55 protein-coding genes (1 of these 55 running past the window's edge) are annotated in these 57255 nt (G+C 66.1%); 31 read left to right on the top strand and 24 right to left on the bottom strand.

Annotated elements, in window-relative coordinates:
- From AB0L58_RS04120 to AB0L58_RS04110, 3 genes are all read left to right on the top strand, one after another.
- Positions 1–4763, top strand: the final stretch of a protein-coding gene (locus AB0L58_RS04120) for an amino acid adenylation domain-containing protein (protein ID WP_364380731.1). The gene continues 8890 nt to the left of window position 1, outside the view; the window shows 4763 of its 13653 coding nt (coding positions 8891–13653); its start codon lies beyond the left edge, outside the window; the stop codon is at positions 4761–4763.
- Between the two features lie 234 nt (positions 4764–4997).
- Positions 4998–5984 carry an ATP-binding cassette domain-containing protein gene (locus tag AB0L58_RS04115; RefSeq protein WP_364380728.1) on the top strand — a complete coding sequence of 329 codons (987 nt, stop codon included), beginning with the start codon at positions 4998–5000 and terminating at the stop codon, positions 5982–5984.
- 83 nt (positions 5985–6067) lie between these two features.
- Complete coding sequence (locus AB0L58_RS04110; RefSeq protein WP_364381752.1) at positions 6068–6850, top strand: ABC transporter permease; 783 nt, start codon at positions 6068–6070, stop codon at positions 6848–6850.
- A gap of 288 nt (positions 6851–7138) precedes the next feature.
- Here the strand turns inward: AB0L58_RS04110 and AB0L58_RS04105 are convergent, their stop codons facing one another.
- Positions 7139–7474, bottom strand: coding sequence for an RNA polymerase-binding protein RbpA (locus tag AB0L58_RS04105; protein WP_040691372.1), 336 nt, complete (start codon positions 7472–7474; stop codon positions 7139–7141).
- 257 nt (positions 7475–7731) lie between these two features.
- On the opposite strand from AB0L58_RS04105, the gene AB0L58_RS04100 reads away from it, so the two are divergent.
- The gene (locus tag AB0L58_RS04100; protein WP_364380725.1) at positions 7732–8058 is read left to right on the top strand and encodes a hypothetical protein; all 327 of its coding nucleotides are present in this window, start codon (positions 7732–7734) and stop codon (positions 8056–8058) included.
- A gap of 30 nt (positions 8059–8088) precedes the next feature.
- Here AB0L58_RS04100 and AB0L58_RS04095 read toward each other — a convergent pair whose 3' ends face one another.
- The 3 genes from AB0L58_RS04095 to AB0L58_RS04085 all read right to left on the bottom strand — a co-directional run bounded on the left by AB0L58_RS04095 (position 8089) and on the right by AB0L58_RS04085 (position 10655).
- Positions 8089–8688: a YaeQ family protein gene (locus AB0L58_RS04095; RefSeq protein ID WP_364380722.1), complete on the bottom strand. Its 600-nt coding sequence runs from the start codon at positions 8686–8688 to the stop codon at positions 8089–8091.
- Positions 8689–8716: 28 nt separating this feature from the next.
- On the bottom strand, positions 8717–9802 hold the full coding sequence (locus tag AB0L58_RS04090; protein ID WP_364380719.1) for a hypothetical protein: 1086 nt from the start codon (positions 9800–9802) through the stop codon (positions 8717–8719).
- Positions 9803–9968: 166 nt separating this feature from the next.
- Positions 9969–10655, bottom strand: coding sequence for a M23 family metallopeptidase (locus tag AB0L58_RS04085; RefSeq protein ID WP_364380716.1), 687 nt, complete (start codon positions 10653–10655; stop codon positions 9969–9971).
- Positions 10656–10838: 183 nt separating this feature from the next.
- Between AB0L58_RS04085 and AB0L58_RS04080 the strand changes: the two genes are divergently transcribed.
- Positions 10839–11162 carry a metalloregulator ArsR/SmtB family transcription factor gene (locus AB0L58_RS04080; RefSeq protein WP_364380713.1) on the top strand — a complete coding sequence of 108 codons (324 nt, stop codon included), beginning with the start codon at positions 10839–10841 and terminating at the stop codon, positions 11160–11162.
- Positions 11163–11253: 91 nt separating this feature from the next.
- On the opposite strand, the gene AB0L58_RS04075 is transcribed toward AB0L58_RS04080, so the two are convergent.
- Positions 11254–12240: a glycosyltransferase family 9 protein gene (locus AB0L58_RS04075; RefSeq protein ID WP_364380710.1), complete on the bottom strand. Its 987-nt coding sequence runs from the start codon at positions 12238–12240 to the stop codon at positions 11254–11256.
- A gap of 201 nt (positions 12241–12441) precedes the next feature.
- Here AB0L58_RS04075 and AB0L58_RS04070 point away from each other — a divergent pair, with 201 nt between their 5' ends.
- The 4 genes from AB0L58_RS04070 (at position 12442) to AB0L58_RS04055 (ending at position 14958) form a co-directional block, all read left to right on the top strand.
- Positions 12442–12861 carry a VOC family protein gene (locus AB0L58_RS04070; RefSeq protein WP_364380707.1) on the top strand — a complete coding sequence of 140 codons (420 nt, stop codon included), beginning with the start codon at positions 12442–12444 and terminating at the stop codon, positions 12859–12861.
- A 65-nt stretch (positions 12862–12926) separates the two neighbouring features.
- Positions 12927–13505, top strand: coding sequence for an HdeD family acid-resistance protein (locus AB0L58_RS04065; protein ID WP_364380704.1), 579 nt, complete (start codon positions 12927–12929; stop codon positions 13503–13505).
- A 123-nt stretch (positions 13506–13628) separates the two neighbouring features.
- Positions 13629–13988 carry an Rv2640c family ArsR-like transcriptional regulator gene (locus AB0L58_RS04060; protein WP_364380701.1) on the top strand — a complete coding sequence of 120 codons (360 nt, stop codon included), beginning with the start codon at positions 13629–13631 and terminating at the stop codon, positions 13986–13988.
- A gap of 226 nt (positions 13989–14214) precedes the next feature.
- Positions 14215–14958 (top strand): IclR family transcriptional regulator, encoded by a 744-nt coding sequence (locus AB0L58_RS04055; protein ID WP_364380698.1) that lies wholly within the window; start codon positions 14215–14217, stop codon positions 14956–14958.
- Here the strand turns inward: AB0L58_RS04055 and AB0L58_RS04050 are convergent.
- Both AB0L58_RS04050 and AB0L58_RS04045 read right to left on the bottom strand, forming a co-directional pair.
- Positions 14921–16189, bottom strand: coding sequence for a multidrug effflux MFS transporter (locus tag AB0L58_RS04050; RefSeq protein ID WP_364380695.1), 1269 nt, complete (start codon positions 16187–16189; stop codon positions 14921–14923). The genes AB0L58_RS04055 and AB0L58_RS04050 overlap by 38 nt on opposite strands.
- Positions 16170–17021, bottom strand: a complete 852-nt coding sequence (locus AB0L58_RS04045) for an alpha/beta hydrolase (protein WP_364381749.1) — start codon at positions 17019–17021, stop codon at positions 16170–16172. Before AB0L58_RS04045 ends, AB0L58_RS04050 begins: the two co-directional genes overlap by 20 nt.
- Before the next feature lie 102 nt (positions 17022–17123).
- Here AB0L58_RS04045 and AB0L58_RS04040 point away from each other — a divergent pair, with 102 nt between their 5' ends.
- The 15 genes from AB0L58_RS04040 (at position 17124) to AB0L58_RS03970 (ending at position 30729) form a co-directional block, all read left to right on the top strand.
- The gene (locus AB0L58_RS04040; RefSeq protein WP_364380692.1) at positions 17124–17609 is read left to right on the top strand and encodes a MaoC family dehydratase N-terminal domain-containing protein; all 486 of its coding nucleotides are present in this window, start codon (positions 17124–17126) and stop codon (positions 17607–17609) included.
- Complete coding sequence (locus tag AB0L58_RS04035; protein ID WP_364380689.1) at positions 17606–18028, top strand: acyl dehydratase; 423 nt, start codon at positions 17606–17608, stop codon at positions 18026–18028. The genes AB0L58_RS04040 and AB0L58_RS04035 overlap by 4 nt, the downstream gene beginning before the upstream one ends.
- Before the next feature lie 79 nt (positions 18029–18107).
- Positions 18108–19397: a Rieske 2Fe-2S domain-containing protein gene (locus tag AB0L58_RS04030; RefSeq protein WP_364380686.1), complete on the top strand. Its 1290-nt coding sequence runs from the start codon at positions 18108–18110 to the stop codon at positions 19395–19397.
- A gap of 122 nt (positions 19398–19519) precedes the next feature.
- Entirely contained in the window at positions 19520–20866 is a 1347-nt protein-coding gene (locus tag AB0L58_RS04025) for a deacylase (protein WP_364380683.1), read from the top strand.
- Positions 20866–21834 carry a catechol 1,2-dioxygenase gene (locus AB0L58_RS04020; RefSeq protein WP_364380680.1) on the top strand — a complete coding sequence of 323 codons (969 nt, stop codon included), beginning with the start codon at positions 20866–20868 and terminating at the stop codon, positions 21832–21834. Before AB0L58_RS04025 ends, AB0L58_RS04020 begins: the two co-directional genes overlap by 1 nt.
- A complete protein-coding gene (locus AB0L58_RS04015; RefSeq protein WP_364380677.1) occupies positions 21831–22703 on the top strand; it encodes an alpha/beta hydrolase in 873 nt (290 codons plus the stop codon). Before AB0L58_RS04020 ends, AB0L58_RS04015 begins: the two co-directional genes overlap by 4 nt.
- A gap of 91 nt (positions 22704–22794) precedes the next feature.
- Positions 22795–23748 carry an NAD(P)-dependent oxidoreductase gene (locus tag AB0L58_RS04010; RefSeq protein ID WP_364380674.1) on the top strand — a complete coding sequence of 318 codons (954 nt, stop codon included), beginning with the start codon at positions 22795–22797 and terminating at the stop codon, positions 23746–23748.
- A 200-nt stretch (positions 23749–23948) separates the two neighbouring features.
- Positions 23949–24932 carry an ABC transporter substrate-binding protein gene (locus AB0L58_RS04005; RefSeq protein WP_364380671.1) on the top strand — a complete coding sequence of 328 codons (984 nt, stop codon included), beginning with the start codon at positions 23949–23951 and terminating at the stop codon, positions 24930–24932.
- A complete protein-coding gene (locus tag AB0L58_RS04000) occupies positions 24929–25735 on the top strand; it encodes an ABC transporter ATP-binding protein (RefSeq protein WP_364380668.1) in 807 nt (268 codons plus the stop codon). Before AB0L58_RS04005 ends, AB0L58_RS04000 begins: the two co-directional genes overlap by 4 nt.
- Positions 25732–26568, top strand: a complete 837-nt coding sequence (locus AB0L58_RS03995) for an ABC transporter permease (RefSeq protein ID WP_364380665.1) — start codon at positions 25732–25734, stop codon at positions 26566–26568. Before AB0L58_RS04000 ends, AB0L58_RS03995 begins: the two co-directional genes overlap by 4 nt.
- 11 nt (positions 26569–26579) lie before the next feature.
- Positions 26580–27365 (top strand): class II aldolase/adducin family protein, encoded by a 786-nt coding sequence (locus AB0L58_RS03990; protein ID WP_364380662.1) that lies wholly within the window; start codon positions 26580–26582, stop codon positions 27363–27365.
- 161 nt (positions 27366–27526) lie between these two features.
- Entirely contained in the window at positions 27527–28537 is a 1011-nt protein-coding gene (locus tag AB0L58_RS03985) for an NAD(P)/FAD-dependent oxidoreductase (protein ID WP_364380659.1), read from the top strand.
- A gap of 3 nt (positions 28538–28540) precedes the next feature.
- The gene (gene fdxA / locus AB0L58_RS03980; RefSeq protein WP_364380656.1) at positions 28541–28861 is read left to right on the top strand and encodes a ferredoxin; all 321 of its coding nucleotides are present in this window, start codon (positions 28541–28543) and stop codon (positions 28859–28861) included.
- Positions 28861–29709, top strand: coding sequence for an alpha/beta hydrolase (locus AB0L58_RS03975; RefSeq protein ID WP_364380653.1), 849 nt, complete (start codon positions 28861–28863; stop codon positions 29707–29709). The genes fdxA and AB0L58_RS03975 overlap by 1 nt, the downstream gene beginning before the upstream one ends.
- Positions 29710–29913: 204 nt before the next feature.
- Positions 29914–30729, top strand: a complete 816-nt coding sequence (locus tag AB0L58_RS03970) for an IclR family transcriptional regulator (RefSeq protein ID WP_364380650.1) — start codon at positions 29914–29916, stop codon at positions 30727–30729.
- A 15-nt stretch (positions 30730–30744) separates the two neighbouring features.
- Here AB0L58_RS03970 and AB0L58_RS03965 read toward each other — a convergent pair whose 3' ends face one another.
- From AB0L58_RS03965 to AB0L58_RS03945, 5 genes are all read right to left on the bottom strand, one after another.
- Positions 30745–32301, bottom strand: coding sequence for an AMP-binding protein (locus AB0L58_RS03965; RefSeq protein ID WP_364380647.1), 1557 nt, complete (start codon positions 32299–32301; stop codon positions 30745–30747).
- Between the two features lie 3 nt (positions 32302–32304).
- A complete protein-coding gene (locus tag AB0L58_RS03960; protein ID WP_364380644.1) occupies positions 32305–33252 on the bottom strand; it encodes a zinc-binding dehydrogenase in 948 nt (315 codons plus the stop codon).
- Between the two features lie 31 nt (positions 33253–33283).
- On the bottom strand, positions 33284–35629 hold the full coding sequence (locus AB0L58_RS03955) for a CoA transferase (protein WP_364380641.1): 2346 nt from the start codon (positions 35627–35629) through the stop codon (positions 33284–33286).
- Between the two features lie 78 nt (positions 35630–35707).
- Complete coding sequence (locus AB0L58_RS03950; RefSeq protein ID WP_364380638.1) at positions 35708–36679, bottom strand: ABC transporter substrate-binding protein; 972 nt, start codon at positions 36677–36679, stop codon at positions 35708–35710.
- 23 nt (positions 36680–36702) lie between these two features.
- Positions 36703–37494, bottom strand: coding sequence for an enoyl-CoA hydratase-related protein (locus tag AB0L58_RS03945; protein ID WP_364380635.1), 792 nt, complete (start codon positions 37492–37494; stop codon positions 36703–36705).
- 336 nt (positions 37495–37830) lie between these two features.
- Here AB0L58_RS03945 and AB0L58_RS03940 point away from each other — a divergent pair, with 336 nt between their 5' ends.
- The 7 genes from AB0L58_RS03940 to AB0L58_RS03910 all read left to right on the top strand — a co-directional run bounded on the left by AB0L58_RS03940 (position 37831) and on the right by AB0L58_RS03910 (position 45022).
- Positions 37831–38538 (top strand): hypothetical protein, encoded by a 708-nt coding sequence (locus AB0L58_RS03940; RefSeq protein WP_364380632.1) that lies wholly within the window; start codon positions 37831–37833, stop codon positions 38536–38538.
- Between the two features lie 244 nt (positions 38539–38782).
- Positions 38783–39607 (top strand): fumarylacetoacetate hydrolase family protein, encoded by an 825-nt coding sequence (locus AB0L58_RS03935; RefSeq protein WP_364380629.1) that lies wholly within the window; start codon positions 38783–38785, stop codon positions 39605–39607.
- Positions 39608–39612: 5 nt separating this feature from the next.
- Positions 39613–40596, top strand: a complete 984-nt coding sequence (locus AB0L58_RS03930) for an acetaldehyde dehydrogenase (acetylating) (protein WP_364380626.1) — start codon at positions 39613–39615, stop codon at positions 40594–40596.
- Positions 40593–41612, top strand: coding sequence for a 4-hydroxy-2-oxovalerate aldolase (gene dmpG, locus AB0L58_RS03925; RefSeq protein ID WP_364380623.1), 1020 nt, complete (start codon positions 40593–40595; stop codon positions 41610–41612). Before AB0L58_RS03930 ends, dmpG begins: the two co-directional genes overlap by 4 nt.
- A 130-nt stretch (positions 41613–41742) precedes the next feature.
- Entirely contained in the window at positions 41743–42660 is a 918-nt protein-coding gene (locus tag AB0L58_RS03920; protein ID WP_364380620.1) for an NAD(P)H-binding protein, read from the top strand.
- 242 nt (positions 42661–42902) lie between these two features.
- On the top strand, positions 42903–44537 hold the full coding sequence (locus tag AB0L58_RS03915; RefSeq protein WP_364380617.1) for an MDR family MFS transporter: 1635 nt from the start codon (positions 42903–42905) through the stop codon (positions 44535–44537).
- A gap of 53 nt (positions 44538–44590) precedes the next feature.
- Positions 44591–45022: a MarR family transcriptional regulator gene (locus AB0L58_RS03910; protein ID WP_364380614.1), complete on the top strand. Its 432-nt coding sequence runs from the start codon at positions 44591–44593 to the stop codon at positions 45020–45022.
- Between the two features lie 42 nt (positions 45023–45064).
- Here AB0L58_RS03910 and AB0L58_RS03905 read toward each other — a convergent pair whose 3' ends face one another.
- The 12 genes from AB0L58_RS03905 to AB0L58_RS03850 all read right to left on the bottom strand — a co-directional run bounded on the left by AB0L58_RS03905 (position 45065) and on the right by AB0L58_RS03850 (position 57180).
- A complete protein-coding gene (locus AB0L58_RS03905; RefSeq protein ID WP_364380611.1) occupies positions 45065–46300 on the bottom strand; it encodes a CoA transferase in 1236 nt (411 codons plus the stop codon).
- 21 nt (positions 46301–46321) lie between these two features.
- A complete protein-coding gene (locus tag AB0L58_RS03900) occupies positions 46322–46837 on the bottom strand; it encodes a hypothetical protein (protein ID WP_364380609.1) in 516 nt (171 codons plus the stop codon).
- Positions 46834–47589, bottom strand: a complete 756-nt coding sequence (locus AB0L58_RS03895) for a hypothetical protein (RefSeq protein ID WP_364380606.1) — start codon at positions 47587–47589, stop codon at positions 46834–46836. Before AB0L58_RS03895 ends, AB0L58_RS03900 begins: the two co-directional genes overlap by 4 nt.
- Entirely contained in the window at positions 47556–48944 is a 1389-nt protein-coding gene (locus tag AB0L58_RS03890) for an MlaD family protein (protein WP_364380603.1), read from the bottom strand. The genes AB0L58_RS03895 and AB0L58_RS03890 overlap by 34 nt, the downstream gene beginning before the upstream one ends.
- Entirely contained in the window at positions 48941–49990 is a 1050-nt protein-coding gene (locus AB0L58_RS03885) for an MCE family protein (protein ID WP_364380600.1), read from the bottom strand. The genes AB0L58_RS03890 and AB0L58_RS03885 overlap by 4 nt, the downstream gene beginning before the upstream one ends.
- Entirely contained in the window at positions 49987–51222 is a 1236-nt protein-coding gene (locus tag AB0L58_RS03880; RefSeq protein WP_364380597.1) for an MCE family protein, read from the bottom strand. The genes AB0L58_RS03885 and AB0L58_RS03880 overlap by 4 nt, the downstream gene beginning before the upstream one ends.
- Positions 51219–52244 (bottom strand): MCE family protein, encoded by a 1026-nt coding sequence (locus AB0L58_RS03875; RefSeq protein WP_364380594.1) that lies wholly within the window; start codon positions 52242–52244, stop codon positions 51219–51221. The genes AB0L58_RS03880 and AB0L58_RS03875 overlap by 4 nt, the downstream gene beginning before the upstream one ends.
- Positions 52241–53257 (bottom strand): MCE family protein, encoded by a 1017-nt coding sequence (locus AB0L58_RS03870; protein WP_364380591.1) that lies wholly within the window; start codon positions 53255–53257, stop codon positions 52241–52243. Before AB0L58_RS03870 ends, AB0L58_RS03875 begins: the two co-directional genes overlap by 4 nt.
- The gene (locus AB0L58_RS03865; protein ID WP_364380588.1) at positions 53254–54423 is read right to left on the bottom strand and encodes an MCE family protein; all 1170 of its coding nucleotides are present in this window, start codon (positions 54421–54423) and stop codon (positions 53254–53256) included. The genes AB0L58_RS03870 and AB0L58_RS03865 overlap by 4 nt, the downstream gene beginning before the upstream one ends.
- A 3-nt stretch (positions 54424–54426) precedes the next feature.
- Entirely contained in the window at positions 54427–55278 is an 852-nt protein-coding gene (locus tag AB0L58_RS03860) for an ABC transporter permease (RefSeq protein WP_364380585.1), read from the bottom strand.
- 5 nt (positions 55279–55283) lie between these two features.
- Positions 55284–56051, bottom strand: a complete 768-nt coding sequence (locus AB0L58_RS03855) for an ABC transporter permease (RefSeq protein ID WP_364380582.1) — start codon at positions 56049–56051, stop codon at positions 55284–55286.
- 301 nt (positions 56052–56352) lie between these two features.
- A complete protein-coding gene (locus tag AB0L58_RS03850; protein ID WP_364381746.1) occupies positions 56353–57180 on the bottom strand; it encodes a TetR/AcrR family transcriptional regulator C-terminal domain-containing protein in 828 nt (275 codons plus the stop codon).
- Positions 57181–57255 lie beyond the last annotated feature (75 nt).

Below are 57255 nucleotides of genomic sequence, written 5' to 3'. Positions count from 1 at the left end.
GGTTCGAACTCACCGCGTCGCGCTTCGTGGCCGACCCCTTCGGACCGCCAGGGGCGCGGATGTACCGCAGTGGTGACGTGGTGCGCTGGCACGCCACGGGCGAGATCGTGTATCTCGGGCGCAGCGACCATCAGGTCAAGGTGCGCGGCTTCCGCATCGAACTCGGCGAGATCACCAATGCGCTCGTCGCGCATGAGCAGGTACGGTACGCACACACCGAGGTGCGCCATATCGCGGGCGCGGATCGGATCGTCTCGTTCATCCTGCCCGCCGACGAGACCACACCGGATATCGACGCGGTGCGTGCCCATGTCGCCGAACGGCTTCCCGCACATATGGTTCCGGTGAGTATCTCGGTGCTGGACCGGATTCCGCTGACCCCGACCGGCAAGTTGGACATCGCCGCACTGCCGGAACCGCAGCTGACCGTGCGTACGGCACAGCGCGCACCCGCGACCGACTCCGAGCGGCTGGTCGCCGAGGTGATGGGCGATTTGGTTGGTGTCGAGGCCGTGAGCGCCGATGACAGCTTCTTCGATATCGGCGGAAATTCGCTGCTGGCAACCCAACTCGTGGCCCGACTGGCCGCGGCGGCCAATACCCGGCTGGAGGTGCGCACCATCTTCACCACGCCGACGGTCGCCGAACTCGCGGCGCTGCTGGATTCCGGATCCGCTGCCGACGCTCGTACAGGTCTGGTGCGCCGCGAGCGGCCGGAGCGGATTCCGTTGTCGGCGGCCCAGTATCGACTGTGGTTCCTGAATCGGTTCCACCAGATCGGTGACAGCGCGGGTGATGCCGATGGGGCCTACAACATCCCGGTGGTGCTGCGGTTGCGCGGCGAACTGGATGTCGATGCGCTGGTGCATGCCTTGCATGTCGTGCAGCAGCGGCACGAGACGCTGCGGACGGTGTTCCCGGAGGTCGATGGGATACCCACGCAGCGGATTCTGGACCCGGCCGATGCCGCCGTCGGGCTGTTCAGCGCGACGCTGCCTCGGTCCGAAATCCCCGGCGCGGTACAGAGTTTCGCGGCACCGGGATTCGATCTCGCAGCTGCCGTGCCGATGCGCGCCGCGCTCTTCGCCGTCGACGCGGACGGATCCACCGACCCGGAAACAGGGGAGTCGACGGAGAACGTACTGGTGCTCGTCGTCCACCACATCGCGATGGACGGCTGGTCGCTGGCACCCCTGGCCACCGATGTGGCCGCTGCCTATGCGGCCGCGTGCGACGGGACGCCGCCGGACTGGCCGGAATCGGAGATCCAGTACGCGGATTACACACTCTGGCAACAGGACACGCTCGGCGCCGAGGATGATCCCGATTCGGTGGTGCACCGCCAGCTCGACTACTGGCGCAGCACCCTGGACGGGATTCCGGAGCTGCTGAACCTGCCCGCGGACCGGCCGCGCCCGCCCGCACCGACCTATCGCGGCGGCAATGTCGAGTGCGTGATCGACGCATTGACCCATCGGGAACTGCGCACGATCGCCACCGGCAATCACGTCAGCATGTTCATGTTGCTGCACGCCGCGCTCGCGGTACTGCTGCACCGGATGACCGCGACCGACGACATCACCGTCGGCACGCCGATCGCCGGTCGCGGCGGCCACCCCGAGCTCGATCGGATGGTCGGCATGTTCGTCAACACGTTGGTGCTGCGCACCCGGATCGATCCGGACGCCAGGTTCACCGACCTGCTGCACGCCGTGCGCGATATCGATCTGGACGCGTTCGCACATGCGGACCTGCCGTTCGAGCGGCTGGTCGAGGTGCTGAACCCGGCCCGTTCGCAGGCCCACCACCCGATGTTCCAGGTGATGCTCTCGGTGCAGAACCACCCGGTGCGGGTGCTGGAGCTGCCAGGGCTGCGGATCGAGGCGGAGGATATCGACACCGGTATCGCGAAGTTCGATCTGCAGTTCACGCTGACCGAATCCCACACCGAGACAAGGGAACCCGGCGGCATCACCCTGTCGGTCAATTACGCCAGCGATCTGTTCGACGAGGAGACCGCGCAGCGGCTCGGCAAGCGGTTGGTCCGGCTGCTCGCCGGTGTAGCCGCGAATCCGACCACCGCCGTGGGGGATCTGGAGTTGCTCGATCCCGCCGAATGGTCCGGGCTGGCCCCGGTGCGCGGCGCCGAGGCGGATCGGCCGGTTACCTTCCCAGAGGTGTTCGAGACCGCGGTGAATGTCGACCGTACGGCCATCGCGCTGCGTTCGGGCGATACCCAGGTGACCTACGACGCTCTCGACCGGTGGACCAACCGGCTGGCACGGGTGCTCATCGAACGCGGGGTCGGCCCGGAAACACTGGTGGCACTGGGGATTCCGCGTTCGGTCGAATCGGTGGCCACCATGCTCGCGGTGGCCAAGGCGGGTGCGGCATTCGTGCCGGTCGATCCGCTGTATCCGGCGCAGCGGATCTCCCATATGCTCACCGATTCCGGTGCGGCACTGGGCATCACGCTGACCGCGCATCGCGATCAGCTCGGGCCGCTTTTCAGGCGCGGCGATGCGGAATGGATCGTGCTCGACGATGCCGACTTCCGCGGGCGCGTGCTGGATACGTCCGATGCGCCGATCAGGACGGGTGAGCGGACCAGTGTGCTGCGGGTCGACAATCCGGCCTACGTCATCTACACCTCCGGCTCGACCGGCACACCCAAGGGCGTCGTGGTCACTCACGGTGGCCTGTCGAACTTCGCCGCGGAGACCGCCCAGCGCTTCGAGGTGCATCCGGGTAGCCGGGTCCTGCATTTCGCGACGCCGAGCTTCGACGCCGCCATGCTCGACCTGCTGCTCGCCCTGGGGGGTGCGGCGACGCTGGTGATCACGCCACCGGGTGTGGTCGGTGGGGCCGAACTGGGCCGGGTGTTCATCGACGAGGGGATTACCCACGCGTTCATCACCACCTCGGCACTGGGCACGGTCGATCCGACCGGCGTCACCGAATTCGCGCATGTACTGGTGGGCGGCGAGGCGCTGCCAGCAGAGCTGGTTGCGCGCTGGGCGCCGGGACGCAATCTGCACAACGCGTACGGGCCGACCGAGACCACCATCGTCACCGTGATCTCCCAGCCCATGACGCCGGACGGGCCGATCACGATCGGCGAGCCGATCCGCGGCGTCAACGCGACCATCCTCGATGGACGGCTGCATCCCGCGCCGGTCGGGGTCACCGGTGAACTGCATCTGGCGGGTAGTGCGGTGGCACGGGGCTATCTGAACCGTCCGGGGCTGACCGCGCAGCGGTTCATCGCGAATCCCTACGGCAAGCCGGGTGAAAGGATGTATCGCACCGGCGATCTCGCGCGCTGGTTCGGACACAGCTGCGATTCGGCCCGCGAAATCGAATACCTCGGCCGCACCGACCATCAGGTGAAGATCCGCGGCTTCCGCATCGAACTGGGCGAGATCGACGCCGCGCTCGCGCGGCACGAGGCGGTCGAGTTCTCGACGACCATCGGTTATCGGACCCCCGCCGGTGCGACCGCGTTGGTGTCGTATGTGAAGCCGTGCAGTGGAATGGCACCGAGTGCGGCCGAGCTCACCGGACATCTCGCCGAACGGGTGCCGAACTATATGGTGCCGCAATCGATCATGCTGATCGACGAGGTTCCGCTCAGCCCGGTCGGCAAGCTCGACCGAAGCGCGCTGCCGGAACCGGTTTTCAGCGCGAGCGAGGGCTATCGGGCGCCGACCACTCCGATCGAGGAGCAGCTGTGCGCCGCCTTCGCGACGGTGCTCGGTGTCGAAACGGTGGGTGTCGACGACGGATTCTTCGAACTCGGCGGCAACTCACTGCTGGCCACCAAGGTCGTAGCTCAGCTGCGTGCCAACGGGATCGATCTCCCGGTGCAGCTGATGTTCGGCGACTCCACCCCGGCCGCCATCGCGGCCCGGCTGGACGGAACCGGTAACACCGGCGCGGCCATCGCCGCGACGCTGGAGCCGATACTGCCGATCCGCACCCGCACCGCCGCGAGCCGGGCCCCGTTGTTCTGCATACATCCCGCGATCGGACTGTCCTGGTGCTACTCGGGCCTGCTCGCGCATCTGCCCGCGGACCAGCCGGTGTACGGATTGCAGGCACCGCATGTTGCGGGCGGGGACGGGTTCGATTCGATCGGCGAGGCCGCGGAAAACTATGTGGCGCATATCAAGTCGATCCAGCCCGAAGGGCCCTACCACCTGCTCGGCTGGTCGTTGGGCGGCCTGATCGCGCACGAGGTGGCGGTCCAACTGCAGGAGGCTGGTGCGCAGGTCGAGCTGCTGTCGATGATGGACAGCTACCAGCTCACCGACCAATGGCTCGAGCATGCGATCCCCACGGTGGCCGAGATCATCGGTGAATTCGGCAGTGCCGCCGATGCCGCCGAACTCGACCCGCGCATGAGCCTGCGCGACGCCGCCGAACTGCTGCGCTCGCGTCCCGGACCGTTCGCCGCCCTGACCGTCGAACACCTGGAGCGCCTCTACGCGGGCTACACCAATGGCACCGTCCTGGCCCACGGCTTCCGCCCCCGGACCTTCGACGGTGACCTGCTCTTCTTCACCGCGGCCGATGACGAGATCAACCACACCGACCCGACCCGGTGCGCCGCGGCGTGGGCACCGTTCGTCACCGGCACCATTCACAATCACGACCTGCCCTGCAAACACTCGGCCATGACGACACCGGAATCACTCACCGTCATCGGTCCGGTGCTCAACGAGCACCTGGAGGGCGCAGCTGGGCCGGCGGCACGGTCGTGAGCAAGCGTTTCGAACAATCCGTAACCACAGCACCCCTATGCATCGACGAAACCTGGTGTCACCGAGGCCGTTTCGCGCGAGATATCGCCGACGACCGCGCGGGCCGGGACGCCGGTGCCGAGAGCCGGAGGAGCGAGTCTTGAACGAAAGTGGTGAATTGACAGGCCGTGCGCAATCGGCGGCAGGCCGGGCGGGAGTGCGGGCACCGGGGGCGACGGTTCGGCAGGTCGCGTCGTGAGTCTCGCGGTAGAAGTGCGTGGCCTGGTCAAGACATACGGCCGGGTGCGAGTGCTGGACGAGATCGACCTACAGATTCCGGCGGGCACGGTGATGGCGCTGCTCGGGCCGAACGGCGCGGGTAAGACGACGACGGTGCGCATCGTGACCACACTGCTGCGGCCGTGCGCCGGATCGGTGCGAGTCGCGGGCATCGACGTCTTGCGTGATCCGGCGGCGGCGCGGCGGCGCATCGGACTGTCCGGTCAGTACGCGGCGGTCGATGCCAACCTGACCGGATACGAGAATCTGCGCATGGTGGCGCGGCTGTACGGAATGTCGCAGCGGCAGGCCACATCTCGCGCCGCGGAGTTGCTCAGCTCCTTCGGCCTCGACCATGCCGCGCACCGTCGCGCTGGCACCTATTCCGGCGGTATGGCGCGGCGTCTCGACCTGGCCGGGGCATTGGTGGCGCGGCCCGCGGTGGTGGTGCTCGATGAACCGACCACGGGTCTGGATCCGCGTGGCCGTCTCGATATGTGGCGCGTCATCGGCGATCTCGTCGACGACGGCACCACGGTGCTGCTCACCACCCAATATCTGGAAGAAGCCGACCAACTCGCCGACCGCATCACCGTCATAGATCGCGGGCGGGTCATTGCCAAGGGGTCGGCCGATGAGCTGAAGACCTCCATCGGTGGCGACCGGCTCACCGTCACGCTGGCAGCGGGCCAAGACGTGCTGCCCGCGCTGACGATCCTCGCGCAGGTCGGTATCGGTGAGCCGACCCACGATCGAGGCGCGGACGAGGTCGCCATCGTGGTCGCCGACGGCTCCCGCACCATGGTCGAAGCGCTGCGCAGGCTCGACGATGCCGGGGTGTGTGTGGTCGACGCCGACGTGCACCGGCCCACTCTCGACGACGTATTCCTGTCCCTCACCGGCAGTTCCGCGCACGAACTCGAGCCGGAAATCGACGATGTACAAGAGGAGATCTTGTCTTGATGAGCACCGCAGTCGCGAGCGCCGAAGCGGAACCGGCCGCGAATGCCGAATCACCGCAGGAGATTCGGCAGCCACACCTCCGGATCATCCGGGACAGCGGCATCGTCGCCTACCGGAATCTGCTGACCATCCTGCGGGTCCCGACCCTGTTGGTGACCGCGACGATCCAGCCGCTGATGTTCGTATTCCTGTTCGCCTACATCTTCGGTGCCTCACTCGGCGGCGGCCAATATCGCGAATTCCTGCTCGCCGGAATCTTCACCCAGACCGTCGCTTTCAACGCCGCGTTCACCACCGTGGGTCTGGCGGGTGATCTGGAGAAGGGCATCATCGACCGCATGCGCACCCTGCCGATGTCGCGGCTGGCGGTGCTGATGGGCCGCACCCTGTCGGATCTGGCGGTGAATATCCTGAGCCTGGCCGTCATGGTCGGCTGCGGCTATATCGTCGGCTGGCGCATCAACGGCGGGATCGCCGATGCCGTACTGGCTTTCGCGATCATCCTGCTGTTCGCATTCGCCATGTCCTGGGTCGGGGCGATTACCGGTCTACTCTCACCCACCGTCGAAGTCGCGCAAAGCGCGGGCCTGATCTGGCTGTTCCCGCTGACGTTCATCTCTTCGGCCTTCATCTCCGCGGAATCGCTGCCCGGCCCGCTGCGCACCGTCGCCGAATGGAACCCCATCACCGCCGTTTCCGCCGCCGGTCGCAAGCTTTTCGACAACGGCGCACCTCCCGCGTTCGGCAGCCCAACTGGTTGGCCCGCCGATCACTGCATCGAATACGCGGTGGCGTGTTCGCTCGCCATCCTGGTGGTGGTCGTACCGTTGGCTCTGCTGCGCTACCGCAAGGTCGCCAGCAAATAGTGCTCGGCCGGTAAGTGCTGTTCGAGTGGCGGGGCGCCGTGAGCGACTCAGTGTACCGATAGCTCGCCGACTACCCGCAGCCGCATTCGGCCTCGGGCGGATCCGCCCGAGGCTGTGTCCTCAGCGCGCCTTGTGGTAGCCGTACGTCCGTTGCACCAGGTGGCAGCTGTACGAACTCGGGTACGAGAAAGGCCGCTTGCACCGCATAGTGCAAGCGGCCTTCTCTCGTCTTCGAAGGTGTTTCTCCCGGGGTTCTGCCCTGAACCTCCGCCCCGGAGACCTCGGAACCTAGACCCGACGCCGGGTCTTCAGCAGATCGAGCCGCTCTTTCAGCAGCTCCTCGAGCTCTTCCTTGCTGCGACGCTCCAACAGCATGTCCCAGTGCGTGCGCGGGGGCTTGACCTTCTTGGTCTCCTGAGTGGTGCCCTCCATGAGGGTGCCTTCCTGGCCGTTGCGGCAGAGCCAGGTCGGCGGGATCTCGGCGTCGTCGGCGAAGGGGACATCGAACTCTTCGCCGTTATCGGTCCGGTACCGAGCAATCCGTCGCGGGGCCAGGTCGTGGTCGCGATCGGTTTCGTAGCTCACCGCTCCGAGCCGACTGCCCCGGAGTACGCGATCTGCCATGGTGTGCCTCTCCCTGTGTGCTCGAGTCTTGTTGCGTTGCGGCCGCGTCCTTCATCGGTCACTGCCGGATGAACGCGTGACGCTCGCTGGACCTTAGATGTAACGATCGTGCCTGCGCCAATAGTTCCCCATCGGCGTACTGGCGAACCGTTCCATTGTAGTGGGTGGCTCGGCCGGACTCCGCCACGCCCGCGCCGCGCCGATAAACCAGGGTCGGGCGCCCCATTCGGTCGGCACAACCATTAGGGTTCTGCGTCATGTCGCGCCGCGTGCTGTCCTGCTGCCTGTGGTGTGGGCGGGAGATCGTCGAATCGGAGGCCGGACGTCGTCGCCGGTACTGCCGTCAGTCCTGTCGCCAACGCGCCTACGAACACCGCAACAGCTTGAAGGGAACCGGAATTCCGGAGGATTCGGTGGTACTGAGCGCCCAGGAGGCCGCCGATCTGGCCGACCGCTGGTTCGCCGCCCGCTGCGCCGCCGAGGACGTCGCCACCGCTATCGGTGAGGGCGCCGACACCGAAGAGCTGAAGGCGTTGAGCGCCACGCTGTTGACCCTCACCCGCGAGGCAGAACGGCTGCGGTGAGCATCGACCGCTAGTGTGCTGATTCGCTGTTCAGCGCCGTAAGTTTGTGGCAGTAGTGGGCGAGACTGTCGAGGATCTGGTCGGCGGTTGGTCCAGCCTGCGCTCTTCGACCGGTGTGCTCAGGTTCGTACCGTTGAGATCCAGGTACAGCAGTCGCTCGGTGATCGACACCGTGACCGTGTTGCGGCGTTCGATCGCGGCTACCGCCGAATCGATGAAGTCGCGATCGAAGCTGTACAGCGGAATCGCATCGGCGCGGTGGATCCGCTTACCGGTGAGCTGTGCGAGCACCTTGGCCGGGTCGCGATGGGTGTAGATGGCAACGCGCTCAGCCGATTTGCTGCCGCGGTGCACGCGATCGGCATCGGGCGCGCCGACCTCGATCCAGGCGGTGAGCCGTCCGGTGAGATCGCGTACCAGCACGGCGGGCTCATCCGTGGACGATACGCCGCCGTCGCTGAAGGCAATGCCCTCCTCGTACTCGAGGCAGTAGGCGAGCAGTCGCGTCAGCATGAATTCGGCGGTTTCGGATGGGTGGCGCGCGACCCGCAGCTCCAAATCCTGGTAGACGGCACGGTCGACGTCGGCGAGTTGGACGGTGAAGTTGTGCAGTGTCGCGCTGATGGCCATAGGAGCAGGAGCTTAGTGAACGCCGCTACTACCCACGCGTGTGCGTGCCCGCGGCGAACAGTCGCGCCGCGCTCGGGGCGTTGCGGCTGTGGTTCACCGCGGCCCGCGCCCGCCAGTAGACGGCGAGGGTCAGCAGAGTGCACACCCAGATCAATGCTCCGGCGGCGAACAGTGTCCGACCGTCCGGATGCACGATTGACTGGGCCCGCATCGCCTGCCAGAACACGATCGCCAGCAGTCCGGCATAGCCCGATGCGAACACCCCGATCAACGCGGCGCGCGTGCGTTCGGCCCGCAGCCACGGGTAGCGCGGCGCCAACCAGGCCAATGCGACAGCCGCGAGCAGCAATACCTGAATGGCGTGCAACCCGAGGAAGTGCGGGATCCGCAGATCGCCGCCGATGGTGCTCCAGTGGGTGATCGGCATACCGCCGACACCGTCACGCGCGTCCAGCGGCGGGTCGGCCAACACGGTATGCCCAGCCACCAATTCGACCACATTGCCGTCGGCGTCGCGTACCAACTGTTTCCCGGTGAACCCCATCAGATATCCGAGTGCCATTCCGACGACGGCGAGACCGAGTCCGGCGTGAATGGCCCGGGCGGTCGGCCGGTCCACCAGCCGCTGCCACGAAAGGATCAGCACGATAACGAGATTCGCGAAGAACAAGCCCGGCACGCCGGAGGCGAACACCAGCTGACCGATCGAATTGACCGCATCGGTCTGGTTGTTGAAATGGCTGTAGGTGCCGCGCGCGGCCTGCACCACGATGAATCCGACGTCCACGAATCCGGTGACCGCGAACACCGTCCCCATCCACCAGGTGACCCGACTTCCCTTGTGCGGCAGCGACAGCAGCCACGCCAGCGTGATTCCGTAGAGCACGAATGCGAGTCCGAACTTGAACGGCTTGAGCCACACGGATTCGTCGAGCAGCATCCGATCGTCGAATACCATGCCGCCGGCCGAGAACAGGACCAGCGCGGCCATGGTGGCCACCATCCACAGCAGCGGGCGATGTAGGCGACCGCCGCGCGGCAGGTCGGGTGCGACGGCGAGGCGGCGGTGGCGCGCGGAATCGCCTGGGGCGGAAAGGGTATCGATCGTCGGCATGATCCGACGGTAGAAAACGACGACACCCGGCCACGTCCCGCTGCAGCGCCATTCGCGGATGATACCGAGGTACTACATCTCGATTACCGGATGCATTCGCAATCCCTCATCGAATCACGAATGCGCCGGTGGCCGAGTTGGTTACGCCAGCGGCGGGTGAGCCCGGCTACTCCGCGGCGATACCGACGGCGATACCGCGCGCGCCCAGCCAGGGCATCGGATCGATCGGCGCGCCGTCGCCCGCGTGGATCTCGTAGTGCAGGTGCGGGCCGGTGGAGAAGCCACGGTTGCCGACGGTGGCGATGACATCGCCCGCGCGCACCGGCTGACCGACGCTGGTGAGAATGTCGTTCACGTGGCCGTAGATGCCGATGGTGCCGTCATCCTGCAGCACCCGAACCCACAGACCGAAGCCGGAGGCCGGACCCGCGTCGATGACGGTACCGTCGGTGACCGCGGCGATCGGGGTCCCGATGGGGTCGGCGAAATCGAGGCCCGCGTGCAGCGCGCCCCAGCGCATGCCGAAGTTGGATGTCAGTACGCCTTCGATGGGACGAACGGTGCGCGGCCGGGCCGCCTCGGCAGCCAGACGGCTCTGCTCCCAGACCACCGCCTCGGGAACGGTCTGCGGCATCTGGGCCTCGCGCGGGGTGGATGCGGTGAAGGCGACGGCGCCAGTGGTCCGGTCGGCCGACTGGTCGTTCTTCCCGGCCAGCGCATCGGGCTCCACGGCGGTCATTACGCCGAGCGAGGCGCTGAGAACCGCGGCCGCGGCAACCGCCCGGGTTGCGGTGCGGTTGCGGCGTGAACGGGTCGAGCCGAGACGATAAGATAACGGTACGGTCACGGGCATTGCTAGAACGTACGGGACCGCTCTCCGTGTTCCGCAATCCTGTGGCAACGGTCACTGGTCGACAAAAGCCCAGTTGGTTGGTTACAGACAGGTAACGGCATGAGCTGGAAATGTTGCAGACCTGGCGATATGCCGTATCGCGAAGTATTGACCCGCAAGATGCCGGCTGATCAAACTATTTCAGTGGCGACTAATGGAGTTCGCGCCATCGAGGCGCTCGCCGATCCGACCCGTCGAGCCATTTTCGAGGCGTTGCCGACCGCTCCGCTATCCGTCGGTGATCTCGCGAAGCTCGTCGGCGTGACCAGCTCGGCAGCCTCGCAGCATCTGCGCGTGCTGCGCGGGGCTCGGCTGGTGATGATGCGTCCGGACGGCAATCGACGGTTGTACTTCCTGGATCCCCGTGGACTCGGCGATGCGCGCGACTATCTCGAGCAGTTCTGGCCCAGTGCGCTGGCAGCCTATGCCGCCGCCTTGAGTGATGCCCGCGCCGAGGGCGGCACCTGACCGCCGCGACTGGCGAACTATTGGAGTAGACGACCCTGTCGCGGCATCGGCATCGGCATCTGTGCCGTGCCCGCCGCGCGGCACGTGTTGGTCAACCCACGCGGCGATACGCCGTTCGCCCGCGATTGTTGCCACCAGCTGGCCATGCGCGCTTGGCGAGCTGCTTGTCGACCGCGCCGATCACCTCGGTAACGCCGATACGCAGCAATCCGGGGTCGGGCACATCGGCCATGGGATCGCCGAGCTGACCGGCCCACAGCACCGCATGCCTGCCGAGGAGATGGGGTGGCGGCCCACCCCAGCGCGGCGGTGTCGGACCGAACAGCAATACGGTGCGGGTTCCGAACGCGGTGGCCAGATGCGCGACGCCGGTATCGCCACAGATGACGAGGGCGGCCTCGGCGACCGTAGCCGCGAGTTCGATGAGATTCTGCTCGCCGGCCAGCACCCGGCTCACGGGTAGTCCCGCGCGGGCGGCGATATTCAGCGCGTTGTCGCGCTCGGACTCGTCACCGGTGAGCACCACTTCGCGATCGAGCACCAGCAGATGCCGCACCACCGCGGCAAACCGGTCCGGCGGCCAGCGGCGGGCCGGTGCGCCCGCACCGACGTGCACCACGATGCAGTCGCGGCGACTGGTCGTCGCGACCGGCGGGACCAGTCCGAGATTGCGGCGATCGGCGACGATGCCGTCGGACTCGAGCAGATGGCACCAGCGCTCGACGTGATGCATATCCGACTGCCATTCCGGGCCGTCCAGCTCCGGAAAGGCCGGATTGCGGTAGGACAGGATGCGCCCGGGATCGGTCTTGGTGAGCGCGACGATGCTCTCGGCGCTCGGTCCGTGCAGATTCACCGCGAGCGCCGGTTCGGGAGCGTCCCAGCGTAGGTCGCCGAGGTCGGCGGTCGGAATCATCGAGTCGACAGAGGCGATGAGATCGACGATCGGCTTCAAGCGATGCGGAGCGGCCAGGACGATCTGATCATGCGGTTTCGCCCGTCGCAGCGCGCGCAACGCGGGAACCGCGGTGAGTAGATCACCGAGGCCACGTGCCTGCAGCACGAGAACAACCGCCACCCTCTTCTCCTAGCCACCCGAGACTCGCGAACCCGACCCACCCGCTTCACCCCATGGGTGCACACGACGAGAGCCACTGACGGATGACTACCCGAGCCCCTTCGGCGGTAAACGTGAGCGAGTAGCTCGTTATCGAGCCCACTGTCCGAGTCGGCGGACTAACCTCGGCGGTGGCGGCCACTACCACCAAGGAGCGTTCCCATGACCTCCCGACTCAACCCGTACATCGGTTTTTCGGACTCGGCGCGGACCGCGTTGGAGTTCTATCGAGATGTGTTCGACGGCACGCTGACCATGCACACCTTCGGGGATATGGGGGATAAGGACGCGCCCGGCGCGGCACTGATCATGCACGGCACGCTGGAGACACCGAGCGGATTTACGCTGATGGCTTCGGATACCCCGCCAGGTATGGAATACAAACCAGGAAGCAGCATTTCGATCAGTCTCAGCGGTGACGACGTGGACGAACTGCGCGGCTACTGGGACAAGCTGTGCGCCGGTGGCACCGTCACGGTGCCGTTGGAGAAGCAGCTGTGGGGCGACGAATTCGGCATGTGCCTGGACCGCTTCGGCATCGCGTGGATGGTCAACATCTCGGCACCCGCCCAGGCCGGGTAGCCCGCTCAGCGCGGTTGTCCGGCAAATTTCCAGAAAACCGCTGTTACAAGGCATAACATCACGTCATGACGACAAACAGCGTGCTAGAGGGTCCTCTGCAGTCGCTTGCGCGCAGTGCGTGGCAATCGGTTCTGGTCACCGGCATCCTGTCGGTGGTCCTCGGTGTGATGATCCTGGTCTGGCCCAATGTGACACTGGTGGCCGCCGGGATCATCTTCGGTATCTATCTGGTGGTTAGTGGCTTCTTGCAGTTGCTGGCCGCATTCGGCACGCATACCAGCACCGGAATCCGGGTGCTGGCGTTCATCAGCGGTGTGTTGTCGATCATTATCGGCATCTTCTGCTTCCGCGACGAGTTGGCCTCGATTCTGTTGCTCGGCCTGTGGATCGGTATCGGCTGGCTGTTCCGCGGTGTCGCGCTGCTGATGGCGGCGATCTCGGAACCCAAGCTGCCGGGTCGAGGCTGGGAGGCTTTCTTCGGGATCATCACGGCGATCGGTGGTGTTGTGCTGATTGTCTGGCCGGTCGCATCAGTGGCGACGCTGGCCTTGGTGGCCGGATGGTGGCTGATAATCCTGGGCATCATGGAGATCGTCACCGCGTTCGGTGTCCGCAGGGATGCGAAGAAGCTCGCCGCGGCGTGAGATCTTCGATGCGCCGCGGCCGTCGCTCGCCGCGGCGGCCGCTGGGGTATTTCCGGTGGGGGACTGAGCTTTTCGCCGCGGTGGCGTCGTTCGCGGCTTTCGATATATGCCACGATATAGGGTATGCCGAAGACGCTGCCCGCGATCGATGTGTCCGCGCCGATCTGTTGCGCGCCGGTGGCGGCGGCTCCGGTCGACGAGCGGGTCGCGCTGGAAGTGGCATTGCGGTTGAAGGCGCTGGCGGATCCGGTGCGGGTCACGTTGATGTCGCTCTTGCTGGCCGAGCGGGACGGCACGGTCAATACGCGTGAGCTGGCTGCCGCGGTGGCGCTGGCGGAGTCGACGGTGAGCCATCATCTGGGGCAGTTGCGCGCGGCCGGGTTGGTGGCATCGGTGCGTCAGGGAATGACCGTGCAGCATGCGGCATGCCGGGATGCGTTGTCCGCCTTGTGTTTCGTACTCGACCCCGAGTGCTGCCGCTAGCCGGAATCGGCCGTGGTGGCCGGCCTGCCGCGGTGCACGGCGCACACGCTGGATATCGACGTTCGGTGCTCTGATCGAATGTCGGGCTACGGACCGGATGCCAATGGCGCGCGACGCCCGCCGACGCGGCGCCGTCCGTGCCGACTCCGGGACGGAAGCGTGAAGGTATGGTGGGCAGACCTGGTCCGGTGAGTGGACCGCCTGGGTCTGTTGGAGGCGCTCGACAATGCAATCGGTACTGGGCAAAACACGATTGCTGCTCGAGGCGTTCGACGCGGATTCGGGGGCGCTGTCGCTCACCGAGTTGTCTCGGCGCAGCGGAGTGGCCAAGGCTACGACGTATCGGCTGGCGAACGGGCTGGTCGAGTGGGGTGTCCTAGAGCGCGTCGGGACGAAGTACCGCCTCGGGCTGCGTCTGTTCGAGCTGGGGCAGTTGGTGCCGGCGCAACGAGTACTCCGGGACGCCGCACTGCCGTATCTGCAGGAACTCCACGCGGTGACGACCGCGACGGTTCATTTCGCGATCCGGGACGGTTTCGACGTGCTCTACGTCGACAAGATCTCCGGGCACGGTGCGGTCGAGATACCGTCACGCGTCGCGGGACGGCTGCCGCTGTACGCCACGGCTACGGGCAAGGCGATTCTCGCGTTCTCCGCTCCGGATGTTGTCGAGCGGGTGGTCGATAACGGGCTGCCCTCGATCACTCGACGAACGGTCGTGTCGGCGGCGCACCTGTACCGCCAACTCGACGCCGTCCGGCAGAACCTGCTGGCGGTGGAGGCCGAGGAACTGCTGCTCGGCGTGGTCAGCGCGGCGGTACCGGTGTTCGGCCACCACTCGGTACTGGTGGGGGCAGTCGGATTGTCCACATCGACCGCCCGGATGAACCTCGACAGGGTGTCCGGCCCGCTGAAGTCCGCGGGTCTGGGGATCAACCGGACACTGAGTTCTCTCGCGCGCTCGGCGTAACCCGCGCTGCCGAGCAACGCTGCCTGCCTGCCATCGCCAGCGCGAAGAACCCGAGCGCCGCTGACGCCGTCATCGCCACTGCCACCGCGAGGCTGGTGTTGCCGAGTGCGCCGACTGCCGGTGCGACAACGGCTGCCGCCGCGAACTGCGCGAAGCCGACCATCGCGGCGGCCGTCCCGGCCGCCTCACCGTGGCGGGACAGGGCCAGCGCCGGCGCGTTCGGCATCACGAACCCGGTCGCGCAGAGCAAGGTGAGCACCGGTAGGGCGAAGCCGAGGAAGCCCCCGGTTCCGGTGGCCGCCAGGGCGATGAAGCCCACACCCACGATGGTGCTCGCCAGGAGCGAGCCAACGCTGATGCGAAGTGGAGACCATCGATCGAGCAGGACCACGTTCAGTTGTGACGCACCGATCAACACCACAGCGCCGGTCGCGAAGGCGAAGCCGTACAACTCGGGGTCGAGCCCGAACTGGTCCTGCATCACGAACGACGAACCGGCGATATATGCCCACAGGACAGCCCGCCCCAGGCCGCACACCAGCACCAGAACGACGAAATGGCGATCACGGGTCAGCGTGCGGTACCTGCTCACCACTTGGGAAATCGCTCGGCCGGTGCGGGTGGCGGGCGGCAGGGTCTCCGGCATCGCATATCCGCCCAGCAGCATCATCGCCGTACCGAGCCCGGCCAGAACAAGGAACACGCCCTGCCACGAGACCGCGGTCAGGAGCAGTCCCCCGATCGACGGGGCAAGAATCGGCGCCACCCCCATCACGAGCATCAAGCGCGACAGGACGACGGCCGCGGCGCGACCGACGAACAGGTCGCGGACGACCGCCATGGCAATCACCCCGGTCGCGGCGGCGCCGAATCCCTGCAGGGTTCGCAAGGCGCCGAGCACCGCGATGGTCGGAGCGAAGAAGCAGGACACCGAAGCCAGCATGTGGACAACGGTGCCGACGACGAGTGGTCGACGTCGACCGTAGATGTCCGACAACGGTCCGACGACGAGTTGGCCGATCGCGAGTCCGGCCAGCGTGCCCGTCAGAGTGAGTTGCACCGCGGTATCGGTCGTCTGGAAGTGGGCTGTGATTGTCGGCAGCGCTGGAAGATACATGTCGACCGTGAACGGCCCGAGCGCGGTGAGCACTCCGAGGATCAGTACCAATCGGAGTCGGCTTCGACCCTCAGGCGGGGCGAGGACCTCGGCGTCACTGATGTTGCTGGTCAAGGAAGCCGGTCACCACGGAGTAGTAGTCGTAGGGCCGTTCCTCTTGGAGGTGATGTGATGCCTTGTCCATCACGTATAGGTGGCCGTGCGTGATCATCCTGGCCAGCATCAGGGGATAGTCCGGGGTGAGGAAGGCGTCGTACATTCCCCAGGCGAACAACACGGGCGCGGTGATCATCCCGAGTTCGGCGGTGAGGTCCTGCCACTCACCTCGCGGGTTGTCCGATGCCGCCGCGAGAGCCATCTCTTCAGGGTCGAGGCTCTGTTCGTAACGCATGTCGAGGGTCTGTTCCGGGAGCTTGTCTCCGTCGAACCACTCGAGGCGAGTGATCAGCTGGCGCATCTTCTCCCGAGTCGGACCCTCCCCGCCGTAGTAGACGTCTCGGGCCGTGCGCCCGCGGTGACCGTTTTCCGGCAGCGGAGCGAGGGGACCGTAGAACACGGGCATGCTGCCGGTGACCACCAAGGTGCGAACGCGGTCGGGGTACTTGGCCGCCAGATTGAGGGCGATCGTCCCGCCCCATGAGTTGCAGACGAAGTCGGCGCGGGGGATCCCCAGCTCGTCGAGGAGGGCGACGATCTTGGCGGCGTGGAAGTCCCACATCGGTCCGGTGATGGTGCACTTGTCCGACCGGCCGTACTGGAGGATGTCGACGAGTATCGCCCGGCGATCGCGCGCGAACAACGGTGCCACCGGGCCGAAGTCCGACCAGGCGGTGCAGCCGGGTCCGCCGCCGTGCAGGAAGATCGTCGGACTTCCCGCGCCGAGATCGTGGTAGTGGAACTTCACGCCAGCTGCGCTGGCGTACAAGCTGTTCGGTGGTTGGGCCATGGGCCTACCTGACTTCATCCAGGAGACGGTGTGAAGGATTGTGGTCCGCTGGGCGGTCCCGGTCTGTGGTTCGGCGCTGTGGCGCGGGGCTAGCTTCAGCGGATGAGATCAGACTTGAGGGCTGCCGAAGAGCAGGCCAGAGCTCTCGTCGGCACAGTCGAGCACCGGGATCTCGGCCCATTGCGGGCGCCGGAGGCGGTCGCGTTCGCGCGCGCATGCGGTGAGACCGACCCGCGGCTAATCGATCCCGATTCCGTGGGCTTCGAAGTGCATCCCCTGTACCTGCCCAGCTTGCTCCGGGGTCCCGATGGCGGCGTCGAGGCCGACTATCGAGCCGATGGCATGTTCCGGGACGAGGTTCCCGGCACCGACGGATTGGACGTGCGTCTGATGGCGGGCGGGCAGAACATCACCTTCCACCACCCGGTTCCACTCGGAGATCCGATCGCGGTCCGCCGCATCCTCGACACCGTCGAGCGCAAGGGCCGGCCGGGCTCGGAGTTCCTTCTGCTCACGGTGTCGAAGGTCTATCGCACCCTCGGTGCAGGAGACCTCGCCACCGTCACCGAGAGGTTCATCGTCCGATGACGACAGCGCCCAGCCATCACGCCGAAGTCGGCCAGCGGATCGAACCTGTTGTCCTGCAGACGGATCCGGTGCGCCTGCTCCGGTTCGGCGCCGCCACGCACAATGCTCACCGCATCCACTACGACCCCGAATACGCCAGGATCGAGGGCCTCGACGCACCGGTGGTCATGGCCCAGTTGCACGGGGCACTGTTCTACCGCGCGGTGGCGATATTCGCCGGCGGACCGCGCGGTGTGGTCTCCGTCGGCTGGCGCAACCGCGGGCCCGCCTACGTGGGCTGCGAACTCGTCGTGACCGGTGTCGTTCGTGAGATCGCCGACGGGCTCGTCACCCTCGATCTCGAGGAGCGCTGCGGCGACGGCCCACCGTGTGCGGTAGGCGAGGCCGTGGTGGTCGGCAACGCGAACCCGGTCTGCTGAGCAAACCGAATCCGTTGGCGCTCGGTCGTCGTTCGCTCAGGATCGCTGTATCAAACATCTCGTGTCGAGAGGACTTCACATGACTGGTGCCGAGGCGCCGGAAGCCACCCAGGCTGTCCCGGAGCGGCCGCGTGCGGCCGGTCGGCAGGACTGGACGGCATGGCCCAAATACAACGCGGCCGGCAGTGGGTACCGAGGGTATTGGTACCCCGTCACCTGGTCCAGTCACATCACCAAGGACCCGAAGAGCTACACGATCTGCGGTGAAAGACTCGCCATCATTCGGGACGCCGGCAAGGTCTACGCGCTGCACGACCGCTGCCCACACCGCGGGGTGCCGCTGTCGGAAGGTGACCAGCAGTTCCCGGGCACGGTGAGTTGCCCATACCACGGTTGGACATATCGATTGACGGACGGCAAGCTCGTCGCGGTCATCACCGACGGGCCGGACTCGAAGATCTGCGGCAAGCTCTCGGTACAGACGTATGCGGCGCAGGAGCGGCTCGGACTCGTCTGGGTGTACATCCCGATCGCGCGCGAGTCCGCGCCGCCACTCGATGAGCAGTTGCCGCGTGAGCTGGTCGAGAATGCCGGAATTGTCGGTGGACGCATCCAGCCACGCGCGGGCAACTGGCGTTTTGCCTGCGAGAACGGCTTCGACGAGGGACACGCGAAGTACTTGCATCGCACCGCGCTGTGGCGGCTGTTCAAGCCGATGCCGACGTGGAACATCACCCGCATCGTGCGCGAAGGCCGTTGGATCTACCGCGTGCAGGACGAGGTGTACTGGGAGGCCGATTTCCCCGGTGTGGGTACCTGGACCAACAAACGGTGGTGGAAGAAGAAGCCGAACGAGGGCACGGTGTCGCAGATCGGCAACGTCGGTGCCGGACTCCCGGTGAATCCTGTCATCGAGGCACAGCAGTTCCCCGGGTTCGCTTCCCTGTCCATGCCCGGCGTGCTGCGCATCGCATATCCCAACTTCATCCACTACGAGTTCTACGTACCGGTCGACGACGAGCGTCACCTGTATGTCGGGTTGATGGTGAACTTCGTGTCGGGAATCAAGAGGCTCGGTTTCTATGCGAAGTACCTCGGTGCGATCCGCTGGCTGTTCCACGGTCAGTTCTCCGGACAGGACGCGTGGATGGTCGAGGTCACCGACGCGCCGCCGGAGAAGCTGTACCGGCCCGACGTCTCGCTCACCATGTGGCGCAATCTCGCCGAGGAAGAGTATGCCGAGAAACTTACCGCGGCAGTCGAATTCGCAAGCGAACCGGTGACCAGGGCGCGCGAGCGCCGGGCGCCCGCATCCCGTCGTCGCACGGGCGCAGTCGAGTCCGCAGAACCCGTCGAGTCCAGCGAATAGAGGAATCTCATGCTGAAGACCCTGATCGCACTAGTCGCCGGTGGGGCGGTCGTCGCGGGCGCACCCATCGCCTGGCGGTTCGTCGCGCAACGTAGCAACACGCAGGTACATCAGGTCGATCGATGATGGTCGGAGCGGCGGATGCGCTGGCCGGCCTGGATGCACAGCGAAGCCGGTGGGCGGAAGCGGCCTGCGCGCTGGTGAGCCGCGACCGGCTCCGCGACGTGCTGACCGGGCTTGTCGACATTCCCAGCCCCACGGGCGACGAGGCCCCGCTCGCCCGGCACATCACCGCGACGCTGGAGTCGGCGGGGATCGAGTCGCGCACCATGTATCTCGATGACCGGCAGGCGAATTCGTGGGGTCGAGTGCGCGGCGACGGAAGCGGGCCGGACCTGCTGCTGTACGCCCCGATCGACACGGTGACCAGTGGGAACGCCGAGGAGGATCTGCCATGGGCGGGCGGATCGCTACGCACCGATATGCTCCCGCGCGCCACGACCGTCGACGACTACGTCCTCGGACTCGGTGCCTCCAATCCCAAGGGGCACGCCGCGTGCGTCATGGTCGCGGGAGAGGCGATCCGCGCCGCCGGAATCCCGCTCACCGGAGACCTCCTGCTGGGATTCGGTGCGGGTGGGATGCCGACCAATGCACGGCCCGGCGTGGGCAATCCGCGACGCAACACCGGCCAAGGGGTCGGCTGCTCCTTCCTGCTCGAACAGGGGGTGTGGGCCGACTTCGCGCTCATCGCGAAACCGGGGTGGACCGTGTCCTGGGAAGAGGTCGGCCTCGCCTGGTTCGAGATCACGGTGCACGGTAGCCACACCTACGTGGGTTCGCGCCATCGACTGCCGTATCAGAACCCGGTGGCTCTGGCCGGGGCGGTCGCGGCGCGACTCGAGGAGTGGTTCCCGGTGTACTCGCGGGCACACGGAGACGGCCTCGTCCTGCCGCAGGGCATGGTCGCGAACATCCGAGGCGGATGGGAGCGCACGGCATCGTTCACTCCGGAGAACGTCCGCATGATGATCGATCTTCGGCTCAGCCCGCGCACCACTCCGATCGCGGCCAAACGCGAACTCGTCGAGGCGATGCGGCAGATCGCCGCCGACCTCGGTGGCATCCGAATCGACGTGGAACAGGTCCTGGCGATTCCGGGTGCGGGCTCTGATCCGCAGATGTGGCTGTGCCGCAAGGCGATCGAGGCGTGGGAGGCGGTCGAACGCGCTCCGCATCAGGAGTTCCACGACGCGAGCGGCGCCACCGACGCGAACATTCTCCGCGGGCGGGGGATCCCCACGGTGCGGGTGGGCATGCCGAAGGTCGTGGACGCGCCTTTCGAGGTGGACTTCGCGATGGGCATGAACACGGTGGACCTCCGGGAAGCGGAGAAGCTCACCAGGTATCTCATCCGTGTCGCCCTCGACACGGTCACACGCACACTCGAGGAAGTAGGGAGCTACTGATGGCGACAATCGTGCTAGGTGTCGGCGCCTCGCACAGCACCCTGATGAATACCCACTGGGAGGAGACGACGCACAAGGCGGAGGCCGGTCGCTTCCGTGACGCGCTGTACGCCACGCGGGACCGGATCGCGGCCGTGGCGCCGGACGTCGTGTTGATCATCGGATCCAACCACTTTCGTGGGTTCTGGCTGGATCTCATTCCCGCCTTCACTTTGGGTGTGGGCGAATGTATTTCGAGTGGCGAATCCGGAACTCCGAAGGGCCCGCAGCAGGTCGATGTCGATTTCGCCCGGCACCTGGCGAACGAGGTGATCGAGAGCGGGCGTTTCGACCTGGCGTACTCGGCGCGGCTGCAGATCGATCACGGGCAATCGCACGCGATCCAGTATCTGCTCGAAGGCCTCGACGTGCCGATCGTCCCCCTTGTGGTCAACGTATTCGCGCCACCGTTGCCGACTTTCCAGCGGTGCGCGGAGCTTGCCACCGCACTACGTGCGGCGATCGCCGGCTACCCCAAGGACAAGCGGGTCGTCGTCATCGCTTCCGGCGGCCTCTCGCATCAACTGCCGTGGCCGGACTGGCGCGATCCGCACGGCGAGGACGAGGACTTCATGGTCCAGGCATGGCTGGACGGCCGGGAGAACTGGTCCGATTACGACGTTCGTCGCCGACAGATCATTCGGGCCGCGGAGGCCGCCATCACCCCCGAGTTCGACGATCGCGTCCTCGACCTGTTCGTCGGCGGGAAGGCGTCGGAACTGGCCGAGTACTCCACGAGCTACGTCGACGAGGCGGCCGGCAACGGCGCACAGGAGCTGCGCACCTGGTTGATGATGGCCGCGATCATGCACTACATCCCCGCAGAACGCCTTGCCTACGAGGCTGTTCCGGAGTGGCTCACCGGAATGGGTGTTGCGGTTCTGGACCCCTCCAACCCCTACTCACCGTCACAAGGAACGCAATCATGACAATCTGGAACGAACTGGCCGGACTGGACTTCACACTGAAGACGGTGGACGCGAACGGCGTTCCCACCCGCGCACTGCAGGCCGGTTCCGGGGACGAGGCGGTGGTGTTCCTGCACGGCACCAGCGGCCATCTCGAAGCGTTCGCTCGGAACATCGCCGCGCACGCGCCGTACTACGAATGCCACGCCATCGACATGCTCGGGCATGGCTACACGGGCAAGCCGGACTATCGCTATGAGATCCCCCGCTACGTCGCGCATCTGGTGGACTATCTCGATGCGGTAGGGCTCGAGCGCGCGCATCTGGTGGGCGAGTCGCTCGGTGGCTGGGTCGCGGCCCACCTCGCGAGCGAACTGCCCGACCGCGTGCTATCGCTCCAACTGCTCGCCGCGGGTGGCACGGTCGCGAACCCCACCATCATGGAGCGGATCAAGACGTCTACCACCAAGGCGGTGCAGAACGACGACATCGAACTCACCCGGGCCCGGCTCCGGCTACTGATGCACGACCCGGTCGATGCGACGGAGGAACTCGTCGAGGCCCGGCACCGTATCTACCACCAGCCGGACTTCGTCGCGAACATCCACAACCTGCTGTCCCTGCAGGAGATGGAAATCCGGCAACGCAACCTGCTGCGTCCGGAGCGGCTCGCGCGGATTCAAGCGCCGACCCTAGTGGTTTGGGGCCACGAGAATCCGTTCGGCGATGTGCCGGAAGCGAAGAAGATGGCTGAGGACATCCCCGGAGCCCAGCTGCAGCTCTACCCCGAGTGCGGCCACTGGCCGCAGCACGAGCAGGCCGCGTTGTACAACCCGCTCAGCCTGGATTTCCTGGCGAAGGCGTCCGCGAAGGCGAAGGCGTCAGCCTGAGCTCACCGGGTCATCCGCACCGCGGGCCGGTCACGTGCGTTCCGTGCGTGAGCGGCCCGCGATGCGTCCGAGGAGGGAGAAGCGACGACCGATGAACCGCATCGTGGTGCTGGCGCAGGACGAGGACGACGCGCTCGGTGCGAGGATCCGCGACGCTGTCGGCGCGGCCGGGCACATTGTCCGGCCGAAGTTCCGTACCGTCGATGAACTGCGAGGACTACTGACGGACGCCGATATCGTCGTCGGCGACTGGAGTGGCGCGCTGCCGCTCGGCGCCACCGAAGCGGCTCTCGCCCGCCGGCTGAAGCTGATTCAGCAACCCGGGGTCGGCGTGAACTACATCGACATCGCCGCGTGGGCGTCGGTGGGAGTCCCGGTAGCCAACACCCCGGGCGCCAATGCGGCGTCCGTGGCCGAATGGGCGGTTGTCGCGGCAGCGAACCTGAGCAGGTCCATTCCCTGGGCCCACGCGGAAGTGTCTGCGGGGCGCTGGCCCCAGCAGGCGATACTGGCGCGGCGTTGCCGTGACCTCGGTGAACTCCGGGTCGGGATCGTCGGCTTCGGCGCGATCGGTCGTCGGTGCGCATCGCTGTTCGCCGCGTTCGGATGCGACGTCGCATACACCGCACGAACCCGTCACCAGGATGCAACGGCACGCTTCCTGACGATGGACGATTTGCTGCCGATCGCGCAGGTGCTGGTGGTGGCCGTGCCGTTGACCGCGCAGACCCGCGGCCTGATCTCCGCGCGAGAGCTCTCGATGCTGCCGGCCGGGGCGCTTGTCGTGAACGTCGCGCGCGGACATGTGGTGGACGAGTCGGCGCTCGTCGCCGCGTTGCGCTCTGGAGCGGTGGCAGGCGCCGCGCTCGACGTTTTCGCGGTCGAGCCGCTCGAGTCGGATAGTGCACTGCGCGCCCTCGACACCGTCCTGCTGAGTCCGCACATTGCCGGTGGCAGCAGGACGGCGCGGCAGAAAATCTATGCGATGACAGCAGAGAATGTCGCACGTGTCTGTGTAGGTGACCGACCGCGGTGGACGCTGTAAGGCAGTCCGACGAGGGTGACATGTTTCGTCGGCATTTCCGGAATCCACAGCACGGAGGCCCCGGATGTTGCGCGGAAGTAAGGCCTCGATCTCGGTCCGTACGGCGGACCGAGATGGTTCTCAGGCCTGGTCAGCGTAGCTATGTTGCTTCACACAACCGCGTAACTGCGGCCAAGATCATAGAACGAAGGTGTCAGTACATGGCCTGGCGATCCCAACTCGGCAAAACTGCCATCGCGTCGGCGGCAGTATTCCTCACGGTGGCTGTCGGTGCGTGCAGTCGCCCGGCAACGCAGAGCACCGCAGATTCGGCGGGTAGCGGACCTGTCCGGATTGCGGTCGGTATCGACGCTTCCTACGCGCCGTTCTTCGTCGCCGACCAGAAGGGCTTGTTCGCGGATGCGGGCCTGAATGTGCAGCTGGTCCAGTTCGGTCGCGGCGGGGAGGCGGTCGACGCACTCTCGACGGGGCAGGTTCAGATCGCGGGCAGCTCCGACACCACCACTATCGCGCAGCTGCGCCAGAACCCGGCACTGCGGGCGATGTACTCCTACGAAGCCTCCGGCAACTACATCAAGGTTGTCCTGCGCAACGGGGTCGACTCGGCGGCGGGCGTGAAGAAGATGGGTATCGTTCCCGGGCTGAGCCAGATCTCGACCGACAAGTATCTCGAAGCACAGGGCGTTCGGCCGGAATCGGTCAAGATGATCACGGCCACGCCGACCGACATGCCCGCGTTGCTCAGCCGGGGTGACATCGACGGGTATGTGCTGTGGGAGCCGTGGCCGGCAACAGCGTTGAGCCAGGGCACAGGGCATGTCGTCGCACGGACCGGGGACTACAACTGGTTGTACCACCACTGGGCGATCACGACACAGCCGTGGCTGGCTGCGCATGAGGACACGGCCCGCAAGGTCGCCCAGGTTCTCGACAAGGCAACGCAACTGGTCGAATCGGACCCCAAAGCGGCTGCTGCGGCGACGAAGTCCGCGGTGAATGTCGCCGAGGATCAGACCGTCACCGCAATCGAGGAAATCGACTTCGGCGTCGAGAATCTCACCGCCAAGGATATCGAGTCGGCACAGTCGGTCGTTGATTTCTACAAGAAGCTCGGTGCTCTCACCGAGCAGCCGGACCTGCAGTCTGCGATGCTCGCCGACTGGTACCAGAAGAGTGCGCAATGAGTGTGACAGCGATCAAAGGTGTTCCCGTCGAAATTCGAGATCTCGGCATCAGTTTCGGTGCCGCGGAGATTGTTTCGGGAATCGACCTGCATGTGCGGGAGGGAGAGTTCGTCTGCCTCCTCGGTCCCAGCGGCTGCGGAAAGTCGACGCTGTTGTCGTCGATGGCCGGGTTCATCGACCCCACCGCAGGCGAAATCGTCTGCGACGGTGAAAAGGTCAAGGGAAGCAATGCGCACGCGGGCATGGTCTTCCAAAGTTCGGAGGCGCTCTTCGAGTGGATGACCGTGAGCCAGAATGTCTCTTACGGACCGCGCATGCATGGCGCGGGCAAGGCCGAACAGGCACGGATCGCAGCCGAATACCTTGCGATGGTGGGCCTTCCGCATTCGGGTGACAAGTTTCCGTCCCAGCTGTCGGGTGGTATGCGCCAGCGGGTACAGATCGCACGGGTGCTGGCCAATCAGCCCTCACTCGTCTTGATGGACGAGCCGTTCGGCGCCCTCGATGCGCAGACCCGACAGGTGCTGCAGATCGAGTTGGACAAGATCTGGCGGCATACCGGCTGCACGGTCGTCTTCGTCACCCACGACATCGACGAGGCGCTCACACTCGCCGATCGAGTGGTGGTCATGTCCGCTGGACCACAGGCGCGCATCAAGAGCATCTACGAGGTCGATGCGCCACGACCGCGAGACCGTGCCCATCCGGAGGTGATCGAGCTGTACGAGAAACTCCGCGACGACATCCGCGCCGAGGTCGTGGCGTCGTTGCGTAATCAGGGTATCGAAGAGGACCAGCTATGACCGCCATTGTGCAGAGCCAGGCAGTACCGGCCGGACGAGCGAACGTGAAACGGACACAACGGAAATCGGCGGCGGCTGCCGGCCAGCTGGCGCGCACCGCACTGCTGTGGGTGGCATCGGGCGTGCTCGGTCTCGCCGTCTGGTCTTTTCTCGCGTGGTGGTATGGACCGACGACCATCGCCTCTCCGGTGGCGGTGTGGACGGCAACCGTCGAACTCGCGCAGCGCGGCGTGCTGTGGGCCTCGATCTGGGCATCCGCGCAGCGGATCCTCCTCGGCTGGAGCCTCGGCGTCGTGATCGGTGCCCCGATCGGAATCCTGATGGGGCGCATCAATATCGTTCGTCAGCTGCTGGATCCGTATATCGAGTTCTTCCGCTTCATCCCGCCGATCGCCTTCGTGACGCTCGCGGTGGTGTGGTTCGGGATCGGCGAGACCTCCAAGGTGGTACTGATCTTCTACACCTCGGTATTCATCGTCACGGTAAGCACCATCGCCGCCACAGTCGCGATCAGCGAGAACAAACTTCAGGCCGCGACCAACCTGGGCGCGAGCAGACTGCAACTCATGAAAACCGTCGTGTTGCCGTCGTCGGTTCCCGGCATCGTGACCGGTGCTCGGCTCGCGATGGGTAACAGCTTCCTCACCATCGTGTCCGCCGAGATCGTCGCCGCCGATCGCGGGATCGGGTCGATGATCTGGCAGGCCCGCAACTATGGCCGGATCGATTGGACATTCGTCGGAATCATCGTTCTCGGCATCATGGGTTTCATCTTCGACCGCATTCTGCGGGTGCTCTCGGCGACGTTCCTCTCCCGTTACGGCGTCAAATAGGTAGGGGCGCAATGAAACAGTCACCCACGATCGCCGAACTCGCCGGCATTCCCGAACCGCCGGAATCGGGGAACCTCGACCAAGAGCGGCATCGCCGCAAGGTGGCAGTGATCGGCGGTTATCGCATCCTGTCGCGGTTCGGGCTCGACGAGGGCATCTCCGGGCACATCACGGCGCGCGACCCCGAGCAAACCGACACGTTCTGGACGGCGCCCTTCGGACGTCATTTCTCGAAGGTGATGCCCGATGAACTGTTGCACGTGGATTCGGACGGCACGATCCTGTCCGGCCGGGGACCGCTCAACCGGGCCGCGTTCGTCATTCACTCGAAGGTGCACGAGGCGAGACCCGATGTGATCGGAGCTGTGCACGCCCACGGACTGCAGGGCAAGGCGTTCTCCTCCTTGCACAGACTGCTGTCGCCGATCACGCAGGACGCGTGTGCGTTCTACGACGACCACTCGCTCTACGAGGAATATCACGGCGTCGCGCTGGACGAGGAGGAAGGCCGACGCATCGCGCAGGCCCTCGGCGCCGGCAAGGCGGTGATCCTCACGAACCACGGACACCTGACCGTCGGCACTTCGGTGGAGAGCGCGGTGTGGTGGTACGTGTCGATGGAACGGTCGATGCAGGCCGAACTGGCCGCACGCGCTGCCGGAGACCCGATCGCACTGCACGACAAGATCGCGGCCCAGACCTACGAGGCGGTGGGCACGGAGAAGGTGGGTTGGTTCGCCTACTCGACGATCATCCAGAAGATCGCGGCAGAAGAACCGGAGATCTTCGGTACCTGACCAACCGCACGCCAGACCGTGCCGTCCGTGACCGGCGGGCCCGCCAGCCACCCTCGTGGCCGACGGGCCCGCTTTTCGTGTGCAAGCCGCCGGCCCGACGGAGTCTGCTGACCGGACCGATTTCATTTATGAAGTGCTGCAAGCTGATTAGCGTTCTTCCGGTGAACAGATCGTCCCTCTCATCGTCCGATACCGAGCTCGACGTCGATATCCTGATCATCGGCGCCGGCCCGGCGGGCCTCTACGGCGCGTACTACGCGGGCTTCCGAGGTCTTCGCGTCGCCGTCGTCGACGCGCTCGCCGAGCCGGGCGGCCAGGTGAGCGCGATGTACCCCGAGAAGTCGATCCTCGACATCGCGGGTTTTCCCGCTGTCAAGGGTCGCGATCTCGTCGCGGGACTCCTCGAGCAGGCCGCACCGTTCGATCCGATCTACCTGATGGGAGAGCAGGCTCTGTGGCTGGCACATGACACGTCCGGCAACGCTGTCGTGGGAACGAGCAAGGGCCGCACCATCACCGCGGGCGCCGTGATCATCACCGGCGGAATCGGGACCTTCACACCCCGTCCTTTGGTGAAGGGGCTCGATTTCCTCGATCGTGGGCTGAGCTACTTTGTCCCGGACCTGTCGGCGCACGAGGGAAAGGATGTGGTGATCGTCGGGGGCGGCGACAGCGCGTTCGACTGGGCCGTGCACCTCGAGCCGATTGCCAACTCCGTCACCCTGGTGCATCGGCGCGACAAGTTCCGGGCCCACAAATCGACCGTGGCCAAGGTGTACGACAGCTCGGTGCGGGTGCTGGTCAATGCGGACGTCGTCGACGTTCGCGGCAACGGCTGGATCGCCGAAGTCGACATCGTCCACAAGCTCGACAAGTCCACGACCACACTTGCGGCCCAATCGGTCATCGCGGCACTGGGATTCACCGCGGATCTGGGACCGATGACGGAATGGGGTATCGACATCGACTCCCGGCACATCGTCGTGAACACCCGCATGGAAACCAACGTTGCGCGTGTCTACGCGGCAGGCGATATCACCGACTATCCCGGCAAGGTGCGGCTCATCGCCGTGGGCTTCGGCGAAGCCGCCACCGCGGTCAACAACGCCGCAGCCGTTCTGGACCCCGATGCGGAAATCTTCCCCGGACATTCCACCGAACAGGAGAGCTGAACAATGGCATTCGTGATAGGCGAGGCCTGCATCGACTACACCGATCGTTCGTGCATGGAGGAATGTCCGGTCGACTGTATCTATGAGGGCGATCGCAAGCTCTATATCAATCCGAACGAATGCATCGACTGCGGCGCGTGCGAACTGGCGTGCCCCGTGGAAGCCATCACGGTGGATCGGAAGGCCGTCCCAGAATTCAAGGAGGACAACAAGAGGTTCTTCCTCGATATTTTGCCGACCCGTACCGAACCTGTGGGCAATCCAGGGGGTGCCGCGAAGCTCGACGTGATCGGCGTCGATACACCGATGGTCGCGGCGTACTGATGGGTGCTGACCTCCGATTCGCCTACGCGGATACTTCGTTCGGCCAAGTGCACTACGCCGAGCAGGGTGACGGTCCGGTTTTGCTGCTGCTGCACCAGACCCCCCGATCCTGGGACGAATTCCGTGAATTGATGCCCTTGCTCGCCGTCGATCATCGGGTGATCGCGATGGACATGGTCGGTTTCGGCGCCAGCGCCCCGGTGCCTGCGCCGCAGACCATCGAGGTCTTCGCCCGCGCGGCGTGGGAGCTGTTGGACGCACTCGGTGTCGAGTGCGTTGCCGTCCTCGGGCACCACACCGGCGCAGCCGTGGCCATGGAGATGGCCGCCGCGGACAGCGGCAGAATCGGCGCGGTGCTGCTGTCGTCGTGTCCGTGGACCGACGAGCGGTACCGTGTCGATCATGCCGTCGGCGGGGGTGTCGACCGAGCCGAGCAGAGCGCGGACGGGACGCACCTGCAGACTCTATGGGACCTGCGTCGGCCGTATTACCCGGAACCGGTCGCCGGACTGCTCGACCGGTTCGTCCGGGACGCGCTCGCACCCGGAGTCGATCCGGCCGAGGGCCACCGGGCCTGTGCCCGCTACCGGATGGAGGACCGCATCGGTTCGGTGACCGCGCCGGTGCTCCTGATCGGCGCGGGCGAGGACCCGTTCTCGATGCCGAACCTCCCGGTACTGAGTTCACGTCTCACGGCGGCGCCTTCGGTGCGCTGTGTGGTGATCGAGAACGGTACCGTCGCGCTCATCGAACGCGAGGCAGCGGCGGTGGCGTCGGTCGTGCGGGACTTCCTGACGTCCATCGAGGTCACGCAGCCGAATGTAAACTCCGCGGAACGGGTTCACTGACCGGACCATGTGACGTGCCTCTCGTGGCACCGGTCCCGTAGCGTCGCGACATCAGGCGAGCGCACCGCTCCACATACACCCGGACCGATCCAACTGCTCGCCCGACCCACCAGGAGGCACCCCTTGACGACAGCCGCACGAGGATCCGGTGGACTCGGACCAGTGGTGCCCATCAACTCGGGCGGACAGCCGGCAGGTGCGGACATGTCTTCCGTACTGGGCAAGGCACGCCTGATTCTCGACGCCTTCGACAGCGAGCACAGCGACCTGTCACTGACGGAACTCGCTCGCCGCACCGGCGTCGCGAAGGCGTCGGTGCACCGGCTGGCCGGGGAACTGGTGGAGTGGGGTCTGCTCGAACGAGCAGGAACGAAGTATCGGCTGGGGCTGCGACTGTTCGAGCTCGGTCAGCTGGTACCCCGGCAGCGAATCCTGCGCGACGCGGCACTGCCGTACATGGAGGATCTGCTCCTCGCCACGCAGGAGACGGTGCACTTCGCGGTTCGGGACGGCATCGACGTGCTGTACATCGAGAAGATCATCGGGCATCGCGGACTCAATCAGCAGTCGCGCGTCGCGGGCAGGTTGCCGCTCTACTGCACGGCCACCGGCAAGATGATCTTGGCGTTTTCGCCGCGGTCCGTCTTCGACGAGGTCGTCGAGCAGGGGTTCACAGCACTCACCAACCGCACCACGATGTCCGTCGGCGTCCTTCGACAGCAACTCGAGCGGATGCGCAAGGATCAGCTCGCCATCGAGGTCGAGGAGACCCGACTCGGCTACATGAGCGTTGCCGTCCCGGTGTTCAGCGGCCCTCGGGTGCTGGCGGGCGCGTTATCGGTCACGGCGCCCACTGCCCGGCTCAATGTCAGCCGGATCACCGGGGCTCTCCGAACTGCCGGTATCGGAATCACCCGGACCCTGCACGCGATGCGATGCACCCATTCGCCGGAGAACGCCGCGGGCCGCGACGGTGCGTGTAGCACCGCGATGTGTTCCTTCAACGGGTGCGGACGATAGTCTCGGCCGGCGGCGTCATCGATCTCGCGTGGGCCGGTACCCTTGCTGCTCGGCATCCCACGTGTCCGGCCCGACGCCGCGGGAGCGCAGTTCCTGCTTGCGCACCTTGCCCGTCTCGGTGAGCGGAAGTTCCGCCACCCGGTCGATGTAGCGGGGAAGTGCGAAGTAGGACAGGTTCTTCTCGGCGAAGCGCAACAGCTCGGCGGGATCGAGGGTGATCTGATCCCGGGGCACGACCGCCGCCATGACCTCGTCCTCGGCGAGGGTGGACGGCACCGGGAACACCGCCACCTGCGCGACGCCGGGGTACTGCGACAGTACCGACTCCACTTCGGTCGCCGAGATGTTCTCGCCGCGTCGGCGGATCACGTCCTTGATGCGATCCACGAATCGGAACCAGCCGTCGGATCCGCGAATCACCCGGTCTCCGGTGTGTAGCCAGGAGCCCTCCGGTGGCGTCGGCTCGCCCAGATATCCTTCGGCGAATCCGCCGCGACGCAGGCTGCGAACCACCAGCTCGCCCGGGGCGCCGTCGGGGACCGGGCGGCCGCCGTCGACGACGGCGGCCGCGTAGCCGTCCATCACCGTGCCGACGAACCCGTCCCGGCGGCGGCCTGGAAGTGACCCCACGACGAGGTTGGTCTCGGTAGTGCCGAATCCGTCGACGAGTTCGATTCCGAATCGGTTCCGGAATGGTTCGTACAGGTGCGCAGGCGTCGCGGGCGACAGCGCCCGGGTGACGGAGTGCGCACGCTCGATCGGAGAGGGTGGCCGGTTCATCAGCATGGCCACCATGGCGCCGAGGAGATAGGTCACGGTGGCGCCGGATTCCTCGACCTCGGCCCAGTAGCCGCTTGCCGAGAATCGTTCACCGAGGACGAATGTGGCGCGACACACGAGGGCCTGGAACAGCGTGCCGATGGCATTGGTGTGGAACAGGGGAAGGCAGCTGTACAAGACGTCGTCGGCTCCCAGCCCGAGTGACCGTCCGACACCATCACCCCACCAGAGGAACTGGGCGTGCGGGCAGCGCACACCTTTCGGCATTCCGGTGGTGCCCGACGTGAAGAGCACCGCGGCGATATCGAGGCCGTCGACCGGTGCCGGGTCGCATCGCAGGTCGGTTTCGGCCGTATCGACGTGCGGCGCGGATACGGAGCCGACGATCCAGCGCTCACCCGTGAATCCTGTCGGATCCACCTGTCCGACGTACTGTGGCCCGACGAGTAACCGCCGCGCACCTGACCGGGTGAGTACATGCCGGAGACCATCGCCTCGCAATGCGACGTTCAGCGGCACGGCGGTGGCCCCCAGCCAGCTGCAACCGAGAAGTAGATCGATGAGCTCGATACGGTTGTCCATAAGTGCGGCAACCCGGTCGCCGACCCGAACGCCGTGCGCATACAGAGAGTTCGCCATGGACGCCGCCCGGCGTGCGAGTTCGCGATAGCTCACCTGACTCGAACCGGCGCGCAGGGCGATTCGGTCTCCGCATTCCTCGGCCCTGGTCAAGAGAAGCGCCGGAATGGTCATCGCCTCCGGGAGCCGCGGCCACACGTTCTGAACAGGCATAGGTCAGGGTACGACAACGGCGCGCCCGGCCACCTTGCCCTCTCGCATCAGCCGCAGGGCGTCGGCGATCTGGTCGAGCGGGAATTGTTGCACAGCCAGCCGCACCTCACCCGCCACGAGCCGGTCGACCAGTTCGGGAGCGAGCTCAGCCTGGCGGGCGCCTTTGCGAATCATGTTGACCGGCAGTATCTGCACGTCGCTGAGGAGCCAGTTGGGAAGATCGAGGGTCAGTTCGGTGCCCAGCGTGTACCCGATCAGCGCGGCCCGTCCGCCGGGGGCGACGCGCTCGAGGAGCGGGGGCAGGCAGTCACCGCCGAGAGTGTCGATCAGCACCTCGGCGATCGGGCCATCGCCCAGTTCCTTCGCCAGTTCCGCGCCGCGACCGACGACCGGCCGCACACCGGCGGGCAGCAACTCCACCTGGTCCGGCCGGGGCACGATCCCGATCACCTCACCGGCACCGGCGAGCTGGGCGAACTGGGCGGCCATCGAGCCGACCGCGCCCGAAGCACCGGACACCACCACGCGTTCACCAGGGCAGACCTTGGCGACGTCGTTCACGGCCACGTACCCGGTGGTGCTCGGCAAGAAGAATGTCGCGGCCACCTCCGGTGCGAGGCCGGCATCGAACGGCGTGAACGCTTTGTCGGCCGCAACGAGATACTCCGCCCAGCATCCGTTCTTGGTCAGTCCGATGCCGCCACCGCGCACGAGCACCCTGGTGCCGGGGACGAACGTATCCGATTCGACAACCGTTGCGGCACCGTCTGTGCCGCCGATGTGGGGCAGCGGGGGTCTGACATTGAACTTTCCGCTCGCGATGGTCATGTCGAGGTGGCCGAGTGCGGCCGCGTCGATACGGACCAATGTCTGCCCTGCCGCGCGAGTGGGGGTGTCGATCTCGTCGATAGTGGGGGCCTGTCCGAAACTGTGTAGCCGTGCGGCGCGCATGGGTCTCCTTCGAATGAGGGGGCGGGTGGTTTCAGGAGAGAATCGATGTCGCACGCAGGTGTGCGATCGTGTCCGGTGAGTACCGCAGTATGTCGGTGAGAACCGAGTCCGTATCGGCGCCGAGCAGGGGTGCGGCGCTGCGTACTGCACCGGACGCGCGATCGAGCCGGACAGGTACGCCCTCGTGCAGGAAGGCGCCCGCGCGCGGGTGCGTTCGCCGCACGAAGAAGCCACGGGCGCGCAGATGAGCGTCGGCCTCTACCAAGTCTCTGCCGTCCTGCACGGCGCCCGCGGGCACGCCCACGTCCTGCAGCAACTCGGTGACCGCCGCGGCAGGCAGGGTCCTGGTCCATGCGGTGACCGCCGCCACGATCTCCGGGTTGCGGGCTTTGCGTTGCTCGGCTGTGCGAAAGTCCTCGGCATCGGCCCATTCCGGGCGTTCGATCAGCTCGCACAGGGCGCGCCAATCGGCCTCGTTCCGAACGGCGATCGCCGTCCAGCGATCCGTGCCGAGACAACGGAACACGCCGTGGGGCGAGTACTCGGAGTGAGCGTTTCCGTTCGGTTCCGCCAGTCGACCCGTACCGGTCGACTGGATCACGCTGGTTCCCATGTGCGCGGCCATCGCCTCGAGCTGGGAGAGGTCGATGTGCTGTCCGCGGCCGGTGCGATCACGGTATTCGAGCGCGGCGAGGGTCGCGGTCGCAGCCTGCAGTCCTGCCACGATGTCGCCGTGACCATAGATGACGCCGACGACGTCATCGGCGTTCCACCCGGTCAACGCCGTCAGTCCGGTACTGGCCGACACGATATCCGCGTAGGACACCCAACTGCTGCGCGGACCTGTGTGGCCCATGCCGGACATCGAGACGTACACGATGTCGGGACGCAGTTCGCGCAGCCGCTGGTACCCGAGTCCCATCTTCTCCAGCACTGACGAGCTGAAGTTCTCGATCACGACGTCGCTCGCGGCGATCAGATCGGCGAGCACCGCGAGACCTTCAGGGGTACGGGTGTCGAGGGTGATACTGCGCTTGTTGCGGTTGACGTCGTTGAAGTAGCCGCTGGTGTCGGGATCGTCGTGCGGCCCGCGCGACAGGTGCATGGCGGGTGCGAACCGAGTCGGGTCCGGGCGTCCTCTCGATTCGACCTTGATGACTTCGGCACCGTGATCGGCGAGGATTCGGGTGCAGTAGGGACCGGCGAGCACCCACGTCAGATCGAGCACGCGGATGCCGTCGAGGCTGCGTCTGTCCGGCTGCGGCTCTTGCGTGGGTGATGCTGTGGGAGTGCGAGATCCGGTCGTCAGCGACTGGTCGGCGCCCAGCTCCGCGACCACGAGTTCGCGGACCCGCCGGCCCTCGGGGAAGGCGAATCCGAATCCGAGATCGCGGGTCACCTCGTCCGCTGAGACCACATCGACGAAAAAGTCACGATCGTTGAGCTGGGGATTGATCAGGAGCTCGGCGGGGCCGTCCACCGCCGCCCACGGAAGTTTGCGTTCCTGTGCGCGAACAGCGAACTGTTCCTTCGGCCATTTCGACAGGAAGCGCTGTAGCACCTCGAACAGGTGATCCTGGTGGGTCTTTCGTTCGACGGGATCGCTCCAGCGCGGGTGATCCAGATCGTCCTGGACACCTTCTTCGATCAGCCATCGCAGAGTCGCGTCCCACATTCGGGGACTACCGCCGAGCCCGCCGCCGAGAAATCCGTCCGCGGCGTCGAACAATCCGTGCGGGACCAGCGGGTGCACCCGGCCCGGCCGCTCCGGAACGCGGTCTTCGTGCACGTATGCCAGAGTTCCCGCCTCGAGGCTGGCCGCCACGCACTCCTGGGCCGAAATATCGACGAAAGGCGCGCGGCCGCAGCGCCTGGCCCGCAGGCCCAGCAGGGCGCCGATCGCCGCGTTGACCCCGGCGAGCTGCTCGGCTTGCCCTTCGGGCAGGCAGAGCGGGGGACCATCCGGCGCACCGACCTGCGCCATCATGCCGCCCAATGCGGCCACCGTGAGGTTTGTCCCACGCCAGGTGCTACGCGGCCCGGTGACACCGAACGGCGTGACTCGGACGTGGACGAGTGAATCATGCTGGGGGACAGGCGGTTCCGAACCGACATCGCGACCGTCAAGCAGGATGTCCGCCCCCGCGATCAGATTCTCGAATGCGACGCGATCGGCGTCGGCGGACAGGTCGAGCACCACCGAGCGCTTACCCGCATGCCAATGGGCGAAGGCGTATCCGTCGAGTTCGCGGCGCGTCGGGTCGCCTTCCGGGGGTTCGACGAGGATGACCTCGTACCCCAGACCGACGAGGATTCGACCGGCGAATCGGGCGAACGGGCTCGACAGTTCCACGACACGAATAGTGGATTCGGCCACGGTTGCTCCATTCCGTATGGTGTGCGTGCCTGCGCTGACCGGACCCGTACCGGCCCGGTCAGCACAGCGGGTCGGTAGCTACTTGGCGTTCTGGTCGAACCAGCCGCTCAGCAGGACTTTCTGCGGATCGATGGCACCGCTGATCTTCCCCTGACCGCGGAAGAAGTCCACCAGCTGATGGGCCTGCTCGATATCGTCGGAGGTGAAATCCCGGGCTCGGAAGTCGATCTGGGTGACCTGATTACGCGCTTCGGCCGGATCCATGCGGATGGCTGCGGCCACCGCCTTCGCGGCCCGGTCGGGATCCGCGTCGACGATGTCGGCGGCCTGCGCTATTACCCGGAATACGCGGCCGGCGAGTTCGTCGTGGGCGGACAGCCAGCCCTCCGACGCGATCAGCCATTGCGAGTACTTCGCGCCGAAGTTGCCCGTCGTCCCGACGACGTGACTTCCCGAGGCGACGGCGCGCGCGACCCAGGGGTCGAACGAGATGAAACCGTCGATGTCGCCGCGCGCGAGTAGCGCGGGCTGTTCGGGGGGACTCGTCGTCACCAGGCTGATCGAGGCGGGATCGAGCCCGAGACTCCGCAGGTATCTGTCGGTGAAGTACAGCCCGATGCCGGGGAAGACTCCCATGGTCTTGATCGAGCTCGGCGTGACGCCGTCGCGGAGAACCACCTGGAAGTATCGGTCGGATTCCTCGTACACACCCAGAGCGCGGAGTCCAGGGTTGCCGGCCATGACGGTGAGGGCGGTCGAGTTGGCGTTGCCGGACAGTTCCGATGTCCCCGCCACGACGTTCTGCGCGCCGGCTGCGCCGCCCTCGGTCTGGATCACCTGTACGTCGAGGCCCGCGGCTTTGAACATCCCTTCACTGTCGGCGAGGAAGATCGGCGCATAGGAAGGGTCGACACCCACCGAGATCCGAACCCGGTCGCCCCCGGTGGCGGCGGTCTTGGTAGCGGGACGGGTGCAGCCCGTGGTGGCCACCGCGAGTGCCGCGATCGCCGCCACTGTTGCTACCCCCTGTCGCCAGAATTTTCTCTTCATGTGGATCCCTCCGAGTTCGGGTGTCAGCGGCCGGTGAAGGTGGGCGCGCGTTTGTCGAGGAACGCCTGCAGGCCCTCTGCGGCGTCAGCGGTTCCGATCAGCTCGAGCACGGCGGAGAATTCGAGGTCCAGCGCCTGATCGAGGGGCAACGCCAGGCCGTCCCGCACGATGCGCTTGAGCAGCCCGATCGTCCGGGTCGGCTTGTCCGCGAGTGCGCGTGCGGTCGAGCGGATGCACTCGTCGAATTCGGCATCGGGGGCGACCTTGTCCACCAGTCCGATGCCCAAGGCATCCGAGGCGGTGAGTCGGGTACCTTCGATCATCAGCAGTTTCGCGCGGTGCGCACCGAGGAGCCGCGGCAGGCGTTGACTGCCACCCGCGCCGGGGAACAAACCGAGTGCTATCTCGGGAAAGCCAATGGTCGCGGACTCCGTCATCACTCTCATGTCACAGGCGAGAGCCAACTCGGCGCCGCCGCCGAGGGCATGTCCGTTGAGAGCCGCGAGGACGGGCTTCGGGGCGGTCTCGAGCAATCGCTGGACGTCGACCCATGGTCGCATCGCGCGTTGGGTTGCCTCGGTGAGCTCACGCATGACGGCGATATCGGCGCCGGCGACGAAGAACCGGCCAGTGCCCCGAAGGACGATGCACCGAACGTCGGGGTCGTCGACGAGCGGCGGAAGCACGTTCAGGAATTCCGTGATCAACGCGGGGTCGAAGGCGTTGGCCGGCGGACGGTCGATAGTGATCGTCGCGATTCCCTCCGACACGGTCGGTCGGAGGACAGCGGCGGTGGGTCCGGGTTGCTCGGGCATCAGGTACGTACCTCGATGTGCAGAAGTGACGGTCGAACAGGTTCGTTGACGAGTCAGTATCGACCCATCGCCTGGTCTGCGACACAAATGAGGTTCGGTGAGCAAACCCGGCGCGAAATCCGATGGATGTCCGCGCGTGACCGGTCAGCTGAGTGGACCGACTGCGTTGACCCGGCACTACCGCCTCGGGCACCGTGCCACCACCTTCCGCACGGCAGCGGCGCGGGGCAGCATTTCCCGCCGCACCGTCACGGAGGGACCCGTCGGCGCGATCCGCGTCGCGCATGGGGCGTACTCGGCGCGCCCGACCTCTAGGAGACAGCCGAGAGGAAAGAAATGAAGATGAGGAAATTCGTAACGGTGACGGCGGGCTTGGTCGCCGCAGTCGGTATCGCGTCCGGCTCGGCCGGCGCGCAGCCCGGTGGTGACGATGGCGCGGTCGCCTTCACGGCCAACGCCACCGATACCCAGTCCGTCATCAAGACCGATGCCGGTTCGATGGTCGTCGAAGACGGCATCTTCAAGATCAAGTCCGGCAATGGCACCACGCTCGCGGGTATGCCGCTGACGTTCCGTGTCGACGACTTCGAATTCCCCATCGCGGCCGATATCGCCGACCACAACGCCACCCTCACCCCGCAGTTCGACATCGCGCACGCGACCTACAAGCCGGTCGCGCTGCCGTTCGAGGACAAGGCGCCGTGGAAGAACGAATACGACCGTGAGCAGGCCGCCTGGTCCCGGATGACCAGCACCATCAGCATGGGCGCCACGCTCGGCACCCTGGTGGGCGGCCTCGGCGGCGCGGCTGTCGGCTGTGTTTTGGGTGGCATCGCCGGTGCGACCGTGGCAGCGGCCGCGATCGTCGGTCTCTTCGGCGCCTTCATCCCCGCCGCGGCAATCGGCTGCCTCGGTGGCATCGTCGCGGTCGGTGCCCTCGGCACCATCGCGGGCCAGTTGCTGGTGACCGGCCCGGTTGCGATCGGTGCGGCCATCCAGTACTTCGCGACAATCGCCCAGCCGCCGGTAGCACCGGCCAAGTAGGTAGTGGAAGGTCCCCAACGGCGTCCGTTCGGAGGTAGCTGACCCCGTCCGCCCCTCGGGCCGGGCAGGGTCAGCGCTGTTCGACGGTCGGAATCCCGGCCCCTTCCGGGGTAGGCACTCGGGCCTGTTCGGTTTCCGGGGCGGCGTTCGACTCAGTGGACCGAAATGCTGGCGGGTCCGTTACTCCGGCGGCGACAGTGAGAGCCACTGCTTCACTTTCAGCAAACGACTTCCGGGACCCCAGATGCCAACACCTTCAGGCCTTGACCGGCCTTCCGCAGCCGCGGACACCGCCACGATCGCCGCCGCGAACCTGCTCAGCGCAGCCGCCAGCTCCAGGACACCGTGCGCTCCTGTGCGGGATCTGATCGGCGCCGACGACGTGGCCGCTGCCTACGCGGTGCAGGAGTTGCTGACCGCTGAGCGCATTGGCGCGGGCGCCACGGTCGTCGGACGCAAGATCGGTCTGACCTCCCCGGCGGTGCAGCGGCAGCTCGGTGTCGACCAGCCGGATTTCGGAGTGCTGTTCGACGACATGCACTACGACCAGGACACGCCCGTACCGCTGAGCCGGCTGTTGCAACCGAAGGTCGAAGCCGAGATCGCGTTCGTGCTGGCCCGGGACCTGGTCGATGGTCCGCTCGACGACGAGCAAGTTCGCGGCGCGGTCGACTATGCGGTGGCCGCACTCGAGATTGTCGACAGCCGCATCGCCGGCTGGGACATCACCTTCGGCGACACCGTCGCCGACAACGCCTCCAGCGGCCTGTTCGTGCTCGGCACCCAGCGCCGCACCCTTGATACTTTCGCCCCCATATCGGCGCACATGCAGATGTCGATCGACGGCCGCGGTGTGTCCACCGGAAACGGCGCTGCCTGCCTCGGCGATCCACTGCACGCGCTGGCCTGGCTTGCGAATACCACCCGCGAGTTCGGTCAGCCATTGCGCGCCGGCCAGATAGTGCTGTCCGGAGCGCTGGGACCGATGGCCGCGATCGAGGGCCCCGGCACCGTCACCGCGGATATCACCGGTCTCGGATCGGTGACCGCAGCCTTCATTCAGGAGTGAAACCTATGGACAACGGCCCCACCAAGCTCAAAGTCGCGGTGATCGGATCCGGCAACATCGGCACCGACCTGATGATCAAGGTGATCCGACATTCGAACGTGCTGGAGATGGGCGCGATGGTCGGCATCGACCCCGAGTCCGACGGCCTGGCCAGGGCCCGACGGCTCGGCGTCCCCACTACGGCCGACGGTATCCAGGGCCTGCTGGAGCTGTCGAACTTCGACGAGATCGGCTTGGTCTTCGACGCAACCTCGGCCAAGGCCCACGCCGCTCACGCCGCGCTACTCGAACCACTCGGCAAACGCCTGGTCGACCTGACGCCGGCTGCCCTCGGTCCGTTCGTGGTACCGGCGGTGAACCTCGACGAACATCGTGACGCCGCCAACGTCAACATGGTCACCTGCGGCGGGCAAGCCACCATCCCGATCGTCGCCGCCATCTCGCGCGTCGCACCGGTCGCCTACGCCGAGATCGTCGCGTCCATTGCCTCGAAATCCGCGGGACCGGGCACCCGCGCCAACATCGACGAGTTCACCGAGACCACCGCGCACGCGATCGAAACGGTCGGCGGTGCCGAACGTGGCAAGGCCATCATCATCCTCAATCCGGCGGACCCGCCGCTGATCATGCGCGATACGGTGCTGTGCCTGATTACCGCACCGGATTCCGCCACCCACCGGGCGATTCGGGAATCGGTCGAGGAAATGATCGCGCACGTGGCCACCTACGTGCCCGGCTACCGCCTCAAGCAACAAGTCCAGATCACCGCCGTGCCGCAGGACCAACCGGTACGGACCCTGCTCACCATGGACGCGGCGGCGGTTCCCACCCATCAGGTGACAGTGTTCCTGGAAGTCGAAGGCGCTGCCCACTACCTCCCGGCCTACGCCGGCAACCTCGACATCATGACCTCGGCGGCCCTGCGTTACGCCGAATTCATTGCCGGCACGACCGCCCCCGCACCGGCAGGACAGGAAGCACTCCTATGACGATGCAGCTGTTCATCCAAGACGTCACACTCCGTGATGGCATGCACGCGGTGCGCCACCGCATCACTCCGGACGACGTCGGCCGGATCGTGGCGGCACTCGATGCCGCCGGTGTCGATGGCATCGAAGTCGCCCACGGTGACGGACTCGCCGGGGGGAGCTTGAACTACGGACCCGGCAGCAACACCGACTGGGAATGGATCGAAGCCGCTGCCGCGAATCTCACGCATGCTCGGCTGACCACACTGTTGCTGCCCGGCATCGGCACCATCAAAGAGCTCGAGCAGGCCTACCGGCTGGGCGTCCGGTCGGTGCGCGTGGCCACCCACTGCACCGAGGCCGATGTGTCCGCTCAGCACATCGCCACCGCACGGGAACTCGGCATGGACGTCTCCGGATTTCTGATGATGTCGCACATGGCCGAACCGGCCCGCCTCGCCGAACAAGCCAAGCTGATGGAATCGTATGGGGCGCAATGCGTCTACGTCACCGACTCCGGTGGTCGGTTGACCCTGGACGGTGTCCGCGACCGGGTCCGCGCATACCGTCAGCTCCTCGATCCGGGCACCGAGATCGGCATCCACGCGCACGAGAATCTCTCGCTGTCGGTGGCCAATTCCGTTGTCGCCGTCGAAGAAGGTGTCACCAGGGTCGACGCCTCGCTCGCCGGTCACGGCGCCGGCGCGGGCAACTGCCCGATCGAACCCTTCGTCGCTGTCGCCGACTTGTCCGGCTGGAAGCACAACTGTGATCTGTTCGCCCTGCAAGACGCCGCCGATGACCTGGTGCGACCGCTGCAGGACCGCCCTGTGCGCGTGGACCGCGAAACCCTCACCCTCGGGTACGCCGGGGTCTACTCGTCCTTCCTGCGCCACGCCGAAGCCGCATCGCAGCGCTACGGTATCGACGTCCGCACCATCCTGCTCGAAGTGGGACGTCGAGGCCTGGTCGGTGGACAAGAAGACCTCATCGTCGACATCGCTCTCGATTTGCTGGCCGACGCCACCAGTAGCTAGTACGTCGAGGTCGCCGCGACCTGCACACCCACCTCGACGATCTGGCGAACTTCCCGTTCACCCGGACCGACTCGTTTATCGTTGCTCGCGAGAAACTCGTGGACCCCGCTAGTCGATCGACACGGAGGACATGATGGTCGACGTCGATTATCTGGTCACCGGCGCTGGTGGCGGCACCGGCGGGGTGAGCCGTTCGGTCGTCGAACTACTGATCCGCGATGGCGCGAGCGTTCGGGCCATGGTCCACCGGCAGGACGACCGGGCCGACGCGGTGCGCGCACTCGGCGCGCAAGTGGTGGTCGGCGACCTCACCGAGCCCCGAGACGTGGTCTCCGCGATGCAGGGCGTGAAACGGATGTTCTTCAACATGGGTGTCTCGGAGTCCTATCTGAAAGCCGCGGCGGTTGTCTGCGCCGTCGGACGTGAAAACGGCGGACTCGAGACCATCGTGAACATGTCGCAGATGACGGTCTCCCAAATGACGTCGACCAGCACTGACGAGTCACACCAGCAGTGGCTGCACTGGCTGACCGAACAAGTGATGGATTGGTCCGGCCTGCCCGTCACCCACGTGCGGCCCACGGTATTCATCGACAACCCACTTTTCACGTTCCTCAACGCAGCCTCGGTCCGCGACCGCCACACCCTGGTGCTGCCCTTCGGTGACGGCCGCACCTCACCGATTGCCGCCAGCGACGTCGCCCGCGTTGTCGCCGCGATCCTGCGCGCACCACAGGATCATCAGCAGCATGTTTACGAGCTGACGGGGCCGCAGATCCTCGACGGCGACGGCCTGGCCCGAAGCTTTTCCCGGGCGCTGCAGTTTCCGGTGACGGTGGTCGAGGTGCCCTACGACGACTGGCTCGAGCAGGTCTTGAAACCTGTGGGCCTGCCGCCACACGTCGAGCAGCACATCGCCACCATGGCGCGGCTGCACCGCGCCGACCGGTACAACCGCATCACCGATGACGTCGAGCAAGTGATAGGTGAACCCGCAATGACGGTCGAGCAATACATCGCTGGCCATCGAGAGCGGTTCGGCGGCTAGCTCGCATCGCCATTGCGACATCGAATGTATTGCGGCACAAGGATTTCGACGACAGTTGAGTCCAGCCCGGAACTCCGGTGCCGGTCGGAATCGGGCACGGCGGTTTCCCGAGTATCTAGTTGCCTGGGGCAACGAATCTGATATGGTCGCCCAAGGCAACTATTGATCCGTGGGCGAGATTCGGACGTACCAGCGGATCGGGTGCCGAGTACCAGCTGCACCACAAGAGAATGAGGCCGACCTTGTCGCAGATCTCGCAGGACGTCGACCAGGTGAACAGCGCCGCCGCTTCGTCGATCGCGATACATCCGCAGCCCGGCGGTCCGATGTCACACCGCCAGATCATGGAAACGCTGGCCGGATTGTTGACCGGAATGTTCGTGGCCATCCTGTCCTCGACGATCGTGACCAACGCGCTGCCGACGATCATCTCCGATCTGCATTCGGGCCAGACCGCCTACAGCTGGGTGATCACCTCGACCCTCTTGGCGATGACGGTGACCACGCCGATCTGGGGCAAGCTATCGGATCTGGTCGACAAGAAGCTCCTCGTCCAGATCAGCCTGGTCATCTTCGTCGTCGGCTCGATCATCGCGGGTCTGGCGGCCAATGCCGGACAGTTGATCGCGGCGCGGGCGATTCAGGGTGTCGGGGCCGGTGGTATGACGGCGCTCACCCAGACCATCCTGGCGGTCATGGTCTCGCCGCGCGAACGCGGCCGCTACGGCGGTTATATGGGTGGTTTGTTCGCCGTCGGCACCGTCGTCGGGCCACTGGTGGGCGGTGCCATCGTGGACACCTCCTGGCTGGGCTGGCGGTGGTGCTTCTTCATCGGCGTCCCGATCGCCGCGATCGCATTGGTGGTGCTGCAGAAGACGATGCGTCTGCCGATGGTCAAGCGGCAGACGAAGGTGGATTGGTTGGGTGCGCTGCTCGTGGCCGCCGCCACCTCGGTGCTGCTGATCTGGGTCTCGTTCGCCGGCGACAAATATGCCTGGCTGTCCTGGCAGACCGGCGTGATGATCGGTGGCACTGTGGTGTTGGGCGCGTTGTTCCTGCTGACGGAGTCGAAGACGAGCGAGCCGATCATCCCGCTGCACCTGTTCGGCAATCGCACCATCGTGCTGGCCGTCGCGGGCTCGCTGGCCGCCGGGGTGGCCATGTACTCCGGCACCACATTCCTCAGTCAGTTCTTCCAGTTGGCGCGCGACGAGTCACCGACCGCGGCCGGTTTGCTCACCCTGCCGATGATCTTCGGTCTGGCTGTAATCTCTATCGTGTCAGGACGATTGATCGCCCGGACCGGTCGCTGGAAGATCGTCTTGGTCGTCGGCAGCGTGCTCACGGTGGCCGGTGTGACAGCGTTGGGCACAGTACGCGCCGACACTCCCTACGGGCTGCTGGCCGTATACATGTTCTGCGTTGGCGCAGGAGTCGGCATGACCATGCAGAACCTGGTCGTCGCCGTACAGAACCAAGTCCGGATCCACGAAATCGGCGCGGCGAGTGCGACCGTCGCGTTCATGCGATCCCTCGGTGGTGCGATCGGTGTCTCCGCATTGGGTGCGATCATGGCGAACAGGATCACCGACTACACCGAGACCGGTCTGGCCGGACTGGGTGTCGGCGGCAGCGGCACCCATTCGGGCAGCAGCCTGCCCACCCTGTCCACGCTGTCGGCCCCGGTCCGCTCCGTCGTGGAAGACGCCTTCGGACACGGCATCGCCGATGCCTTCCTCTGCACCGCGCCACTGGCCCTGCTCGCGCTGATCGCTGTCCTGTTCATCCGGGAGGTCCCGCTTCGCACCACAGTCGGTCCGGACCCAGCGGTCGACGCGGCCGCGGCGCGGACCGACGGTAAAGTCGGCCACTCCTGAGTAGGCGGACAACCACGTCCGCGTCAGTCGGCGCTGTGGAGGTGGGTACGACGGTGAACGACACCATCGACGAGATCGAGCAACAGCTCATCGTGGCGTTGCGGCGCAGCCGCCGGACTTCATTCGAATCCGCCGAACGTGTCCACCCCGGTCTCGAACCCGCCGCATATGCCTTCCTGATGCGGCTCGACGCGATCGGCCCCAGTCGTCCCAGCGACCTGGCCGCCTATTTCCGCATCGGGAAAGCCACCACCGGACGCCAACTTTCGGCACTCGAAGACCTCGGCCTGATCGTTCGGCGGCCCGACCCCGACGACGGCCGCGCCCAACTGCTCGCGCTGACCACCCTTGGCAAGCAGCGTTTGGACGCGACCCGTGCCACCCGCCGTCAAGCGTTGCACGAACGACTGTCGAGCTGGGCCGAGCACGATCTCGCGACGCTCGCCGAACTCCTGCGCCGTTTCAACGCCGAATTCGGCGACTGAGGCCGGATGGTGGCGGTGGTCGTTGGTGCGCGGCGACCAGCGTCATCGCTCGGTTCGTGCCGGGGCCCCGTTCGCGACGATCGACGACATGTGCAGCGCCGCAATCGATTCGGGAGACAGTCCGAGGCGATCCCGCAAGACGGATTCGGTATGTTCGCCGAGTCGGGGTGCGGGGCGGGCGGGAATGTGTGCACCGTTCACCGAGATCGGGGAACCGGGGGCGAGGTATTCGCCGATCTGGGGCTGCTGGAGCAGGGTGAACAGGGGGTTCGCGGTGATGCGCGGGTCGATCGCGAGTTCGTCGAAACTGCGGTAGCGCTCCCAGAGCACCGATGTTTTCGCCAGGGCGGTGCCGATCTCCTGGGCGGGGCGGTCGCGGAACCACGGGGTGAACAGTCCGGTCAGTACGTCGCGATGACGGTAGCGCGTGCCCTCGTCGGTGAAGTCCGCTGTCAGCGCGGTGGCTAGCGCCTCGACCGCCGCGGTGCTGCCGGTCAGCTCGGTGAGATCACGAAAGTGCCTGGGGGTCAGGGCGACCACCATGAAGGAGACGCCGTCGGCGCTGGTGAAGTGCTGACCGTACTGGCCGTAGATGGCATTGCCCGAGCGCGGGCGTTGCCGCCCGCACAGTGCCGCCTCGGTGAGGAAGCCGAGGTTGCCCACCGTGGCCAGCGCGACGTCCTCCAATGCGAGGGTGATCCGGCTGCCCTGTCCGGTCGCGTCCCGGTGGCGCACGGCCGCGGTGACCGCCAGCGCCGCGTGCACACCGCAGAGCAGATCCCACGCGGGCAGCACATGATTGATCGGGCCTTCGTGATCGGCGGGCCCGGTGACGAGCGGAAATCCGGTGGCGGCGTTGACGGTGTAGTCGACGGCGGCCGAACCGTCGGCGCGGCCGAGTATCTCCAGATGGATCAGGTCTGGTCGGGTCGCGGCGAGCGTGTCGTAGTCGAGCCAATCCCGCCCGGCCGCGTTGGTGAGCAGGATGCCTGCGCCGGTGATCAGGCGGGTGACGAGCAGTTGCCCGGCCGGTGCGCGCAAATCGGCGGTGACGGAGCGCTTTCCCTTGTTGAGACCGGTCCAATAGATGCTCGCGCCATCGTCGGTGAGCGGCCATCGGTGATAGTCGGCCGCACCGCCGATCGGGTCGATACGGATGACGTCCGCGCCGAGCTGGGCCAGGGTCATACCGGCCAGCGGCGCGGCGACGAAGCTGGAGATCTCCACGATGCGCACACCGGCCAGTGGCTGCGCCGGGGAGGTCGCGGGATTCGGCAAATGACATCATCCTCTCGCGGGCTAGAGCGGCGCCATACCGCTGACCAGCCAATGGTCGTCGTGCTTCTCGACGGTGACGGTAACCCGGCTGGAACTGGTGGTCGGCGCGGGCACGGCCGTGCTGATGGTCACCTGGTCGATGAACATCAGTACCGTCACACGGTCGGTGGACGCCGACGTTACGCCCGCTGATACGACCCGCGCTCTGGTGCTCACGCCCTTCTCCTTGGCTACCGGCACGATCGTCTTGCTCACCAGATTGTGGTAGTCGTCCTGGAACGAACCGGTGAGTCCCGCGACGGTGGTGAGATCCCTGTCGACCGTGGCCGAGGTATAGCTGAGCATTGCCGCGACCGTCTCGCGGGCGGCGGCCGGCGCGTCGCGGCGCGCGGCCGCCATGGCGGCGTCGTGCCGATTGTCTCGCACGAGCAGCACCGCCGCGACTGTCAGTGCCACAATCACGGCTGCCAGCAATGGAAACATACAGAGCCGCAACATGTTTCGTATGCGGCTGATGAGGACGGATCGATCGGTCACGGCACGAACTCCACGTTGGACACCTTCGGGGTGCCGTCGACTTCTTTTATTTTCACGCTGAACCGATAGGAGCGTTGTTCCTGCTGTCGAGTCTGCGTGTTGGTGACCTGTGCGTTCGCGGCGACGAAGACGGTGATGGTGCCGTCGTCCGAAGCCTCGGCGCCGTCGTCTGCGGAGACCGCCGCGGCAACGACCTCGCCGGTGGACAGCACGTCGGCATCCCGGATGGCCTGCAGGTAGTTCCCGGACCGGCTGTGCAGGTCGTCCGCGAACGGCGCGGTGGTGATTTCGCTGAGGCGAGCGAAATCCGAATCGGCGCTGTCGTGGCGGATATTGATCAGAGCGGCGACACCGCGCCGGGCGGTATCGACCATGGCGGCTTGGTGATTCGCGGTGGCCTCGGTCCGCCGATGCTCGCGCAGCGCGAGTACCGTCACCGTGGTCGCGGCGACCAGCGCGACGACGGCGAGCACGACCGCGGCGATGCGAAAACTCTTGCGCCCCAGCTTCGGACGAGCAAGCCGAGGTCGCGGTATGCGGGGGAGTCGGCGGGGTCGTGCGAGTGTCGGTTCAGCCGTTCGTTCGGCGGTGGCCGGCATGTTCGCTTCGGCGTCCGGGTGGTTCGGGGCCTCCCTCGGCGGCCCGGTCGGGCGGGTGGCCCGCCGCCGCGACGGAGGTTCGGTCACCGATACGGACGTGGCCGGAGTGTCGGTCGCGGTCAGGGAATCGGAGCGGTCAACAGTGAGGTCCATGACGCTTCCTGGGAGGCTGGTCGGTTCGGTTCCGGGGTGATGTCGATGTGGCGGTAGGGATTACCGTCCGGTGTCAGATACATGGGGCTGCCGGGCAGATAGCGGGCGACTCCCGCGGGTGAGGGGCCCAACTCGAAGGGGCCGTTGTTTCCGGAGGGCGGGACCACACCGTTGCGGCACTGCTCGGGGGTGGCGGCGCGGACACCCGGATTTTCCAGGCACGGCAGGTTCCGTGTGCCGCGCACGGCGAACTGTGAATCCTGCGGGACGTTGCAGTACAGATTGGGCGGGGTATCGGGGGTGCTGAAGTCGGTGGGGCTGCGTCGCTCGTCCGCGGAGAGATATCCGGTGGTGCAGGCGGCGGGATCCTGAAGCTCCACGGAGAACACGACATTGGCGCCGCCGTCGGCGGCACCGCGTGCGCCGGCGGTGTTCTCGGCGGCGATCAGCGGCGGCAGCAGGACCAGGATCTGCTCGATGGCGGGGTTGTACGTGAGGGCGACCTGGCCCACGGTGGTCAAGTTGGCCAGCAGCAGTGGCAGTGTCGGCGCCAGGTTCTGGAACAGTTGGTTGACATCGTCGGCCGCGGCCGGACCGCGTTCCAGAATATTGCGCACGGCGGGGTCGGCGGTGCGCATCTGTTCGGTGAGATAAGCCAGATTCGCTGTCCAGTCGCGGATTTCGGTGCTGCTGACCACCTGTGTGTTCAGCAGCGGGGTGAGTTGCTGAACGAGGGTGGTGAGGGCGTCGCCATTGGCGGCCATGGCATCGATGAAGGTGACGGTGGAATCCAGCAGGCTCGCCAGATCCCTTCCCGCACCGCCGAATCCGCGCGCGGACTCGTTGAGCACCGTGCGCAGGGTGTCGGGTGGGAGCGAGGCGAGGATCGCGCGGGTCTGCTCCAGGATGGGGCCGATCCGGTCGGCGACTCGCACCCGGTCGACGCCGATTTTGTCGCCGTCGCGCAGGAACGGCCCGTGGTCGACCGCGGGTTGCAGGTCGACGTACTGTTCGCCGATCGCCGACATGCTGCGCACCCGTGCGGTCAGATCGGCGGGTACGGCGACCGAGTCGATGAGCGACAGCGTGGCGGTGACTCCGGTGGGTGCCAGGTCGACGGAGGTGACGCGGCCGATCGTATGCCCGTCGTAGGTGACATTGGCATTGCGGTAAAGGCCACCGGCCCTGGGCAATTCGACGGTGACTCGATAGCGGCCGATATCGAGTGCCGCGGGAATCCGCAGGTAGTAGATGCCGGTGAAGGTCGTCGACACCAGCGCGATGATCGTGAAGACGATCAGCTGGTTGCGGACGAGGCGGGACGTACGCCCACTCGTCGTCGAGTCGGTTCTCATCGGCCGCCTCCGGTCGTCGGTGGGGCCGCAAACGGGGTTCCGAACAGCAGGCCCTGCTGCAGCCGCGGCAACGTGAGATCCGCTTCCGCCCAGAGGTTCATGTAGTCGCCGCGGACGCCGTTGGTAATGGCGACCGGCGGGAACGGGAAGGTGGCGAGCTGGTTGATATTGGCGACGAGATCGTCCCCGGTTTCGGCGATCTGCCGCAGAGTCGGCGCGAGGTTGGCCAGGTTCTGCTTCAGGTCCCCGTGGATCTGTCGTACCAGGGCGGTTCCGGCGTCGCCGAAACGTGTCAGTGCGGCGAAGGCCTCGGTGAGGTCGCGCCGCTGGGCGTCGAGTACGCCGAGCGCGGGGTCGATGGCGGCGACGGCCCGGCCGATGGAGTCGTTGTCGCGGGACAGCTGAGCGGCGAACCTGTCGAGATTGTCCAGGGTGGCGGTGATCGCATCGCGCTGCGAATCCACCTCGCCCAGTAGCGTATTCATCCCGTCGAGCACATTGCCGATCGAATCCTCGTGTCCGGCAATTGCCTTGGTGGTTTCGGTCACGATGGTCTGCAGATGTCCCAGCCCGCCGCCGTTGAGCACCATGGACAGCGCCGCGAGCGTCTGTTCGGTGGTCGGGTAGTTGCCCGCTCGTTCGAGCGGGATCACACTGCCTTCGATCAGGGTGCCCTGCGGGTCGGCCGGTGCGGTGAGTTCGAGGTGGGTCGAGCCCAGCAGGCTGGTCTGCCCGATGGTGGCGGTGGCATTGGCGGGCAGTACGACGGAGCCGTTCAACGCCACGGTCACCCGCGCGTGCCAATCCTCGGTGGTGATCGTCGTGATGGTGCCGACTTCGACGTCGTCGACCAGTACGGGGGAGTTCGCAGTGATGGTGGTGACATCCGGCATCTCGATGATCACGTGGTAGCTGCCGGGGCCGTGGCCCTGCGTCCCGGGCAGCGGCAGCGAATTCAATCCGGTCCACTGGCATCCGGACATCGTGGCGCACAGTGCGATTCCGCACAGCAGTGCCATGGGACGGTGGTGGCGGGCGATGTTCATCGTGGCTGTCCCGGCAGTAGTAACTGCTGCAATTCCGGTGGGCTGTAGACGAGTTGGCCGGGGCCGACGCTGGTGCCGATAGTCGGGTTGATGTTCACCGGCGGATAGTTCATCCGGAGCGTATTCAGTAGTGGCCCGAGGTATTGCGCGCACAGCTGGGCTCCTTGTTCGGAGGTGGCGTTCGCGAGGGCGGCGATGCCGCCGCAGATGAAATTGATGGGGTTGCCGAAGTTCTGGGGTCCTACAACTCCGGTCATCGCACCCTGTCCGGGGTTGTAGGTGTTGTAGTAGTTCGACAGCGCGGTGGGTGCGCGGTGTAGCACGGTCTCCATCGCATCGCGCTGGGCGACGATCACATCGGTGGCGTCGACCAGCTGGCGCACTTGGGTGGTCAGTCCGTCGCGGTGCGCGGTGACGAATGCCTGGATGTCACCGATGGCGGTGTCCAGGGTGGTCAGCGCGGTCGACAGATCGCTGCGATTGCCGGCCAGCACCTCGGTGACCGATGCGAGCCTGCCCTGGAATACGACTATCTGCTGTTCGCTGGCCGCCAGTGCGGTGGTGAACGCCTGGAGATTGCGGACGGTGCCGAACAGGTCCCCGCTGCCCGCCGACAGCGTCGACATGGCGGCGGAGAGCTGGTCGAGACTGGCCCGCAGGGTGTCGCCGTTGCCATTCATCGCCGCGGCGGCGGATCCGAGAAATCGGGCGCCGGGGCCGGTGGGGTCATCGGGCCGCGGCGCCAGCGCGCTGGTGACCCGCGTCAACTGCTCCTCGACCTGATCCCACTCGACCGGGACGGCGGTGTGGTCGATCGGGATATCGACCTCCTGACCGACGCTGGGGCCGCTGGTCCAGGCGGGGGTGAGCTGGATGAATCGAGCGGCGACCAGGCTCTGGGCCATGATCACCGCCTTTGCGTCGACCGGTAACCGCAGCGTCCGCGGCAGTCGCATGCGCACGGTGAGTTCGGTGCCATGTGGCTCTATGGCCTCGATGGTGCCCACCTTCACCCCGACCACGCGTACCTCGTCACCGACGTACAAACCGCTGGTGGAGGTGAAATGCGCGGTCACGGTGTAGTAGCGCGATCGCTGGACGAGGTGGTATCCGGCGACCACGACGGCGAACGCCAGCGCGGCGGCGGTGAGCCGGAGCAGCCGCTGTCTGCGGGGTGTGCGGGCAGCGCCGGTTCGAATTCCGAAGGCGCCGTGGCGAATTCGAGCGATCATCGGACCTGTGGGATCGGTAGGGGTGCCGGTGGGAGACCGAGCACCATATTGATCAGGGGCTGTGTGTAATCGGCGGGGACGATGTTCTGCAGGTACGCGTAGAAGTAGGGCCCGCTGGCGACGGCATCGCCGAGCGTGCCGATATACATGGACAGACCCTGGAGACTCTTCGCGACGTTGTCGCGGTTGTTGTTCAGCACCGTCAAGACCTGCCCGAGTTTGTCCAGGGCCGGAGCCAGGTCGGCGTCGGTGTCGTGGACCAGGCCGGACAGTTGCCGCGACAGCTGGTCGATCCCGGTGATGAGCCCGCCCAGTGCCGCGCTGCGGGTTTGTAATTCCCCGAGTAGCGAATTACCGTCGAGCAGTAGGGAATTCACCTGTGGCCCACGCTTCGCCAGTACCGATGTCACCTGTTCGGCATTGGCGAGCAGCCCCCGCAACGCGGTGTCGCGCTGGTTGACCGATTCGGCGAGGCGTCGCATACCGTCCAGGGCGGGCCGTACCTGCGGCGCCGCCGCCGAGAGCACGTCGGAGGCGCTGTCGAGCGCGCGGGTCAACTGGTTGAGGTCGATATCCCGGATGGCCGTGGTGGCCTCGTTCAGGATGGTTGGCAGCGTGTAACCGGAGCGAGTCCGGTCGAGTGGGATGGTGTCGCCGGTGCGCAGACGCCCCACGCCGGCCGGGGCAAGTTCGACGGCGCGCCGACCCAGTAGTGATGTGGTCTTGATGGTGGCGGTGGTCGCGTCACCGAGCGCGATCTGCGGGTCGGCGGTGAAGGTGATCCGCGCGCGACCGCTGTCCACCGTCATGTCAGTGACGGTGCCGACCCGCACTCCCGCGGCCGAGACGTCATCGCCGACGTGCAGACCACTCGCGTCGTCGAACAGCGCACCGTACCGCGGCGGCTGGCCGGTGAGCAGCGGGATCTTGTCGAATTGCAGGGATACCAGGCAGATCGCCGCGGTGAGGATGATGCCGATGAGGCCGATGCGACCGGCTTCGCGCTGGGAGAGTCGTTTCATTTCTGAGCGCACCTGCCGGTCTGCTGGTCGGTCATATCGATGACCACCGGGTGGCCGTCCGCGCCGGTCAGCTTGAACGACAGGCCGCACAGATAGAAGTTGAAGAAGGACCCGTAGGTGCCCATGCGGATCAGCTTGCGGTAGTCGTCCGGGAGCCGGTTGAGCACCTCGTCGAGGGTGTCGATGTGGTTGGTGGTCGGTGTGAGCGCGGCGTTCAACTGGATGACCGTCGCGGACAGATCGGGGCGCACGTCGGTGAGCAGGCCGGTGAACGCGTCGGCGGCGCCGTCGAGGCTGTCGACGGCGTGCCCGAGGATGTCCCGGTCCTGCGCCAGACCCGACACCAGCTGCTGGAGATGGTCCAGCGTGCTACTGAATTGATCACCGCGGGAAGCGATCTCGGTGAGGACCGTATTCAGGTTGGTGATCACCCGTCCGATGACCTGATCGCGATCGGCCAGTGTGGCGGTCACCGACCCGACCCGGTTCAGCACATCCGCGATGGTTCCCGCGCGCCCCTGGAAGATCTCGAGCAACGCCATCGATAGCTCGTTGACCTGTCGCGGGTCCAGCGCTTTCAGCAGGGGATGGAATCCGCCGAGCAGGGCGTCCAGGTCGAGTGCTGGCGCGGTGTTGGGCGGTTGGATTGTGCCGCCCACTGCCAGCGGCGTGGTGTCCGGACCGCGCTGCAGTTCGAGGTAGCGGTTGCCGACGAGGTCCTCGTATCGGATGGCGGCTCGCGTGGAGGTGGTCGGGCGGTCGTTCGTGGTGATCGAGAAGTCGATGTGGGCGCGGTGGTCCGCGCCGTAGCGCACCGATCCGACCGATCCGACCGGGACTCCCGCGATGCGGACCTTCGCGCCGGGACGCATTCCGGACGCATCGGTGAATACAGCGTGATAGCTGCGCGAGCCACCGGCGTCGACCTGTGTGAAGACCAGGATCATCGCGCCGTTCACCAGGAGCATGACCAGCACGAAGATGCCCAGTTTCACCATGCGGGATCGGTTCATCGGGCATCTCCGAGGCCGAGCAGGTAGCTGACGAGGTCCGGGGTCCGTAATCCGATCGCCTGCCGTTCGGGCCGGTACGGATTCGCGCCGGTGTCGGTGACCATGTACGGCACGTTGACGACCGGGTCGGTGCCGGGCAGCCCCATACAGTTCGGCCCACCGGTCGCGTTGACCTTGGGTAGATCTTCCGGATAGTGGTACGGCGTCGCGCCCGGTATGAGCCCGGCGAACATCTTGATGCCCGGTTGCCCAGAGTAGGCGTCCGGGTTGGACGCGTTGCCCGCGGTGATTCCCTTGAATACGCACGGGATCCCGGGCGAGTACAAGGCCAGCAGCGCGGTGCTGGGGTCCAGCAGCCGCAGCACGTCCGCGAGACCGGAACCGTTGTGCGCCAGCAGATCCGAGCCCGTATTCGACAAGGTCGTGGTGCTGCCGAGCAGCGCCGCCAGTTGGCGCTGTTCGTCGACCACCGATTTGCTCGTCGTGGTCAGTGCGTCCACCGTGCGCAGCAGATCCGGTGCGGTGTCGGCGTAGAGCTGCGTGGTCGGTGCGGCCGTGCGCAGCAACTCGGCGAGTCCGGGATCGGCCGCATTCAATTGCGCGATTACACCGGCGGCGTGGTCGATTGCCGCGCCGAGCCGGTCACCGCGGCCCTGCAGTGCCTGGGCCAGCGCACCGAGGGTGGCCTCGAGTTGTGCGGGGTCGACCACGCGCAGCAGGTTGGTGAGTTGTTCGAAGACGGTATTGATTTCGACGGTGACGCGCGAAATATCGATCTCCGTGGCGGGGGCCAGTCGTTCGGCGACTGCCGGGACGGGCGCGTCGAGGCTGACGAACTTCGCGCCGAAGACGGTGTTGGAGGTGATCTCGGCGGTGACATCGGCCGGAATCGACGCCAGCGCCGAACGATGCAGGCGCAGGGTCAGCCGGGCGTGATCGGCGCCGTAGTCGATCGCGGTGACCTCGCCGACGTCGACGCCGGTCATGGTGACCTTGGCGCCGCGGTCCATGACCAGCCCCGCACGGTCAGCGATCACTGTGACCGTCGCCCAGTCGTCGAAGCGCTGCTGGTAGCTGCCCCGGACCAGCCAGCCGACGACCACCGTCGTCGCGACCAGTCCCAATACTGCCAGTTTCGGTATTGCGTGCCGTGCCAAAGGAATCATGCGCTATCCCGAAAGATGGAAATTGCCGGTGCCGCCGTACAGCGCGAGTGACACCAGGAGCACGACGAGGACCACCATGATCAGCGACATCCGCACCGCGCGCCCGACCGCCGCCCCGACTCCCGCAGGCCCACCCGCGGCGGTGAATCCGTAATGGGTGTGGATCAGCATCACCAGCATCGCGATCGCAATCGCCTGCACGACCGACCATGCCACGTCGACCGGATTGAGGAAGGTGGCGAAGTAGTGGTCGTACAGCCCGGGTGACTGCCCGAAGATCACCACGGTGGTGAACCGGCCCGCCAGGAACGAGGCCGCCAGTGCCAGCGAGTAGAGCGGCACGATCGTGATCATGCCCGCCGCGACCCGGGTGCTCACGACATAGGGCACCGGCCGGATGGCCATTGACTCGAGCGCGTCGATTTCCTCGGCGATCCGCATAGCCCCGATCTGTGCCGTCGCCCCGGCCCCGAGCGTCGCCGACAAGGCGATCCCGGCGATCACCGGCACCGCGATCCGCACATTGATGAATGCCGACAGGAATCCGGACAGTGCCTCGATTCCGATATTGCCCAGTGAGCTGAACCCCTGGATCGCGATGGTACTTCCGGTCGCCAGGGTCATGAATCCGACGATCGCCGCGGTTCCGCCGATCATCGCCAGGGCGCCACTGCCCATACTGATTTCGGCCACCAGGCGCAGGGTCTCGCCGGGATGCCTGGCCACCGCGCCGGGAACCTGGACAATTGCCTTGCCGTAGAAGATGATTCGCGCGCCGATGGCGTCGATTTCACGGTTCCAGCGGCCCAGTCGCTGCCGCGCAAGGACGAATTTGCCGGTATCGGCAACAGGCATCGACATCACTTCCCAGAGAATCGGATTCCGGCGGCGGTCACGACGGTGTTCACCACGAAGAGGGCGATGAACGCGTAGACGACGGTTTCGTTGACCGCCTGCCCGACGCTTTTCGGGCCACCGGACACCGACAAACCGCGGTAGCACGCCACCAGCCCGGCGATCAGTCCGAACAGCATGGCCTTGACTGCGGAGATGGCCAACTCGGTCGACCCGGTCAGCAATGTGACACCGGCGGCGAACGCTCCCGGATTCACGCCCTGCAGCAATACCGAGAACACGAATCCGCCCGTGATGCCGATGGCGCACACCAGCCCGTTGAGCAGGACCGCGATCATCGTCGAGGCCACCACCCGCGGAATCACCAGCCGTTCGATGGGGTCGATGCCGAGCACCTCCATGGCCGCGATCTCCTCGCGGATGACTCGCGACCCCAGATCCGCGCACATCGCCGTCGCCCCCGCACCGGCCACGATCAGTACCGTCACCATCGGGCCGACCTGGGTGACCGCGCCGAATGCCGCACCCGCCCCGCTCATGGTGGCCGCACCGATCTCGCGTAACAGGATATTGAGGGTGAAGCTCACCAGCACGGTGAACGGCACCGCCACCAGAATGGTCGGTAAAAGCGACACCCGCGCCAGCATCCAGCTCTGCTCGACGAATTCCCCGAACCGGAACCGCGTCGTCACCAGGCCCCGTCCGACCTCGGCGATCATGGCGAAGAACTGACCGACTTCCCGAACCGGCGCGTTCAGCCGTTCTAGTTCCATCGATCCTCCACCGGGGCGCACGGTGCTGTGGGTGATACAGGCACCGAGCTGGTCGAATATCTAACTATTGCGCTTACAGTGTGACCGACGATACATCATGGCAAGGGTCTTGCCCAGGAGTTTGCGATGAATCTTGTCCTGGTCTTCGCGCGGAATTACGGCAGGCGAAAGCGCACTGTCTCTGGACGTGCGGAACGACAACAGAGTACGGCGACCGGAGATGTCGCCACCTGCTGGCCGAGCCGTCTGGGATGTCGTCGGTAGAAACGGCCGGAAATCGCTGAGTTCCGAAGGTGGGTGACTACTTCGCCGCGGTGGCCTTGGGTGGACGGCGCGCAGCGGGCGACTTCGCCGCCGCTGCCTTCTTGGCGGGTGCCTTTTTAGCGGGTGCCTTCTTGGCGGGTGCTTTCATGGCCTTCGCGCGCGATCCCGACTCGAGTAACCGGCTCGCCTGTTCGAGAATGCAGTCGAGGCCGTACTCGAAATTCCGATCGTCGGGTGTTCCGGTGTGCAGGCCCGTCGAACTCGCTTCCGCCAGCAGCGGTGTGGTGTCGGGCGAGATGGCAAGGCTGTCGTAGTACGCGCCCGCGCCGGACCCCGATTCCTTGTTCTTGTCGGAGAGACGTTGCAGCACAACCGATCCGCGTATATGCAGCTGAATCGCGGAGTAGGTCGTGACGGCGTCGTCGAGCGACAGCCCGGCCTCGACCAGATTGGCGATGACTTCCTCGGTCTGCCGTGCGCCCAGTTGCGCGGCTGCTGGGCTCAGCGCCGACCTGATGAGGATCAGATCGCAGAGAATGGGATTGCCGTTGAACGTCGCCCGCATCGTGCGGGCGTGATTGCGCAGCGATTCCCGCCAGTCGCTGGCATCGACGAAAGGCGTGACGAAGGTGGCGTACTGGCGCAGCGCGCGGTCGGTCATGGCGTTGAGCAGTTCGTCCTTCTTGCGGAAGTACCAGTAGATGCTCGTGACGCCGACGTCGAGGTGTTTGGCCAGCATTGGCATGCTCAGGTTGTCCAGCGACACCTGATCCGCGAGCTCGAACGCACCGTCGAGGATGTCCCCGGGATTGAGGGACCCGCGCTCACGCCGCGGCCGTTTCTCCGCGGCTGCCCGCTTCGCCATATTTGCGACCACCTCCGTGAAGTCCGCTCCGACGCAATCGTTTCCCGATCTCGGGAAACCGACAGCAACAGCCAT

The sequence above is a fragment of the Nocardia sp. NPDC052112 genome, assembly GCF_040680135.1.
Lineage (GTDB): Bacteria > Actinomycetota > Actinomycetes > Mycobacteriales > Mycobacteriaceae > Nocardia.
This window is presented reverse-complemented; position numbering and strand designations above follow the sequence as displayed.

Coding starts and splice junctions, on each gene's coding strand:
- AB0L58_RS04105 (WP_040691372.1), bottom strand. CDS start 7,474: ATGGCAGATCGCGTACTCCGGGGCAGTCGGCTCGGAGCGGTGAGCTAC.
- AB0L58_RS04100 (WP_364380725.1), top strand. CDS start 7,732: ATGTCGCGCCGCGTGCTGTCCTGCTGCCTGTGGTGTGGGCGGGAGATC.
- AB0L58_RS04095 (WP_364380722.1), bottom strand. CDS start 8,688: ATGGCCATCAGCGCGACACTGCACAACTTCACCGTCCAACTCGCCGAC.
- AB0L58_RS04090 (WP_364380719.1), bottom strand. CDS start 9,802: ATGCCGACGATCGATACCCTTTCCGCCCCAGGCGATTCCGCGCGCCAC.
- AB0L58_RS04085 (WP_364380716.1), bottom strand. CDS start 10,655: ATGCCCGTGACCGTACCGTTATCTTATCGTCTCGGCTCGACCCGTTCA.
- AB0L58_RS04070 (WP_364380707.1), top strand. CDS start 12,442: ATGACCTCCCGACTCAACCCGTACATCGGTTTTTCGGACTCGGCGCGG.
- AB0L58_RS04065 (WP_364380704.1), top strand. CDS start 12,927: ATGACGACAAACAGCGTGCTAGAGGGTCCTCTGCAGTCGCTTGCGCGC.
- AB0L58_RS04060 (WP_364380701.1), top strand. CDS start 13,629: ATGCCGAAGACGCTGCCCGCGATCGATGTGTCCGCGCCGATCTGTTGC.
- AB0L58_RS04055 (WP_364380698.1), top strand. CDS start 14,215: ATGCAATCGGTACTGGGCAAAACACGATTGCTGCTCGAGGCGTTCGAC.
- AB0L58_RS04045 (WP_364381749.1), bottom strand. CDS start 17,021: ATGGCCCAACCACCGAACAGCTTGTACGCCAGCGCAGCTGGCGTGAAG.
- AB0L58_RS04040 (WP_364380692.1), top strand. CDS start 17,124: ATGAGATCAGACTTGAGGGCTGCCGAAGAGCAGGCCAGAGCTCTCGTC.
- AB0L58_RS04035 (WP_364380689.1), top strand. CDS start 17,606: ATGACGACAGCGCCCAGCCATCACGCCGAAGTCGGCCAGCGGATCGAA.
- AB0L58_RS04030 (WP_364380686.1), top strand. CDS start 18,108: ATGACTGGTGCCGAGGCGCCGGAAGCCACCCAGGCTGTCCCGGAGCGG.
- AB0L58_RS04025 (WP_364380683.1), top strand. CDS start 19,520: ATGATGGTCGGAGCGGCGGATGCGCTGGCCGGCCTGGATGCACAGCGA.
- AB0L58_RS04020 (WP_364380680.1), top strand. CDS start 20,866: ATGGCGACAATCGTGCTAGGTGTCGGCGCCTCGCACAGCACCCTGATG.
- AB0L58_RS04015 (WP_364380677.1), top strand. CDS start 21,831: ATGACAATCTGGAACGAACTGGCCGGACTGGACTTCACACTGAAGACG.
- AB0L58_RS04010 (WP_364380674.1), top strand. CDS start 22,795: ATGAACCGCATCGTGGTGCTGGCGCAGGACGAGGACGACGCGCTCGGT.
- AB0L58_RS04005 (WP_364380671.1), top strand. CDS start 23,949: ATGGCCTGGCGATCCCAACTCGGCAAAACTGCCATCGCGTCGGCGGCA.
- AB0L58_RS04000 (WP_364380668.1), top strand. CDS start 24,929: ATGAGTGTGACAGCGATCAAAGGTGTTCCCGTCGAAATTCGAGATCTC.
- AB0L58_RS03995 (WP_364380665.1), top strand. CDS start 25,732: ATGACCGCCATTGTGCAGAGCCAGGCAGTACCGGCCGGACGAGCGAAC.
- AB0L58_RS03990 (WP_364380662.1), top strand. CDS start 26,580: ATGAAACAGTCACCCACGATCGCCGAACTCGCCGGCATTCCCGAACCG.
- fdxA (WP_364380656.1), top strand. CDS start 28,541: ATGGCATTCGTGATAGGCGAGGCCTGCATCGACTACACCGATCGTTCG.
- AB0L58_RS03975 (WP_364380653.1), top strand. CDS start 28,861: ATGGGTGCTGACCTCCGATTCGCCTACGCGGATACTTCGTTCGGCCAA.
- AB0L58_RS03970 (WP_364380650.1), top strand. CDS start 29,914: ATGTCTTCCGTACTGGGCAAGGCACGCCTGATTCTCGACGCCTTCGAC.
- AB0L58_RS03965 (WP_364380647.1), bottom strand. CDS start 32,301: ATGCCTGTTCAGAACGTGTGGCCGCGGCTCCCGGAGGCGATGACCATT.
- AB0L58_RS03960 (WP_364380644.1), bottom strand. CDS start 33,252: ATGCGCGCCGCACGGCTACACAGTTTCGGACAGGCCCCCACTATCGAC.
- AB0L58_RS03950 (WP_364380638.1), bottom strand. CDS start 36,679: ATGAAGAGAAAATTCTGGCGACAGGGGGTAGCAACAGTGGCGGCGATC.
- AB0L58_RS03945 (WP_364380635.1), bottom strand. CDS start 37,494: ATGCCCGAGCAACCCGGACCCACCGCCGCTGTCCTCCGACCGACCGTG.
- AB0L58_RS03940 (WP_364380632.1), top strand. CDS start 37,831: ATGAAGATGAGGAAATTCGTAACGGTGACGGCGGGCTTGGTCGCCGCA.
- AB0L58_RS03935 (WP_364380629.1), top strand. CDS start 38,783: ATGCCAACACCTTCAGGCCTTGACCGGCCTTCCGCAGCCGCGGACACC.
- AB0L58_RS03930 (WP_364380626.1), top strand. CDS start 39,613: ATGGACAACGGCCCCACCAAGCTCAAAGTCGCGGTGATCGGATCCGGC.
- dmpG (WP_364380623.1), top strand. CDS start 40,593: ATGACGATGCAGCTGTTCATCCAAGACGTCACACTCCGTGATGGCATG.
- AB0L58_RS03920 (WP_364380620.1), top strand. CDS start 41,743: ATGATGGTCGACGTCGATTATCTGGTCACCGGCGCTGGTGGCGGCACC.
- AB0L58_RS03895 (WP_364380606.1), bottom strand. CDS start 47,589: ATGGACCTCACTGTTGACCGCTCCGATTCCCTGACCGCGACCGACACT.
- AB0L58_RS03890 (WP_364380603.1), bottom strand. CDS start 48,944: ATGAGAACCGACTCGACGACGAGTGGGCGTACGTCCCGCCTCGTCCGC.
- AB0L58_RS03885 (WP_364380600.1), bottom strand. CDS start 49,990: ATGAACATCGCCCGCCACCACCGTCCCATGGCACTGCTGTGCGGAATC.
- AB0L58_RS03880 (WP_364380597.1), bottom strand. CDS start 51,222: ATGATCGCTCGAATTCGCCACGGCGCCTTCGGAATTCGAACCGGCGCT.
- AB0L58_RS03875 (WP_364380594.1), bottom strand. CDS start 52,244: ATGAAACGACTCTCCCAGCGCGAAGCCGGTCGCATCGGCCTCATCGGC.
- AB0L58_RS03870 (WP_364380591.1), bottom strand. CDS start 53,257: ATGAACCGATCCCGCATGGTGAAACTGGGCATCTTCGTGCTGGTCATG.
- AB0L58_RS03865 (WP_364380588.1), bottom strand. CDS start 54,423: ATGATTCCTTTGGCACGGCACGCAATACCGAAACTGGCAGTATTGGGA.
- AB0L58_RS03860 (WP_364380585.1), bottom strand. CDS start 55,278: ATGCCTGTTGCCGATACCGGCAAATTCGTCCTTGCGCGGCAGCGACTG.
- AB0L58_RS03855 (WP_364380582.1), bottom strand. CDS start 56,051: ATGGAACTAGAACGGCTGAACGCGCCGGTTCGGGAAGTCGGTCAGTTC.
- AB0L58_RS03850 (WP_364381746.1), bottom strand. CDS start 57,180: ATGGCGAAGCGGGCAGCCGCGGAGAAACGGCCGCGGCGTGAGCGCGGG.